Consider the following 49,911-nt stretch of genomic DNA (forward strand, 5'->3'; position numbering starts at 1 on the left):
CAGAGCGGAAGTGTTAACAGCAAAATAGTTGCATTTGGTTCTGTTTGCATGATTGCTAGTTTGAATGCTGTATCTGAAGTTTTGAATGACCCGTTCCGACAGCCCGTTTAGGCACCAAAGTCTTCTCTCACCATTCGACTCTCGATCGATGCCTCACCTCGTCGATACAATTCCCTCGCGTAGTCTGTCCAAGCGCCTTGTCCCCAGTAGCGGAAACAACTCGTTTGCAATAGTAAATTGTAGAGTAGTGCTTCTTGATAGTCGGCTTGCTGCGTCACCGAGGGATTGCTGCTTAAGAGCGAATCATACTTCTGATGAAACTTAGCACTCAACCGATTCATGGGTTCTAAAACATTCTCGTATCCTTTGACCCAACTGAGATCATCTGTCCACGATGCGCCATCCATGTGAAAGCGATCGTCGCTAGATTTAAGAGTTGCAATAACCTCTTCCACCTTCTCAGGAGTTGCCTGATCCGCAGTCACCTGTTGCCAAATCTTGTGCTGCTGAACCGCTTGAATAGTTGGATACTCGTCAGGCGTAGCACCCGCCGCTTCAATCAATTCCAAATATTCCGTACCGTTCATCGCTACTGTACCGGCATGATTTTCTCCGCGATCGCGGATTTCGTGATACACCCGAATTAAATCTCGTGGGTACTCATTCATCATCACTCCGCCATTTTCACCATCTGCAATTTGAGTGACAAGAGACGGAATGCTAACCGAACCAAGTTGCTGTTTCCCCAATCCTTTTGCTTCAAAATAAGGTTGCATTTGCGCGACCAATTTTGTGTCCGATCCTTGCGTTTTAATCAGTGCCGTAATGCTGATCGTTTCACCGTTAGAATTTTTTGCCACTAAGCGATTAGGAATATATTTCTGTTCATGACGCAATTGAGATCCGTCTAACCGCTCAACCGAATGTTCTTGCACCATCAACCAGCGATATCCACATTCCTTCAACGCTTTAATGTACTGAAACAAAGTATCCGGATGGTTGGGTAAATGCATTTCTGGCGGCGAGAAACCTTTGACTCGTTTCAAGGCATCAACGCCAAACAGCGAGGCAAAATACTGCTGCCAAGCTTGGATCTGTAGTTTGATATCTGGAATGGGGGTAGACGGAACTACGGCATGGCTCCACATCGTGCCAAGCCACTCGACGTAGGGCTGATACTGAGCGTCGCAGGTAATTCGTTTCAAATGGTTCAGAACATCCTCACGCCCCATTTGCTGCAATCCCCACAGCAAATTACCGGAGTAGTCGAGCATAATGCGAGGATTACAGCCTTGGGCAACCAAGTCAGGAATAAACTCACCCATGCGACCATAACACCACGCAAATACGCCTGCATTGTGGTTATCTCCATCGTTTGGATGCTCAAACATGTGCTGCAAATTGCTGATCAATTCGCCATTTGCTCCAGCGGGAGTCGTTGGTTGATGCATGTGCAGCGCACACGCAAATCCAGCCGAAATGCTTTCAAGACTGAGATTAGTTGTGGGAAGAAAAACCGGATCTGTACTTTGAACAATGGAAGCAATTTCTGATTCCCAACCACAAATGTTAGGTAAACCTAACTTAATTGGATTTAGAGCGTGTAAATCGGCGGTGATAGTCATAAGTTCTTCCTCGTAATTCCTAACAGATAGATATTTGCCAATCACACGCACACGTAGTCTATGGCAAATCATATCGCAGGAACCTTTGCGAAAAGCAGGTTCTCTAGACCCGCAAGAAGCAGTAAATCCCTGAAACCGTTAATCACAAAGAGCTACTTTATCTCTTCGTCGAGCCAAAGGCCAGCCTAACAGCTATCTATTTTCTACAAGTTAGAACTAAAAAGTTTTGTTAAACTACCTATTTCTTCTAATCCAAAAATCTATCTCAAGGTATACTTTTCAAAATTCCAGCGAATTGACGAAACGTTACAAACCTTGGAGAAAGCAGCCCGTGCAAGAAACAACTCATCTGCACCTAGAATCTGAAATTAGTAGACTGACTTGTGCTCTAGCGACTCGCAACGCTGACATCGGTAAATCTATCATCGTTGGTCTCAGATGCCAATTAACCCTACGAGATGTTGCAGGAATCGTGATTGTTAGCTTAGAGCGCCTTCTTTGGGTAGACCCTCTCGCGTTTTGCTGGGCAGTCGAACAAATCATTCCAGGTTACGTGATGAGAGAGATTCGCCGGATCACAACCATTACGCTTTACAAGCAACTCATTCATCAGGGGCTGCAACCCGGAGAAGACTTTAGCATGGATGCTAAGGGTTCAGTGCTACTGAGCGATCGCGCCAAAGCTGATCTTTACACCTAGTCATTTTCAGATTCAGGTCTAGTTAGCGTCAATATTCCACGGCTAAAGACACCTCAATTTTTTTAATGCAGGTGTCTCTTTTTTGCGGTTCCTTGCGCGAATCGTGACAAAATCCCTTTGGTTGGGCAACTTAGAGATACAGAATTCTGTATCGATACTATGCCCTGCTCATCAGACCAGTTAGATATTACTATTGTCATTCGGAGCTACAACGCAGCAAGCAAGCTCCCAGCCATACTAGAGCAATTGCGTTTGCAAACAAATACTGAAGAGCTTCATTGGGAAATTGTTGTTGTTGATAACAACAGTACTGACAATACGGCAGAAGTTGTCAAGCACTATCAAAGTGAATGGAATCAGTCCTGTGAACTGCGCTATATTTTTGAGCCACAGCAAGGAGCCGCGATCGCGCGTCGTCGGGCCATCGAAGCTGCAAAGGGCGCTCTGATCGGATTTCTCGATGACGATAACATCCCCACTCTAACTTGGGTTGCGGCAGCCTACACGTTTGGACAACAGTACCCGAACGCAGGTGCATACGGCAGCCGGATTCTACCAAAATACGAAGTCGAACCGCCTCAAAACTTTCATCGCATTGCTCACTATTTGCCCACCATGGAGCGGAAAGACAGTTTCCGCTATGATTTTTACAAACGCGGGCTTCCCGTTGGCGCAGGGCTTGTCATCCGCAGGCAGGTCTGGTTAGACCACGTTTCTTCTAAGCAAATTGTTCAAGGCCCAGTGAAAAATGGCTTTGCGCTCAAAGGTGAAGAAACGGAAGCGCTGTCGCACATCAAGCTTGCAGGTTGGGAAATCTGGTACAACCCAAGCATGACGATCGTGCATCAAATTCCTGAGTGGCGACTTGAGCGATCGTATCTTCTGAATTTCTTTCGCACTATTGGTCTGAGCCAGCACCGCTTTAGAATGTTGCGGTTTCGCCCTTGGCAAAGACCGCTCATGTTTCCGTTCCTGCTGTTCAACGACCTCCGCAAAATCTCCCTTTATTTTCTTAAAAATCGCCGCGTTCTCTCCGTTGATCTCGTTGCGGCTTGCGAAATGGAGTTTTTTGTCGGTAGGCTCTTTAGCCCTTTCTACATCTGGAAAACTCTATTGGTTAATCTATTGGTTAAATAATAGCCTGTGGTTAAATAACAGCTTGCCGTTCAACCACCAATTACTTGCAACACTCGCTCCATATCTAGCAAAAAGATCACGGACGTTGCTTTACCTTGAGGCAACACCGCTACACGACTTGCGATACTAAGCGGGTGATGTTGCTGGTAAGGGGCAGGTAACTGTCGAAGTGTAGCCGCATCTAACTCAACCAAATCAGGCGGCGTATCGACTCGAAGGGCACAGAGTTCTCCTCCAGCTTGCGTCACAATTAGAAATTGCCCGTATTGCGGGACGGAGTCCACTTGCTTCAGGCTAAGATGAGAATAGAGATTGAGAACTGAGATTGCTAAGTGTTTAAGGTGAACTAACTCCACCCCATTCAATGGCTCGTTTGCGCTCGATGACATCACAGTCACAGGCGCGTTCACTACGCGTAGCACTGACTCCAGCGGTAGAGCTAACCGATATCCGGCAATCGAGAAAACAATCACTTTAAGCACAGTCTCGACTGACGTTGACTTAGAGCGCGGCGCTAACATTGTCATCACATGACTTCCTTTCTAATCAAATTACTCACTAAACTCAGAAGAGCATCTTCTGAAAATGGTTTTGTCATATAGGCTGAAGCACCCAACTGCACCGCAAGCTGCTGATGCTTTTGATTACTTCGTGAGGTCAGCATAATCACCGGAACTTGCTTGAGCTTAGATTGCTGGGTGTAGCGCATGAGAAACTCAAATCCATTCAGGCGAGGCATCTCAACGTCGCAGGTTATAAGTTGAATATTAGGATTCTGCTGGAGTTGTGCGATCGCATCTAACCCATCTTGCGCCTGAATGACGTTATATCCTGCTTCTTGAAAGGTGAACGTCAGCGCTTGTCTAACGGTGATGGAGTCGTCAACCACCAGAACGCAGCCTGCCGTCTGAACGGGCACTTCTGGTTCAATTTCAGGAGGTAGATCTGCAGCATGGAGTTCATCCTTTTCGGTCAGCAAAACTTTAGACGATACTCCCAGCAACTCCTTTCTAGCGAGAAGGGTTTGCTGCACAAGCGTCACCCCATCAATGACGAGAATTAAGCGTCCGTCTCCTAACACGCTACATCCATAGATGTAAGGCGGCGGCGTCAGAGCCGTTCCCATGGGTCGAATCACCAACTCCTGCTCACCAATAATTCGCTCAACTTCCAGCCCGACCCATTCTCCCTGTCGTCGTACTAATAACAAAGGGGTAGAAACTGTTCCGATCTCTTGTATTGAGTTTTGCGGCGATTCTGGAACTGTCAGCCTTGTGGTGTAGCTCACAAGTTGAGAAATTCGATGCACTGGAGCAGAACATTCTTCCTCCCCTTGCTGCCAGTGAAAAACTCGTGTACTGCCAACCACTTCAAGCTGTTCTGCATTCGGAGCAACAATCCGCTCCACTTCGTCTGATAAGAAGCCATAAACCGCCTGCCCAACTTGGCAAACGAGTAATCGCGCACTCATCAGCGTCAATGGCAATTGCAATGAAAACGTGGTGCCCCGATGTAAATCCGATGCAACGGTGATATTGCCTCGCAATGATTGAATATGCGATCGCACCACGTCCAAGCCAACGCCTCGTCCAGACAGTTCAGTCACCTGTTTAGCGGTCGAAAACCCTGGCTCAAACAGCAAATTCAGTAATTCTGCTGGCGAAAACTGTTCTACTTGAGCAGAAGGTAGTTGCCGTAACTCAAAACCGCGCTGACAAATTTGGTGCAAGTCCAGCCCGCCGCCGTCATCTTGCACATCAATCAGCGTTCGGTTTCCCTGCTGATAAGCCCGAATTGCAATGCATCCTATCTCTGGTTTTCCTTGCTGACTCCGAATTTCAGCCGCTTCAATTCCATGATCAAAGGCATTCCGAATCAAATGCAGCAATGGATCAAATAACTTCTCGGCAACTGCCTTATCAACGAGAACCTGCGTCCCACTCAGCCGTAGCTCAACGTGTTTGCCGTAGGTTTCTGTTAGCTGCTGCACAATTCGCGGAAGACGGTTTAAAACTGTGCCGATCGGCATCATACGAGCCAGCATTAAGTCATCGCGCAAGTAGTTTAATAGGCGTCCTTGTTGGTTCCGTGCGATCGCGGCTTGCCGGACACGTAACTCGATGGCTTCTGCCTCCATCTCTAGCGGTACTAACTCTTCTAAAGCAGATTGCAGTAATTCATGCACTTCATTGTGCTGATCAAGTTCGAGGGCATCAAATTTTATTTTTAGCCCGTCGCCTGCAGTTGATCGGCGATCGCGGCGGTTCACCAAAGTTTCCGGAGAGACTAATAGGCAATCTGCCCATTCCCGTAATTGCAGCATTGTTTGCTGATGCCGTCTCAGTCCCTCCATTAGTTCGCTTACAACCAGTTGCAAATGCTCGTCTTGCAAAACTTGCTGATTTTGATGGATGAGAAGCTCACTAGTTGTGTAGTTTAGCGATTCTAGCTGCTCTAAATTAACCCGAACCATTGCCATTTGAGAAGACTCTTCCAAATGAGACACATTCTCAGACGGAGTATCCAAACGTTGAGTGATGGGCTGCTGAACTGGTGGCTGAGAGGGTGGCTGAGATGATTGAATCAGTTGGGCTGATGGCTGAGATGGCTGCAGTTCAGCTTGCGTTGTCTCCAGAGGTTCGTCATCCCAAACCTCAAAGCCTTGCGTACTAAGTCCGTCGCTAGAGATTTCAGGCGTTAAGCTGAAAGTGGATGAAGGGGTGTCTAAAGAATGCTCTAGCTCCTGAAAAGCCAACTGAATCGAATCTGTGTCTAATTCAGTTTGAGCATCCTTATCAGTCCCAAGCTCTACCAGAAGTTGAGGCTGAATTGATGCTCCAACAGGCTTTGCTTCGCGAATCCCTTTGGAGCTTGGCACAGCCGTTTTCTCCGAAGTTGCGCCTTGCGTTAATCGGAGCGCTTTAGAATCAGAGGCAGTCCATAAAGGGCGATGAAGCAGCCGCAGGAAACGATTCCACGATTGCATCACTTTAGTCCGGCGATCAACCCGACTAGTAGCCTTCTCTACGCTTCGGTGACTCAGCTGCTTTAGTGCTTCGGAAACCTCTCCCCCACGGCTTCGATCTCCTTCAAGGACTGCAAGTTGCCCTTGTCGGAAATCTGCCAACGCGGCTTGCGCGATCGCAGCACTTTGATCTGGATTAACTCTCAGTGCCTCTAATGCCGTCTTCGCAATCGCGCCGAACCCCGACAAATTTAATGATTCTGATAGCCCTAAAAAGACCTCTGCTTGAGTTTGTAGCGTTTCTCGAATCTGCTGAGGCGGGCTAGAGAGCGCGATCGCTAATTGCTCTAGCCGCTCTTGCACTCCCGTTTCAAACAGCGATTGAGTGATGTCAAACCCCAACTCCGTAGAAGATGGAATTGCTGCCCCTGGATCAAAGTGCTGCCCTAGCTTTGTGCGTAACTGCTTGAACACCGCTTCTGACTGCGCCAGAACTTTTGTATTACTCTTAACTTCAGGATTATCTGTGCTAAGGACACTCATTAGGGGCAAGCGCAAGCACTCGTAGCCCTCAAACAACAGCGTCTCTAGCTCGGTATCGATCTCGACCTCTGGGTTATAGAGGGCTTTAAACACATCTTCTAGCGAGTGCGAAATCGTTTTAATGTCATTAAACCCAACGCTAGCGGCTGCCCCTTTGAGAGTATGGGCGGCTCTCATTAAGCTATGAACTTTAGCAGGAGAGCGCTCCTGGCGCAAGCTCAACAAATCTTGCTCAATGCTGTGCAGCAAATCTTGAGCTTCCGTCAGAAAGTACGAGTACGTTTGTTGGCGAATCGTTTTGTCAGACATGATAGGCAATCAGGTTTGAATTTCGAGTTTTGAGCAACGAAAAGAAGCCAATGAAATAAGGTTTGAATGAGCTAATGTTCAACTCAAAACTCAAGCATCAGAACCTCAGAACTCTTAGTTCACTTTGAACGCACCGACACTCGTTTGAAGCTGTTGCGCTGTTGCTATCAACTCTTGGAAAGAAGCTGAAATTTGGTTCGAGTGGGCAGAGTTTTTGTTCGCTAGTGTAGCTACGTCTGTCATGGCTTGCGTCACAGCTTGCGTCTGCTGCGTTTGTGACAGCGTTGCTTGCGTGATGCCTTGCACGAACTGACTGATTTGAGCCGTTGCATTAATAATTTCAGTTAACTGCTGGCGCGTTTCGTTCACTAAGCTGGTTCCACTCACCACCTGCTGGATTCCAGTATCCATTGCTGTGGCAACTGCACTCGTTTCAGACTGAATTTCCTGGGCTAGTTTCTCAATTTCGCGCGTCGCCTCAGCAGATTGACGAGCCAGCGATCGCACTTCATCCGCTACGACTGTAAAGCCTCGCCCATACTCACCTGCCCGAGTTGCCTCAATAGAAGCATTCAGTGCCAGCAATTGCGTTTGCGTTGTAAAGCTGCCAATCAAGCTGACAACTTTCGAGATTTTCTGCGACGACTCACTCAAGCGCTTAATTTTTTTACTGGTTTCCGCTACTGTTTCACGAATTGACATAATACTGTCTACCGTGCGGTTCATCGCAGCATCACCAGAACGCACCGTTTGGTTTGCCTGTTGTACAGCCGATTCGACTTGCCGCGCATTAGCTGCCACTGCTTGTGTCGAACTCACCATTGCCTCAATTTGATCCAACGCCCGGGTTACTTCTTGCAACTGCTCCTCGGCTTGTTGAGAGAGTTGAGCGATCGCACCTCCGCTATTGTGAGAGGTCTGCGTCACTTTGAGCGATGTTGATTGAACCTGAATGACAATCTTTCGCAAGCTTTGAATCGTGTTGTTATACGCATCTGCGATCGTGCCGACTTCAGTTTCTGTAACCGGAACCCGAACCGTTAAATCTCCCGAAAAAACAGGCTTAATCGCCGCCAACAGTTGAATCACCTGCTGTTGGAGTTGCTCTTTAGCGGTTTTCTCCCGTTCAGCAGATTCGGCTAACTGTTCGCCCTGAAACCACAGTTTCTCCAAAGCTTCTACTTGCTCTAAAGCAACCCCTATCTGCCCAGCAAGCTGATTGAGCAACACAACATCGGCGTCTTCCCAATGCCTACATTCTGAGTTTTGGTAAACTCCCAAGATTCCCCAAAGCTGTTGCCCTTTAAAGAGGGGAACTAGCACATACGCTTTTGCCTCAAATTTTTCTAGAAGCTCTACGTGGCAAGGAGCATGACCTGCGGTGTAGATGTCATCAACCGCAAGGCTTTCCCGGTTGCGATATCGTCCGCCTTGGGTCTCCATGAGATAGGTGTCTCGAACGTTTGTACCCGCTTCTGTACCGACGAGTTTGCACCAGCCACTGCTAACTGATTCATAAATAAAATCGCCGCTCCAGTCCGAATTAAAGCGATACAGTGCCACCCGATCGACCTTTAGTAACTGCCGAATGTCTTGCGTCGTCACTTGGAAGACTGTATTTGCGTCAGAGGGTTTTCCGATCAGACTGATTGACTGTCGGACGCGCTCGCCCACTCTCGATAGAATCTTCTCTCGCTCGCCCTGACGCTGAATCTGCAACACATACTCTGACTGCTGCAAAGCCACTCCAAATTGAGACCCAATTTGGCTCAAAAGGTTGATCTCTGACTCTTCCCAGTGACGCGGCCCAGAGTTTTGATAGGCTGCCAACAATCCCCAAAGCCGAGAACCTGCAAAGATAGGAACGATCACGTAGGCTCGAACCTGAAATTGCTCTAGAACAGCGATGTGGCAGGGGTGATGCCCGATGGTATAGATATCATTAACCGCATAGCTTTCGTGGTTCTGATATCGTCCTCCTTGAGTTTCTTGGAGGTGTGTATCTTCCCAGACGCTTTTTACATCAGAACGAACAAGAGGAACCCACCCTGCATCCACTGACTCTGCTATATACTGTCCACTCCAGTCTGGCTTAAATCGGTAAACTGCGACTCGATCTGCTTCTAGAAATTGGCGAATCTGTTGGGTCGTTTGTGCAAAAATCGTCTCGACATCCTGAGCCTGACGCATCTTCTCGATGACCGACTGGCCAACCTTCTCGATAATGCTGATAAAACTCCGTTCGCGAGCGGCAACCTTTACCAATTGTTCCGACTGTGCCTGAATCTGCTGCGTGTATTCTGCCTGCTGAAGTGCCACACCGAGTTGAGTTCCGATTTGCATAATCAGCGTAATTTCGGATGCTTCCCACTCCCGCACTCCTGAGTTTTGATAGGCTGCCAGCAGTCCCCACAATCGATTTCCTTGAACGATCGGAACAATGATGTAAGCTCTTGCCTGAAAGCGCTCCAAGAAGCTGACATAACAGGGGGAGAATCCTGCTTTGTAAATGTCACTGACGGCTCTGAAATTTGCTCCTTTGGTGTAAGCACCGCCTTGAGTGTCTTGAAGATAGGTATCGGTTAATTTTGTACTGCTGCTAACACCCAATGTTTTTGCTGTGCAGTCCATTGCATTGTCGCGGAAACTGGCATCTTCTTGCTGGGCTTGCATAAATGACACCCAACTTCCAGTCAAGGCTTCAGCCACAACCTCACCGCTCCAATCTGGCTCAAAGTGATATACGCAGACCCGATCTGCATTCAGCAGCTGTCGGACTTCTTGCGTAGCCGTTCTAAAGATCGTATTGACATCTAAGGTTGTGCGAATTTTTTCGATGACTCGTGCTGTAGCCCGTTCTCGGTCGGCTACTTTTTTCAATTGCTCGGCTTGCGATCGCACCTGCTGCAAATAGTCTGCTTGCTGCAACGCCACGCCTAACTGGGTGCCGATTTGCGTCATTAATGCCGTCTCAGATGCTTCCCACTGGCGGGGTGCAGAGTTTTGATACGCTGCTAACAGGCCCCACAGCTTCCGATCCTGCATAATCGGCACAATAATATAGGCTCGTGCTTGATACCGTTCCAGCACTTCGAGGTAGCAAGGCGTGAATCCGGCTTGGTAGATGTCAGACACCGCCCGACAGCCCTCTCCTTCGGCATAGCTACCGCCGCGAGTCTCTTTGAGGTACGTATCAGACGCCTTGGCCGCACCACGCATCGACTTGACAAGGCTGCAATCACTTACATTGTCTAGCAGGGCAGGATTATCAGCTTGGTCTTGCAACACGGAAGTCCAGCCGGGAGCGACCGATTCAGCAACAAATCCGCCGCTCCAGTCTTCTTCGAAGCGGTAAATTCCAACGCGATCGACATTTAGAAGCTGCCGCACTTCCTGTGTGGTTGTGCGAAAAATGGTCTTGGTATCGAGCGATCGCCGAATGCGATCGATCACTTTGAGGATCGCTTTTTCCTTCTCGTTTTGCTGATTGAGACGAAGTGAGAAGTTAGACTGCTGCAAGCAAACGGCTAGCTCCAGACACAACTGGTAAAGCAGCGTCACTTCTGTTTCTTGCCACAAACGAGTCTGAGAACATTGCTGCACCACCAGCAGTCCCCAAGGCTGTCCCGCGAGCAGAATCGGCAGGCTCAAACTTGCTTTTACCTGCAACTGCTCTAAAAGTTGATGCTGATACGGCATCAAGTCAACTCGGTTAATATCTTCGATCAGCAGCGCCTGCTGTTTGACATACTCTTCGGGCTGATCAAAACAAAAACACGTTATAGGCGGCGTTTCATTTAAAGCAGGAGTCCAGCCACGCTGCACAGACTCGGCGATCACTTTGCCTGCGTTATGTGTATCAAAGCGATAGAGGATTGCTCGATCGGCTTGCAGGGTTTCTCGCGCTACCTTCACGACCACCTTTAATAAGGCATTGAAATCAGAAGTCTGACGCATTTGAGCTGCGATCGCAAGAAATTGTTGACGCTGCTGGCGCAATTCACGAGTCGATGCTATATGCCCTTCTTTTCTCGGTTGAGTTGCCGCAAATTCAGCAACTTGACGAAATAGATTCTGCACATTTGGCTTCTCTAAAAGCCCTGCTTGCTTGAGTTCTGACTTTAATCCCGTTAGAGCCATAACAACCTGATGGATGTCCCATCCCGTTTTATGAGCCTCTGTCTTACCATTAACACTACCGTTACCATTTCCATTACTACGGCTTTGAGGCAGCGATGCAGGCTCTACTCCAGCCATTGGTTCTAGCGTGGGCTTGCTTGGGCTCTGCATGGGCTGACTTGATAGACTAGCCGTAAATTCTTCTAACGTGGGTTCCGAGGAAAACAGAGAAGTCATATCCAACGTAGGTTCAGTATGGCGGGAGTCGGGCATGGTCATGTCCTGATGTAGGGTTAATAATCAGCGCTAGAATTTCTAAGTTTGTGAGTTTGTAAATGGGGATCTTCTAATACAGCAGAAGTGTCTAAAACGATGGTGTGTTCATGCAGAAAGTAACCTTTTACAAAAGGCAATAAGCGTGGTGCAAATAGCTCATTTGAGGGCAAACGCATCTGATCTGGACTGTGTTCTTCAATATCCTGAACCTCTGAAACAGCCAGTCCTAACAACTGCAATTTCTTCTGCACAACAATGATAGTTAGAGTTGACAGCCGCTTCGTTGTTCTCATCAGGGAATTGAATCCGAGCTGATTTGACAGATCAACCAGCCACAGCGCCTCACCGCGCCAATTCAGAACGCCTAATACGGACTCGTTCATGTGGGGAATCGGCAGCACCTCACTTAGCGATATGGTGAGTACAGCGAGCACGTCTTGCACAGGAACGAGAACACCGTGGTCGGGCTCTAACCGAAACCGTAGAAATTTCTGCGTAATTTCAATTGGTGCTGGTTCAGCAAGTAAAGATTCTAGACTGGCGATAGAGGATGCATAGGGAGAAAACAAGGGAGGGATGTCAGATAGCTCAGCCATGAACTCAATCCTCTACTTGATCAACTGTCGAATTGTGGTTAGGAACAGAGTTGGATCAACAGGCTTAGGAATATAAGCATTTGCTCCTAACAAATTGCCCCACATCTTATCAACGTCAGTATCTTTGGTAGAGCAGATGATAACTGGAATTTGATTGGTTCGAGGGTCGGCTTTTAGTTCTCGGCAGAGTTCAAAGCCGCTTTGACCTGGCAAAATTACATCTAGCACAATTAGATCAGGGGTCAGATTGCTAAGTTTAGTTTGCGCCTCTTCTCCACTGTGAGCGCTCACAACTGCTATGCCTGCTTGTTGTAAATAATTGCTCAAAATCTGCATTTCAGTAATGCTATCTTCAACCACCAGAACAGTACTCATTTCTTTTTCTCCGTAACACGATTTTAAATGGGAGTGAACCAGTGCTTAGCTTTGAACCCGAAGAAGTTTTGCAATGACCGTTAACACTCGGTCAGCTTCTGGAGGCTTTGCCAAAAATCCGGAGGAACCGACAAATCGGGCACGAACTCGATCTATGATTCCGTCGTTGCTGGTCAAAATAACAATTGGAGTGTTTTTAAATAGCGAAACTCGACGAATTTGAGCGCAAATCTCGTAACCATTGGCAACAGGCATGACCAAATCTAAGAAGATCAAACTTGGTTTTTGCTCTAGCAAGATTGGCAGTGCTTGTACAGAGTCTTGAATCCCAGTAAATCGATATCCTCCTTGGATCACGATTTTTTCCATAGCCTGGCATTCGCGTAGACTGTCATCAATGCAAACAATTAGCGGTGCATCTAAACCTGTTGTTCTGCTTCCACGGGGAGTGCGAGGGAGCGGCATTCCTTGCTTTAGGGTAGTGTCCTCAAGTCTTGCTGAAGGCGATGTCGATTGCCCCACTGCTCCAGGAACTGCCAAATCTGAAATTTTAGTTAAAGCAATCAATCCTTTGCGGTAGAGCGGCACTAGAAGGCGCGTTAGCTGCAACAAATCTTGCTTCGTCAGAACTGCTAAATCTCGCAGAGAGCGGCGACCATCGACCAGTGACACAAGCATTCTATACACCTTCTCAGGGGTGTGTTCTTGCAGTTGTTCAGGGTGGCGAAGAACAGGCGCTAAGTTCGGCGAGTGATCAGCTAAACCGAGCGATCGCCAGGCATTCCAAAGCTGCTGAACTTCGGCAAGCAGTTGTTCTGCATTCACTAGCGCTAGCGAAGTGTCGAGAACATCCTGTGCATCGGATTTGAAGGTGACGAGTTTCGTTTCTTCTTGCTGGATAATGTCAAACAACACATCAGCGATCGTACTCCGAATAACAGCAACGGCTTGTTCTGGAGTTACTTGCTGTCGCTTAACAAGTATCGCAAGGGTTTGGTAATCCTGCCCATGAAAACCATCTGTAAGTCTAACGGTGATCGAATTCGCGTCAATTTGAGGGCAATGTTGGTTTAAATACCGATTCAATCGGCGTCTGGGGTGAGGTCCACCCGATGCCCAAGTTAAGCGCCCCATATAAAGATAGAGACTCCACTGCTGCCCACTCGTGTGGACATCTAACCGACCGGTAAAGTGCATCCGACTCCGGATACCCAGTAGCCCGCTCGGAGTATCCGGAGATGAATCATCGACTAACATGCCAATTCCCTTATGCGTCCACGCATGCCCAAGTTCATTCTTTTCTCAGGATTCCCAGGGCAATGGCCTATCTCACTTCATCGGTAGATCACTGACACAGCAATAGAGCCGTGAGCCTATCACGGCTCTCCATTTAGGAGTTATTAAGATTTAAGAAGCGTCAGAATCTATAGGAGTCTTAAGTACTGCTGTGTTATGCCGAGAGAGTGGCAGCGTAAGTCTGGAGAGTAGAGGGCTGAAAAGCAAGCTGAGTTGCAATTGCGCCTGTGTTTACCCGCAGCACTTTCTGTTCGAGATCCCAATCGCCACCCAAAGTTGAGCTTCCCGTGCGATCGCTAGACGCGGCGACATCGGCTCCTGTTAAGGCACTCACTTGCTCTAGAAGCGCTCTATCGGCTCCAACGTTTGAGCCATACATTAAAATATCTACTCCGCCATTAAATGACTTTGCCCATGATCTAAGATCACTAGCATAGAGTCCTATCGAACTCTTGGATAATTGGGCTGCACCTAGTTTTACAACGCCTTTATCGCCAAGAGACACAACATGAACCGCTTTACGAATCTGAAATTGCGCTAACGCGTTGGAAATTTGAGCAATTCCATCTTGATTGGGATTAAGTTCAATGATAGTGACGCCTGATCTCGTACCAGACTCTAGTTGCTGATAACCCGGCACTTTCTTATCGATGAATAAAATCTCATCCACCGTTTGGCGTGGTGTGGAGCTGGGCGCACTAGGAGTTTGCGTAGGACTAGGACTAACTGAACGGGCAGACCGAAACGCAGTCAAAGTATTGGAAGGAGATTGCACGTCTAAAGCGAGTGCTTGACGAGGAGCTAATTCAACAGATAGTGGATCTGATAGGTCGGCGATTCCACTTAGAGAGTTCATAAGGCTTGATCTTCCTTGTAAAGCTGAGTTGCCAGCCAATATAGCGAGCAGTTGTACGTTGCTTTCGGCTCAAAACGCACCCTGGTGTGCAAGTCTTGAGGCTTCGCAAAGCTAATTCTCTTGCGACTTCTCAAACTCATTACTCAATCGTTATGAACGAGTAGAACAAGAGTGAGTTGAGTTATTTAGAAGTAGCAATTGATTTGCGAGAATACCGAAATGTGTTGAACTGGAATAGGATTGAACGTTTAAAGATAAATTAATACTTGATCTCCCTAAAAACACTGAATAGTTAAATAAGACTGATTATTTTTTACATTAAAAGCGGTATTTATCCGGATAAAAGTTCTAGATAGTTTCATCCTCATAGAGTTCTTATTCACAAACATCAGTCTAATCATGGCAAACTGTAGAGCAGAAGTACTGAATCGCTCTATGGACTCTATGTGGCTAAAGATTCTGTATTGCCCAAAAGAAGAGCTAATTCTTCTTAGGCTCCCATCCAGCAGGCATTCGAGCGCCAGTTAGGGTCGTACCTTCAAGCGTCGCCCCAGCTAGTTTTACCCGTACCAAATTGGCGTTTTGCAAGTTTGCTCCGTTGAGATTTGCACCTCGTAAATCAGCTCCTTCTAGCACTGCCTTTTGAAGATTGGCTTTAGAAAGGTCTGCACCCCGCAAATCTGCACCATAGAAGTTTGCCTCTTGCAGATTTGCCCCTTGCAAGTTTGCGTCCTGAAGTTGCACAAGGGCAAAGTTCGCGCGATCGCCAACTGCTGTCGTTAAATTGGCAAAATTCAGTTTAGATCCCTGAAAAGCAGCCTCTGTTAGGTTCGCGCGGGTTAAATTAGCGCCTTCTAGCACCATTCCATAAATACTGGCTTTAGACAGATCACAGCCTTGACAGTCATTGGTGTTAATGAGTTGATCTACTTGGGTTGGATCTGCCGCTAACACAACCGAACAGATCCCAAGACCCAAAGCAGCTTGCTTCAAGGCTTCGGTTGCCGTTGCAGTGAACGTTAATACCGAACGAGGAATCATAAGAGTACCATCCATTCACTAAAACTATGGGTGAGATGAAATCAGATCCTCTAAGCTGAGAGATAGCCAGAGGAAACGAAACAATGGATCAATATTACAATTCAGAACACCTTCCGAAGTTTGGAGAAATTGGCGAGGGCAACCCAGAGTTAGCTGAAAAGTTCTTTGCATACTACGGGGCTGTGTTTGCCGAAGGAGCACTATCAAAACGCGAAAAGGCGCTTATCGCCCTAGCCGTGGCTCATACGGTTCAATGCCCCTACTGCATTGACGCTTACACCAAAGAAAGCTTGCAGCAAGGATCGGATTTAGAACAAATGACAGAGGCAGTGCATGTGGCAACAGCAATTCGGGGTGGATCATCGCTGATTCATGGCTTGCAGATGCTCGACCACGCCCACAAGCTGACAATGTAGCTAATAGCTAAAAAACTGTAGATAAAAAACACTGTGTTCCTATAAATCCATCACTTAACATCATGCAGACTTCCGATCGCACGTCTCCGACCAAATTATCCTTGCTCAAACGCCATTCTCCTCTCGCATCGGCTCAATATCAACAGGATAAATTAGCAGAGGTTGCACTGTCGCACACCATACAGGGAGGAGATTTTGCAGCAACACTGTCTGCTCATGGCGTCCCTGCATTAACGCCTGCGAAGTTAGACATCTTTCAAATCAACATCGGCAAGCTGTGTAATATGGTGTGCCGGCATTGCCATGTAGATGCGGGACCTGATCGCACGAAGGAAAATATGACGCGTGAAACCGTCGATCAGTGCTTGCAGGCGTTAGACCGCACAGAGGCACAGACGGTTGATATTACAGGGGGTGCGCCAGAACTCAATCCGCATTTTCGCTACTTGGTGGATCAGTGTGTGGCGCGAGGCAAGCAGGTGATCGATCGCTGCAATTTGACCGTGCTGTTGCTGCCGGGAATGGAAGAGTTGCCCAGTTGGTTTGGCGATCGCGGCGTTGAAATTGTCTGTTCTCTCCCTCACTATCGTCAACGCAACACGGATGCGCAGCGAGGCGATGGCACGTTTGAGCGCTCAATCGAGGCGCTTCACCGTCTCAATGCAGCAGGGTACGGTAAAGGCGATTCTAAGCGGCAACTAACGCTGGTGAGCAATCCGGTTGGAGCGTTTCTTGCTAGTAGTCAAGCGAAGTTAGAGCAGGAATGGAAGGCCGGATTAGAGAAATATCAGGGCGTGACCTTCGATCGCTTGATCACGCTCAACAACATGCCTATTTCTCGCTACTTAGAATGGCTAGAGCAGTCGGGCAATTTACAGAGTTATATGGAAGTGCTGGTAAATGCGTTCAATCCTGCCACAGTTGAGGGGTTAATGTGCCGCAACACGCTTTCAATTGGTTGGGATGGACGAATTTTTGATTGCGATTTTAACCAAATGCTGGATCTGACCTGTCGGGATGAGAAGCAGAAACCTTGGCACATTCGCGACTTTGATCCCGAACGTTTAGCACAGCGACAAATTGTAACGGGTCGCCATTGCTTTGGCTGTACAGCAGGGGCAGGAAGTTCTTGCGGAGGAGCGCTGGCTTAACTGACAAGGGACAAGTTAAATAAAGAAACCTCTACCAATAGAGGTTTCTGATTTCTTTGAGAAATCGCAGACCTAAATACGCAGTTTCGATAGTGTTGTAGACCTACAGTTGAACGATCGCATTGCCCTTGAAAGGGATCGAAGCCGAGCAGGTCTATAACACTACCCGCCGTTTCTTAGGTTCATGTACTTAACCTGAGATTGAATCGTGGCGGATTCACAAGCACTAGCAGGAGAGGTCTAAGTACCCTAAGCAATTCTTTGGCTTCTGTTCAGGGTGCTAAATTTTGCGCTACCATTGTTTAAGTACGATTATCCCATCGATAAACCGTAGATTAGAAGCAAGTCATCCTGTAGTGGCATTACGGAAGTTAGCTTAGGAGGCAACTATGGCAACATCAATTATTTCTAATTCAAATCAGCGTCCAACCGTAACTCGCATTCGGTTACGCATTCCCAAAAATTATCATCAAGAGCCAATCATCTCTCGATTGGTATCGGACTATCACCTCACCGTTAATATAGTGTCGGCGTTGCTGGGAGCCAATGCTCAAGGAGATGGCTGGTTTGATTTGGAGCTTCGTGGCAAGGCAGCACAGATTGATAGTGCGATCGTTTATATTTCAGAATTAGACTTAGAAATTTTGGATCAAGATGGTCTAAGTCAGGATGGCTGGTAAACTGCTGCTAACACATTTGCTAATACAACTCCGCTAATACAACAGTTACAGCGGCACAAGCTGATTTATTAGCAGCTACACTTGTCGGCTCAAAGCTGCCGCGATCGCGCGGATTAAAACTTCTGGCTCAATCGGCTTGATTAAATGCTGTTGGTATCCTATCTCAAGCGCTTTTTGACGACCACTGACAGAGGCGTAAGCCGTCAGGGCAATGGCAGGAATTTGGCGGACGCATTCTGAAATTTGATGGGAGCGCGACGCTGTGCGAATCTGCCGCAGTAGGGCATAACCATCGACGCCTTCCAGCCCAATATCACTGACTAAAATATCAAATGGATCCTGCTCCAAGGCGTTAAGCGCCGCCCGTGCAGAAGGAACACCCGTGACGACCGCGCCCTCTTGCTCTAGAAGAAACGCGATAAATTTCAAGGTAGAAGGCTCATCTTCCACTACAAGTACCCGGACACCGTATAAATCAAACACTGACGGTTCGGTGGGCATCTGAGCGCTGGATGCCATATGAGGGCTGAGGGGCAACCGAATCGTAACTGTTGTGCCCTGTCCTGCTCCAGCACTAGTAGCTGCGATCGTGCCACCATGCGCTTCGATCAGTTGCCGAGAGAGCGATAGCCCCAGCCCCAGCCCGCCAAACTGACGCGTAATGGAACTATCCTCCTGCCGAAAGCGATCAAACACAAAGGGGAGAAAGTCTGAATTAATTCCTTGCCCGGTGTCGCTAACCGTAATTTGAGCCATGCCATTTGCTTCGCCACGTTCAGACGGCGATCGCTCTAAGTTAACGGCAATGGAACCCTGTGGCGGCGTGAATTTAATCGCGTTAGTGAGTAAGTTCCAAATCACTTGTTGGAGCCTGCCTGCATCACCCATGATCTGTCCAACATCTGAATCAAGCTTGGTTTTGATTCGAATCGACTTGGCATCAGCCGCGAAACGCACAGTGTCAAGCGCATTTGCAATCGACTTAATCAGCGAGACAGGCTCTAGATTCAGAGCTAACTTGCCCTGCACAATGCGTGAGAGATCTAGCAAATCATCGACAAGTTGCGCCTGAAGTTTGGCGTTCTGCTCAATCGTTTCTAGCGCCTCTTGAAACTTTACTTCTGGCAGTTCTTTCGTTCGCAACACCTTAGCCCAGCCCAAAATGGGGGTGAGCGGAGTTCTCAACTCATGGGAGAGCATAGCAAGAAAGTCATCTTTCGTTCGACTAGCTGCTTCTGCTTCATCCCGCGCCACTTGTTCTTGGCGGAGTAAATGTTCTCGCTCTTCCTCAAGGCGCTTGCGCTCGGTGATGTCGCGCTGAATTGCTACAAAATGAGTTATGTCGTGATGAGCGTTCCGAATCGGAGTGATGTTCCACTCGACGTAATATTCACTGCCATCCTTATGATAGTTGATCGCTTCTGCATGAAAGGGCTTGCCCTGCTCTAGCGCCTGACGCAATCGGTCAAGTAGCGCACGGTCTGTATTAGGGCCTTGCAAAAATCGGGGCGTTTTTCCTAACGTTTCCTCGATCCTGTACCCAGTCATGCGGCTAAAAGCAGGATTGACATACACCATCTCAGGACCCGGTGAGTTGAGATTGGCAGTCGTAATTACGATCGAGTCTCTCGACTGCTGCACCGCAGAGAGTAGCAGTTGGATTGCTTCTTCTGCAACCTGCAAGTCTTGTAGGGCACTGGTCAACCGTTCAAGGGATTCGGTCAACCGGCTTTTTTGCTTTTGCGGCAATTGCTCAGCGTTCTGTTGAAGTTCAGCCACCCGTTTTTGGACGTCTTGGATCTGTTCAACAAATTCGTCTCCGTTCACAAGCTCTCTTTCAGAATGCAGTTATCTTTGCCATTGTGAGCAATGAAATGCCTAAAAACATTCACATTTAGAAAGATTTAAGATGGAAAGATTTTGGAGAAACAGTTATCGAGAACGGTCTGAGCAGCCCCTTTACCACAACATCAGGCTAAAAATTACAGACGCCAGAATATCGCATCTCTATCCTGCTATGGAATGATAATCTTGCTATTTAGTGAGAATATGATTTCATCCCGATTTTATTCACGGAGGCGGGAATCCTAATAGGAATACTTATTTTTAAGGATCTGTCAGACCGCATGAAAGCCATGTTCAAGTCAACTCTTTTAGCCAAGCCGCGCCTTTTAGCAACCGTGGCACTGTGTTTAGGAATGACTGGACTTCTAGCTGGACTATCGATGGCGGCTCCTCATGCGGATAACTTACCGTCTTCTGCGTGGTGGCGATTGAAAGTGCAAGGACAAGCCAATACTGTTCACGATCGTCAGTTTAAAGGATGCCTATTTGGCGACTCCATTTCATCGGGGTTGGGAAATTCGCTAGGACAGTCTACCTTTAATTTCGCGATCGGGGGACAGAGCTCGGTCTCAATGCTGGCACAGTTAAAAATGCTATATGCGTCCAATGTGCAGTGCAGAAAAGCAATCATTGCGATTGGGACGAATGATGCTTGGTATGTCATCGACAACAGAGCATTTGCCAATAACTTAAGGCAGTCGATCGCGATTGTTCGAGCGATGGGCGCGACAGAAATCACGGTGTTGCCTGCTTTTTATTCCACGATCGCGGCTAGTCTTGACCCTAGCAAAGCAGGATCGATCGAACGAGTAGATGAGATCAGCGCCTTAATTCAACAAGTGGCAGATCAAGAGAATGTGCAACTCGATGGCTCAGACCTCCAACCTCTGTTTAACGATCACAGTCTCAAGAGCGCTCTTACCTCCGATGGGGTGCATTTGAATGACAGTGGCAAACGCATCTACCGACAGGTATTAGTAAAACTGTTTAACGGTAGAATGATTGGCTCTGCTAATTTTTAATCTGCTAATTCTTAAACTGCGGCTCACGGCTCCACAACATTGACTAACCGAAACCAAGCGATGCGGCAGATTTGCGCCAAGGCTTGCTGCATCTCTGTGGTGCGATCGTGCTGCAATCGTTGCTGAAAGGTCTCAAGAATTGTCGTTTTGGTATAGTCTTTAACCGCCACAATAAACGGAAACTCGAACTTAGTTTTGTAAGCCTCATTGAGCGATTGGAACTGCTCATATTCTGCGGACGTTAGTTGATTGAGTCCTGCCCCGGCTTGCTCTTGAACCGAAGCATCTGCCATTTTCGCTTTACTGCCCAAATCTGGGTGAGCGCGAATCAGCGCAAATTGCTCTGTCTCGGTCATAGCATTAACCTGCGCGACCATCTTTTGATGTAGATCTGAGCGATCGCAAAACGGGCGCTGGTGATAAATCTGCTGTGCGATCGCAGGAGTCTCCTCAAACACAAATCCCAACGCTTCAACAAACGCCGCCTGATCCATTCCATTTAAGGCTGAAATTGAATACATCATGATGGTTGCCGTTGTCCCCTACACCATAAAGCAAAACGGCAGAATGGAAATATGGAAAAATTACCAACCATTTTGATTCCACCCGCTCTGCAAAGGCTTACCCCTACGGAACGATTAGAGATTTTACGTCAAACGGTTCGCCCTGTCGGAATCCACCATAGCGCTCCTAAAGGTCACTCAGAAACCCAATTTGAACGAGATTTGTGGCAGTACTTTCCGGGCAAAATCTATACCGGATTGCTGGTTCAGCGTTCTGGTTTACAGCAACCGTATGTGCCTGATTTTGCCTACATCGATTCAAGTGTGCTCCACATTGATATTGAAGTCGATGAACCGTATAGCCACATTTCAAAGCAACCGCTACACGTGTTGGACTGCCCTAAAGATGCGGCTCGAAATCAGTTTTTTCTGGATCAAGGGTGGGTTGTGATCCGGTTTAGTGAGGCTCAGGTGGTGAAGACTCCAGCAAGTTGTTGTAAAGCGATCGCAGCTACGATCGCCTCCTTGACGGGTAACAATGCCTTGATGACTCCATTCAGGCAAATTCCCACGCTCAAACCTGAGCGGCGTTGGAGTCGAGAGGACGCACAACAGATGGCAGACAGTGCCTACCGCGATTCTTATCTATCGAGCGCGTCGCAACCGGAACCTCAGAAAAAACGGCGACGGCAGAATCAAGCGAATCAGTCAGCGGCGATCGCCAATAGCCAGCTAACGTTTTACTGTCCGATCTGCGGTGAAGCGGTGCGATGGCAGGGGCATTATGTCCAGTGTTCAACGTGTGGCAATGACCAATTTGTGGTGTGATCTTGCTTTTACCGTGGAGTCTGATTGACAAGTTCTCGTCCGCGCCATGTCCAACCCCATCCGGTTTCAACTTTGATGATTGACGCTACTGCGATCGCGCTCACTACAATTCCGCCAAGTCCCGCCAACCACCAGTACCGTGGAGGAATGTTCGTCAATTGCTGAGTCACTCGCCGCATTGGGTAGTGCAGAACTATGCCGATTAAAGCCAACGCGGCTGCGGCAATCGTCCAACCATCAAAGCCAACCACAATGCCCCTTGTAACGGCAATCAGCAGTCCCAGGAGCGGCACTGCAAACACCAAAAATGTGATGGATGCTGTGTAAAGCGTGGCACGCCAATTTCGGTTCGATCCCAAGTGCCAATTTTTCGTCCATCCTTCCCACAATGCCGAAAACGACTGATACATTCTCACCTGTGCCAATTCATGACCCAAGCCGTACCAGAGTTTGAGGCGATGCTGCTTAATGCGTCGCCCTAGTTCAACGTCTTCTACCACATAGTCAGCCACGGCACGATGTCCGCCAATCTGCTCATACGCGCTGCGACGAAACAGCATAAAGGGTCCGACCGCAAACACCCTTTCATTATCCAGGTCATTAACGCTTGCAAACTCATATCCGACTGCCAGCAGATTTGCGATCACCGGCTGGGCAATCCATTCTGCAAAACAAGCGCAGACGATCGTCATCCAAAAGGTCAGCAGGTCGATCTGTTCCTGCTGGGCAAAAGCGACTGTCGTTTCTAAGCAGCCAGGTTTAAGCTGCACATCAGCATCTAAGAATAAGAAATAGTCGCCTGTCGCCTGTGCTACTGCTTGAGTACAGGCCCAGTTCTTGCCCATCCAAGTTTGATTGACGGGGCGAGGCTGTCCGGCGATGAGTTTCAAGCGATCGTCGTGCCGTGAGGATTGGAGCAGTTCAACGATCGCAAAGGTTTCATCGGTCGATTGGTCATCGACAACCAAAACTTCTAGTTGATCGGCGGCTAAATCAGTACTCTCTAATACAGAGATCACGCACGTTTCAATGTTAGGCGCTTCGTTGTAAGCCGGGATGATCACTGAGATTTTGGGTAACGTCTGGCGCAACGAATCGGAAACAGAACCGGGAACGAGGGAGATTGCTTGAGATGCAGAGCGACGCAGATTATTGAAAAACAGCGCGATCGCAACCAGCGACAAACCCAGAACAAGGCATAGCAATAGCACGTTGAAACCCTTATAGACACAGCAGGCGATTCTCGCCCTAGCTTAGATTGTAGGATGAGGTGTTTAGCATGACGCTTCGATGTGATACTGCTCGAAGTGGCTGATGATGGCACTCCGATCAAATGTCTCTACATCATCTCTTACATAATTCTTTCTGAGAATTGAAGCAATCGCTTCTTAAAAATTGAAGCAATCACTCATATCAGTCACAATGAAGGTATGAATCGAGTTGATTACCTCCGAATCAGTCTGATCGATCGCTGCAACTTCCGGTGTCAGTACTGTATGCCCGAAGGAACCGATCTCAACTACGTCCTGCAACAGAATTTGCTGTCGCAGAATGAATTGCTGACGCTGCTACGAGACGTGTTTATTCCCGTCGGATTTACTCGGTTTCGATTGACCGGAGGAGAACCACTCATTCGCCCCGGCGTGGTAGACATTGTGCGGGCGATCGCATCTCTACCCCAAACCCAAGATCTCTCCATGACAACGAACGCCTTTTTGCTCTCTGGCATGGCGCAAGATCTTTACAACGCTGGCTTACGGCGAATTAACATCAGCCTCGATTCATTAGAGCCTGAAACCTTCGACAAAATTATTGGACAACGCGGGAGATCTCGCTGGCAGCAAGTGTGGAATGGCATTCAGGCGGCATATGAGATAGGCTTTAGTCCCCTAAAGCTAAATGTTGTTGTCATTCCAGGGGTGAATGATCACGAAGTACTAGAATTGGCTGCCCTAAGTCGCGATCGCGAGTGGCATATTCGATTCATCGAATTCATGCCTATCGGAAATAGTGAATTATTTGACAACAAAGGCTGGATTGACTCAGAAACGATTCGTCAGCAAGTCAAGCAACGCTGGGGACTGACCGAAGCTTACGTAAAAGGCAATGGCCCTGCTGATGTATTCAAAATTCCTGGAGCAAAAGGGACACTAGGATTTATTAGTCAAATGTCAGAATGTTTCTGCGATCGCTGTAACCGAATGCGGCTCTCGGCAGACGGATGGTTACGCCCATGTTTGCTCAATGAAGTTGGACAGCTTGACCTGCGAACGGCTCTAAGATTAGGGGTTTCGACCGTGGAACTACGACAACAGGTGAGTGATTTACTCATGCTCAAGCCTGAAATTAACTACAAACAGCGAGACTCAGGCACAACAGGAACCTACGATCGCACCATGTCACAAATCGGCGGCTGACTTTAGATGCGTCTAACTCTGATATGGCTACTTTCAAAGCTGGAAAGAATGTGGATCTGAGATTGTGAGGTGGCAACTCTAGAATGGTATTGAAAAGCACATTTTTAGACGAAAAGCAATTCTTCACTAGAAGAAACTGTCCCTGCATACTAGGGTCAGATCATTGGTGAAATAGATTGCGATCGTGAAACAAATTTGGCAGAATAAGTGACGTTGAATATTATTTAACAACTCTGCTGCCTCGGTCATCTACCTACATCTACAAATTCTCCTGACAGGATGAAGAATCTTTGAGCAAGCTTTTATACCAGGTCAGCAGTCCAGTCTTAATAAAGCATTTGCTCTTTTCTCAAGGAGCAAACAGTTTAGATCGGCACAAACTGAGGCGACGGTTTCAATGCCTCAGTGATAACATTGCGGTGAACGCGTTTGAGGGCTTACTGTGATCCGTTCTGCAACACTCACTCCTCTGTCTACTCTGCCTTCTCTGCCTGACAATAATCGTCTCCGGCTGCTTTCTGGCTCAGCGAACATTGCGCTTTCTCAAGAAGTTGCACGCTACCTAGGCATGGATCTCGGTCCGATGGTGCGGAAACGGTTTGCAGACGGCGAGCTTTACGTTCAGATTCAAGAGTCCATTCGAGGGTGTGACGTTTACCTGATTCAGCCGACGTGCCGACCCGTAAACGATCACTTGATGGAACTGCTGATTATGATTGATGCCTGTCGGCGGGCATCTGCAAGGCAAATCACGGCGGTGCTGCCCTACTATGGCTATGCGAGAGCCGATCGCAAAACAGCGGGACGAGAATCGATTACCGCCAAGTTAGCTGCCAATCTGATCGCACAAGCTGGAGCAAACCGCGTTCTTGCGATGGATCTGCATGCGGCTCAAATCCAAGGCTATTTTGATATTCCGCTAGATCATGTGTATGGTTCTCCAGCCCTGATCGACTATCTTAAGAGCAAACAACTTCCCGACATTGTGGTGGTATCACCAGATGTCGGAGGGGTTGCTCGGGCGAGAGCCTTAGCGAAAAAACTCGACGACGCTCCGTTAGCCATCATTGACAAACGACGTCAAGCCCATAATGTCGCCGAAGTCATGAATGTGATTGGGGATGTGGCAGGCAAAACGGCAGTGCTGGTCGATGACATGATTGACACCGCAGGTACGATCACAGAAGGAGCGAAACTACTGCGTCAAGAAGGAGCGCGCCAAGTATATGCCTGTGCTACTCATGCAATCTTTTCGCCGCCTGCGATCGAGCGCTTATCGAGCGGCGTTTTAGAAGAGGTCATCGTAACAAACACGATTCCAGTGCTTGAAAAAGATCGCTTTCCGCAATTGACGATTCTCTCGGTGGCAAACGTCCTCGGTGAAACCATTTGGCGGATTCACGAAGATAGCTCGGTTAGCAGCATGTTCCGGTAAAATCGCCGATTAATTTGTCTAGGTGTTTAGGGTTGGTATCTATTGCCACCCTATATTTTTAGGTGAGTTACTAATTGAGATAGCCGCATTAGAGTTTCACCTGCACACCAAACTATGAGCACAAAGCGAAACTCCGGCTTCACTTTAAACACCGCTTGGTCTTCGGTTGTAGCGATTTTTTTGTATTACAGAGTTTCTATCTAAACTGCAACTTTAGAGGTGTCGTAGCGGATGTTAGCTTGCTTTAATCGGTCGAGGGCTTCACCCAAGCGATCGCACTCGGCAATTAAACTGATTCGTACATAGCCTTCGCCGCCTGCACCAAACGCATTTCCTGGCGTCACTACCACTCCCGTTTGCTGTAGCATCGAGAGCGCAAAATCAGTTGATCCCATACCAATCGGGCAAGGAATCCATAGATACATCGTGGCTTTCGGTTTAGGAATCGACCATCCAAGTTCTGACAAGCCTTGAATTAAGAAATCTCGACGGCCCCGGTAGCGTTCTTGCACATCGAACACATACTTGTCAGGTAATTGCAAAGCAGTTTCGGCGGCGGTTTGCAAAGCCGCGAAAATGCCGTAATCTAAATTCGTCTTGAGGGTGCGTAATCCTTGAATGACATGGCGATTGCCAACCACAAACCCAACGCGCCAGCCTGCCATATTGTATGTTTTTGACAACGTGTGAAATTCAACCCCAATCTCTTTTGCGCCTGGAATTTCTAGCAAGCTGGTCGGCTGATAGCCATCAAACGCAAGTTCTGCATACGCCTGATCGTGAACCAGCAAAATTTCATATTTGCGAGCAAACGCAACAATGTCCTTAAAAAATTCGCGGGGTGCAGTGGCAGTCGTTGGATTACTCGGATAGTTGAAATAGAGAATCTTTGCACGCCTAGCGACATCATCAGGAATGGCGGCTAAATCAATTAACCAATCGTTTTCTGCGGTCAGAACCAATGGGTAAAGTTCTGCTCCAGCAATTAAGGGACCGCGAAAATGGGGCGGGTAGGATGGACTTGGAACTAGAATCAGATCGCCTGGATTAATATACGCCAAAGCGAGATGCGTTAATCCTTCTTTCGAGCCTAGCAATGGCAGTGCTTCACCATCGGGATCAAGCTCAACATTGTAGCGGCGACCATACCAGTCGGTAATTGCACGGCGGAAATTTGCCGTGCCTTCAAATGGAGGATAACCATGATTTCGAGAGTCTTCTAGCGCTCTGATTGCCGCTTCTATAATCGGTGCTGGAGGCGCTCCATCTGGGTTTCCCATTCCCAAATCAATCAGATCAACCCCTTGCGCTCTCGCGTTGGCTTTCAACTCATCCAATCGAGCAAACACGTATTGAGGCAGAGAACTTAAGCGATCGGCAGTCGAGATCCAAGACAGGCTCATGGGAACGTGAGGAATGAATGACGATAAAAAGCGGCTACAGGTTGGCTATTCTACCTCAGAACGTAGCTCAGGATACACCGCCATAATGTCTGGTTTTGCGCTCAAAGCAGGAGCCGTAGTTGAAACCATCGCGGCCATCAGTTGAGAGGGAGCGACCATAAAGGGCAAGCGATGCAGATCGGAAGCAGGTAGACAAGCGATATCCGCCGCATGATTTAGTTCAGCGATCGTAATCTCATTTAACCCCAAATCGGCTAAGGTCTGCGGCAAACCGATCTCGCTATAAAACTTAAGCAACTGCTGCCGCGAAGTTGCCGCAAGCTGATTACCCTGAACCATTTCTTCGAGCCGCAGTTGCACCAAAATTCCGTATGCTACTTTCTCACCGTGCAGCGCACCATGACTTGAGAGCAAATGCGTCAGTCCGTTGTGAACCGCATGAGCCGCTACCGTGCGACACTGCGCCCCGCCGATGCCGCCAATCACACCTGCCATCAATACTGAAGCGTCTACGACCTCTTGCCAATCCTTTCCGCCCGGTTCGTTTAAGGCCGCCGCAGATTTTTGAAACAGAATATCGCGCAGGACTCTCGCTTGCTGAACGGCAGCAATGAGGAGCGTTTTATCCGATTGACCACTACTGACCGAGGCTTCGTACCACTTGGCGATCGCGTCTCCAATTCCTGCAACAAGCGTCCGTTGAGGAGCCGTTGCAACCAAGTTATAGTCTAAAACTAGTAAGTCTGGACATTTCGCTAAGCCCACATCATAGAGAAACGCATGTTGCTCGGAATAGACGTTCGAGAGGGCTGTCCAAGCGGCACAGGTCGCCGCAGACGTTGGAATGGTCACAATCGGCAGCTTGCACTGATATGCCAACAGTTTCGCGGCATCTAAAGCTTTACCACCCCCAACCCCAATCACCAGATCCGCTTGATGATCAGCAACGGCTTGCTGCATCGATTGAAGGGCTGTTTCACTACAGTCTTTACCGTAGGAAATTTTGGCGCTTCCTAAATGGTGCGCTTTGAAGAGCGGCTTGAGGCGCGGTTTAATCAGATCTAATGTGCGATCTCCGCCCACGACTAAGGGACGTGATCCCAGTCGGGCGATCGCGTCTCCCATCTGCTCTAAAGCATTAAATCCTCGAATCACTTGAGCCGGGGCAATCGACAGCGAGATCAAAGCATCAGTTGCAGTAGCCATGTCAGAACGTTAAGCGTTGGATTGAGAAAGCTGAGCCACGCGATCGCGGTAGATATCAAATGTCGCTTGGGGATCGTCACGCTTGGAGAGCGATCGCTGAACTTCACCCAAATATAATGGCTGAGAAACGCCTGGCTTGGGATGCGTAATCGTGCGGACACGAATTTTCATGCGATTGCTGCCTTGCGATAACCGTCCAGGTGAAAATAGATCTAAAGAGGCTTGGTGCATCGTCGCTTCGAGTTGAGTCTCGGTTACGGTGGGAGGCACAACAATCACAATCTGTGCAGCTCCAGTATCGAACACCCGCGAGTAATGCACAGCGTTCGGAATGCTAGGACGGGTATAAAGGGCAAGGGCAAGGGCAAAAATTCCGCCCGTCAAAACTGTCATAAAGCCTGTGGCCCCAACCAATCGGAAGCGAAAGCCCCACTTAAACAGAAACGCCAAAATCGTGAAGACCGCAAAGGCGATCGTGGCAATGCCAGACCATTGAGCGCTAGTAAAGAGTTGATCAGTTTCAAACATAGTGGGGAAAGGAGAGGAACAACGCCTTATTCGTTGCTGACAAATTCAGCCGGTTGAGTAGACGATTCTAAAGCGGCTTTCAAAGTATGCCAGGTTAGAGTGGCACATTTGATTCGGACGGGGAATTGAGAGACGCCTTGCATCACATTGAGCTTCCGGTGTTCTGTCGGAAACTCAGCCTGACCCTGCATCATCGTTTGGAAGCGCTGCACCATTTCTAGAGCTTCTTCAGTCGTTTTACCGCGCATTGCTTCTGCCATTAGATCGGCGGATGCCATCGCGATCGCACAACCTTCGCCCTCAAACCGCACATTTTCGATGCGATCGCCCGCTTCATTTAGCTGCACCGTCAACTCGATCGTATCGCCACAGGACGGATTGTGCCCGCGCTGATGGCGATGAACTGGCTCTGTCACGCCGCGAAACTTGGGCTTTTTGTAGCGCTCAAGAATAACTTGCTGATAGAGATCGCGTAAATTACCCGTAGTCATGAGTTTTTCTTTCTCTGCACAAGCTCTATTTCTAATTCCATCCTATCAGGGTCTCCCCTAATCGACCCTGCAAGACTCCCGCTCCAATCTATTCGCGTTTCCCCTACACCCCATTTTTCCCACACAATCGGAATTGAAATTTGATACTCTATCCAAATACTCTTGGGGAACAATGGCGTGGACATTCAAATTGGCAGGGGCAAAACCGCTCGCAGGGCTTACGGATTCGATGAAATTGCGCTAGTTCCAGGAGGGCGGACGCTCGATCCAAAACTAGCAGATACCCGCTGGAGCATTGGCGGCATCGAACGAGAAATTCCGATCATCGCTAGTGCAATGGATGGGGTCGTTGATGTCGGTATGGCAGTTCAACTCTCGAAGCTGGGTGCACTAGGGGTGCTGAATTTAGAAGGCGTGCAGACGCGCTACGACGATCCCAACCCGATTCTCGATCGCATTGCATCGGTAGGGGCAACCGAATTCGTTCCTTTGATGCAAGAACTGTATTCGCAGCCAATCAAGCCGGAGTTAATCGAAAAGCGCATCCAAGAAATTAAGCAGCAGGGCGGCATTGCGGCAGTGAGCGGAACCCCGATCGCGGCGATGAACTATGGACAAATTGCGGCAAATGCAGGAGCCGATTTGTTCTTTATTCAAGCCACCGTGGTTTCGACTGCCCATCTCTCACCCGACGCGACTACCCCGCTCGATCTTGCCAAGTTTTGTCAGGACATGCCAATCCCCGTCATTCTCGGCAACTGCGTGACCTATGACGTAACGATGAACCTGCTTAAAGCAGGAGCTGCTGGCATTATGGTTGGCATTGGTCCGGGTGCCGCTTGTACTTCTCGTGGTGTTTTGGGGGTTGGTGTTCCTCAGGCGACGGCAGTTGCAGACTGCGCGGCAGCTCGCGATGATTTTTATCACGAAACTGGAGCCTACATTCCGGTGATCGCCGATGGAGGTTTAATTACCGGAGGCGACATTTGTAAATGTATAGCCTGCGGCGCAGATGCGGTGATGATTGGATCGCCCTTTGCCAGAGCGCAAGAAGCACCAGGACGCGGGTTTCACTGGGGTATGGCAACGCCAAGTCCAGTTCTGCCAAGAGGAACTCGCATCCGAGTCGGCACAACTGGAACCCTAGAGCAAATTTTGCGAGGTCCGGCTCAGTTAGACGATGGCACTCACAACCTACTAGGGGCACTGCAAACCAGTATGGGAACCTTGGGAGCAAAAGACATCAAGGAAATGCAGCAAGTCGAAGTTGTGATTGCACCATCGTTATTAACCGAAGGAAAAGTCTACCAAAAGGCACAACAATTGGGGATGGGCAAATAGAGCCGTCTTTCTGAGGTACGATGAGTTTTAACTACAAACATCGCGCGAAAAACTTTAAGAACTGCGAACCACTGATTAGATTCTGATCGCTTTCTTAAGAGTTTACCTGTCGTTTTGTGAAGCACTGGTAAAACTAAATATGTCGTCTACAATAAAGGGAGCGGAGACGCATGTTTCCGTTCACTCCTCACACCACACTCCGCCTGAACTCCGGTTCAGGCGGTTCCTTTTTAAAAGGGATGAAGGATGAGGGATGAAGGGGAACCGTGATGGAAGACTTTGCAAGACTGACTCACGCGCATCCATAATTTTTTTTCTATCCTTCTGTTTTGTCCCTGCGAAGCGTTGCCGAAAGCGTTCCTCGTCTATTCATCTCATTTCCCTTCATCCGCATCTTTGTCTCCTACCTCAGGACAAAAATTGTATCTATTTGTATATGCACTGCAACCGCGACATGTCGTTTTTGCTATGGTAGAATTTCTGTCAAATGAGCATAGGCAAGGATTTTCAGGCATGTCAGCAGCCGCACAAGTTACAGACTCTACCTTCGACCAAGAGGTGCTGCAAAGCGAGGTTCCCGTTTTAGTCGATTTCTGGGCACCCTGGTGCGGTCCCTGCCGCATGGTAGCGCCTGTGGTAGATGAAATCGCAGCGCAGTTTGAGGGCAAGGTCAAGGTCGTAAAAGTCAATACGGATGACAATCCCAGCATTGCAAGCAAGTATGGCATCCGCAGCATTCCCACTCTCATGATCTTCAAGGGTGGACAGCGTGTAGATATGGTGGTCGGCGCAGTGCCGAAGACAACGTTGTCGAACACGCTAGAGAAGTATCTCTAGACCGGGTTTGGTATCTGTTGTTCAGCTTCATCTGTTCAAATCCATTCATCATACTCCAACAGTATTTAGCGCCTCAGCCCAAGCTGGGGCGTTTTTCGGTATTGCTGAGGTCTTACGACCTGTCGGAATCTCGACTAAAATAGAATGCCACCGCGTGGAGGAGTTCATGGCTGTTGATCCTTCGGACCTTGCAAACCAAAATCCTTTTGAAATTCATAGAACAAACCGTCCGTCGTTGAACATAGAGGCGCTTCGAGCGACGGTAAACCAGTTAATTGATCACCTGCCGAAGCTGGAACATGGCGATATGGTTGCTCAGGCGTTGAGTACGATCGCGCGGGTTGCTGGAGAAGACATTGAGCGATTGGACTGGAAGATTCTCAATGCTTCTGTTCAGGATATGGAACGGGCATTCACTACGTTTTATCCTTACCGCCACGTTCGCAAAATTGCCATTTTTGGCTCTGCCCGGATTCAGCCAGGCACGGCTGAGTATCAGATGGCGAAAGAGTTTGCTCGGTGTGTAACAGATCAGGGATACATGGTGATTACGGGTGCAGGTGGTGGCATCATGCAAGCGGGTAACGAAGGAGCAGGAGGCGAGAATTCCTTTGGTCTCAATATTCAACTCCCGTTTGAGCAAGGCGCAAATCCGTTTATTGAAGGCGATCCGAAGCTGATTCCGTTTAAGTATTTCTTTACACGAAAAGTCTTCTTTTTAAGAGAGAGTGATGCATTGGCACTGTTTCCCGGTGGATTTGGGACACAGGATGAGGCATTTGAGTGCTTGACCTTGACCCAGACCGGGAAAGCCGCTCCTGTGCCTCTGGTGTTGATTGACAAGCCAGGTGGGAACTATTGGCACGATTGGACAGAATACATTGATAAGCAACTTCTAAAGCGGGGGTTAATTAGCCCTGACGATCCAAGCCTTTATACCCTGACCGATAATTTGGAAGTAGCTTGCGATGCGATTTCGAGTTTCTACCAGGTCTATCACTCCAGCCGCTATGTGGGACATCAATTGGTGATGCGGTTGAAGTCAGAGCTATCGGATGAAGCGGTGCAAAAACTCAACGATCGCTTCAGTGATATTTTAGTAGCTGGCAGCATTGAGAAAAGCCAGGCGTTACCTCAAGAAACGAGAGACGAGACCGCCGACTTACCGCGTCTGATATTTTATTTCAATCAGAGAGATTTGGGACGGCTCTATCAAATGATTCGCGCAATCAATGAGTGGGGCACGCCTTCGCTGGAGGACTCGGCTCATCCAGAGCGCAAATAAGCAAAGAATAGAGGAACGGACGACGAATCAATCCTATCGCTCACCGATTCGCCATCCGTTCCATTGTTTAGAGACCATTACTTGGAGAGGGGTCTGGAGGATTAGCTTGTGACCCAATTGACTAGGGTTCTAACGCCGTATCCGGTTGCGCCTGCTCCGTTGTAGCCGTTTTCCTTATCTGCCCACACGGGTCCTGCAACATCCAGGTGAGCCCACGGAGTGTCCTTAACGAACTGTTTGAGGAAGATTGCCGCAGAGATTGCACCGCCTGCGCGAGCGCCTGTGTTTTTCATGTCTGCGATGCCAGACTTCATGCTCTCGAAGTATTTTTCCTCCATCGGCATCCGCCAGAGTTTCTCGCCTGCCTGTTCGGACGCACTGACGAGTTGATTTGCCACGTCGTCGCTCGGACTCCACAACCCAGCAATGCTGTCACCGAGTGCAACGACGCAAGCTCCAGTGAGCGTAGCGAGATCAACGATCGCATCGACCTCTAATTTCTCTGCATACACCAGCGCATCGGCTAACGTTAAGCGTCCTTCGGCGTCAGTGTTGTTGATTTCGATCGTTTTACCGTTGGAGGCCGTCAAAATATCGCCGGGGTGAATGGCTCGACCGCTAATCATGTTCTCGGTTGCCGCTACGATGAAATGCACTTCCACATCGGGTTTCAGTTGCGCGATCGCTTTGGCGGCTCCCAGCGTTGCCCCGGCTCCTCCCATGTCGGTTTTCATCATTTCGATGCCGCTCCCGGCTCCTTTGATATTGAGACCGCCAGAATCAAAGGTTAAGCCTTTGCCAATGATTGCGACTTTCTTGCGTGCTGCGCCATCGGGTCTATAGATCAAATGAATGAATTTTGGCGGCAAATCAGAAGCTTGAGCCACGCCTAAAAAGGCTCCCATACCCAGCTTTTCGCAGTCTTCTTTTTCAAGAATTTCTGCTTGTAAACCAAATTCCGACGCGATCGCACTAGCAGTTTCTGCCATAGTGACTGGCGTCAGATAATTTGCCGGGGCCGCCACTAATTCTCTGGCTAGAAACACGCCAGAGCAAATCTTGTGCGCTTTTTCGATTGCCGCCTCTTGCCCAGCTAGCCCCAGTAATTCAATTTGCTCGACAGGTGGCGTGTCATCGGGTTCTGATTTGAAGCGGCGATCCTCATACAAGGCTAATTCAGCCCCTTCTGCGATCGCTTGGGCACTAGCGGCGGCATCATTGTTAAAGATCGGCAAACTGATGCCCACCATTTTGCAGCGATCGCGCTTCGCCAGCTTCGCGGCGGCGGCTCCTGCCCGTCTCAGACCTTCTAGCGTCATTTGGTCTGATTTGCCCAGCCCGACTAAAATCAGCTTACGAATGGGGCTACCTGCAATCCGAGTCGAGGCGCTAGTAGCAGGTTTACCCTTAAATTCTACATCGGCGATTAAATCTTTGATCGCGCCGGATAGCTTGCCATCTAACGTTTCCAGATTGCCTGTAAGAGCAATCCCATCTTCAAACATGCCGATCGCTAAACCCTCTCCTGACCATTCTAGAATCGACGTTCCCGTTGCTTGTAAATTCATCCAGTACTACCTTCATTTGGGTTCAACCACTGTTTTCTAGTATTGCTCAAAAACAAACGATGAGGCCGGGCTTTAGCCAGACAAATCGCACGAATTCCAGATAACTGACTTCAGTAATTAAAGGTATATCAAGTACCTGTTAAATTTGAAGTTCCGTATATGTAATTAGATGGTAAAAGAGTAGTGTTAACCATTAGACTTACGCTAAGCTCGGCAAAAGTAAGGCTTGTGAGATATCCCTAGCTTAATTAATCGTCAAGAAGAATCGATTTTTGTTATAACTGCTAACAGCTTGTGAGATTTTACCCAACCCCCTGGGAGATAGTCGATGAAGGAACGGAAGGTCTGGATTTCACTGGCAGTCGGAGCCGGGGCGCTGGCGCTCCTTGCAGGCGCAGTATTGCCAATCGAAAAATTATTGAAGCAGGACACTCAATCGTCTGCGAGTTTAGGATCGTTAGAACCATTTCACTCCAAACCGAACACGATTGGCGCACCCAGTAAACTTGTTAGTCCGCTAGTAATGCAGTCTCCGAAACAACGGGCACAGACTTTAGAAGCGGCTGTTGAGAAGTTAAGTCCGTCGCTAGAGCGGAACCGCGCTCGGTATATGTTGGCGAGCGATCTTGTGGTTCAGGGACAAGGGGAGAAAGCGTTAGAACCCTTAAAAGATTTAGAGAAAGATTACACCGTCCTCGCACCGCAAATTCTGCTCAAGCGTGCCCAAGCGTACGAGGCGGCAGGCAAGCCAAAAGAAACGATCGCAGCTTGGCAAGAACTGCTCAAGCAATATCCGAAAGATCCGGCGGCAGCAGAAGCGCTCTTTTTCTTAGGAAAAGATAACCCTAAGTATTGGGATCAAGCATTGAATAAGTTTCCAGCGCACCCACGATCGCTCGAAATTGCCAAAACTCGCTTTAAGAAAAATCAGAAACAGCTTCCAGTTCTGCTCACGCTTGCGAAATATGGCGTCGATAGTGATGGCTATACTGACGTTCTCGACACGCTCACCAGCCGCTTTGCGCCCCAACTGAAACCCGAAGATTGGGACGCGATCGCGTTTGGCTACTGGGAAAACCAAGTCTATGACAAAGCCGCGATCGCCTATTCACGGGCACCTCAAACCGCGAGGAGTGTTTATCGTTCTGGTCGGGGGCTGCATCTCACAGGTAAACCGGGTGGAGAACAGCGCTATCAGCAAGTCGTTCAACAGTTTCCGCAATCCGATGAAGCGGGATTGGCGCTAATGCGTTTGGGCAGCCTAGCAGAGAGTCCTCAGACCGCGATTGCGTACTACGATCAGGTTACTCAGAATTTCCCAAGCCGGGCAGCGGAAGCGTTACTTGAGAAATCGAAGAAGCTCGACACTCTCAAGAGCACTAAAACGGCGGCTATGATGCGTCAACTCCTGTTAACCCAGCATGCCAATTCAGATGCAGCCGCAGAAATGCGCTGGATGTATGCTCAAGATCGGGCCAAAGCGGGAGATATTAAGCTTGCCAAAGAATGGGCAGCCCCGATTCTCGTGAATAGTCCAAAAAGTGAAATTGCCCCGCAAGCCGGATTTTGGGTCGGCAAGTGGTCTCAGCGTCTCGGTCAAGGGCGGGAGGCGAAACAGGCCTTTGAGCGTGTCTTGAAAGAGCGTCCTGAATCGTATTATGCGTGGCGCTCTGCCAGCATGTTGGGTTGGAACGTGGGAGACTTTAGCACGGTGCGATCGCTCAATCCACAAGTGCAGAAACCAGCAACCCGTCCTGTGCTGCCTGCGGGTTCGGATGCCATGAAAGAACTGTATCAGATCGGGCAAGACCGCGACGCATGGGCACATTGGCAAGTCGAATACCGCGATCGCACCGATCCCACCGTGGCAGAACAGTTTACGGATGGCATCATGCGCTTAGGCGTCGGCGACAACTTAGATGGCATTTATATGGTGTCGAGTCTGAGCGATCGCGAGAAGCCCGAAGACAAAGAGCAGTATCAGCAACTCGTTCAACAACCCGCTTATTGGCAAGCGCTGTATCCTTTCCCCTTTGTCCAGGAGATCGAAACGTGGTCGCAGCAGCGTCAACTCAATCCGATGTTGGTCACGGCGTTGATTCGTCAAGAGTCCCGGTTTGAGCCGAAGATTAAATCGAGTGTTGGAGCGGCTGGACTGATGCAGGTGATGCCCGAAACGGCGTCCTTCATTGCCGACAATATCAAGCTGAAGCAATATAAACTCGACGATCCTCAAGACAACATCAATCTGGGCACGTGGTATTTAGATCACACGCATCAAGAGTATGCGAATAACTCTATGCTGGCAGTCGCTAGCTACAATGCAGGCCCTGGAGCAGTTGCAGAGTGGGTCAGTAAGTCTAAAACCCAAGACTCTGACGAATTTGTCGAGCAAATTCCGTATGACGAAACGAAAGGATACGTGAAGTCGGTGCTAGGTAATTACTGGAATTACATGCGGCTGTACAACCCAGAGCTTTCACAGCGCATTGCTCAGATGTCTTAATTCATTTGACGGGTGAATTAGCGCACCATAACGAGCATGAACGGCGAATTCGTCAGCGAGAAGACTGGCAAGTTCGCCGTTTTTGCCGTGAAGAAACCTTGACCTCTACACAAAATAGTTTGGTTGCTGATCGTTTACTAATTTGTGGTGTGCCCAATAGGTTTGATAAAGAACGTCTGATCCCCCAGTTGGGGCAACTTGAGATAAGTCTTTAAGCCAAGCGCGAGCAATTTTGAGGCGTTATCTCAGTCTCGAACAGAATTGACGCATTCTAATTCTATTCATCACCTAATTCTATTCATCAAAAGACCGTCCCCGATACAATAGGTACAATCCTCCCGATAGAAAGCTTGACCCATGACTGCTCCTTCGGAACTAGAGACCAATAGCCTAGATAGCGCTGAAGAGACTGCCACAACGATGACAGCTAATCCTTCGGCTGAGGTCATTGACGAAAATGACGCCGTTGATGATGTTGAAATGTCGCTGTTTGACCATTTAGAAGAACTGAGACAGCGCATTTTTTACTCGCTGATTGCGATCGCGATCTGCGTCATTGGCTGCTTTAGCTTTGTCAAACCGATTGTCCAACTCCTCGAAGTACCAGCGCAAGGCGTTAAGTTTCTTCAGCTTGCACCGGGAGAATATTTCTTTGTGTCGATCAAGGTTGCAGGCTATAGCGGCTTAATTTTATCTGCACCGTTTATCTTGTATCAAATCATTGCGTTTGTTACACCAGGACTAACGCGAAAAGAAAAGCGCTTTTTAGCTCCCGTTGTCTTAGGCTCTAGCACATTGTTTCTAGGTGGATTAGCATTTGCGTACATCGCGCTGATTCCCGCCGCGTTAAATTTCTTTATCTCCTATGGTGCAGAGGTTGTTGAGCAAGCGTGGTCAATCGATCGCTATTTTGAATTCATCTTACTGTTAATGTTTGGAACAGGATTAACGTTTCAGGTTCCAGTCATTCAAGCATTGCTCGGTTTTTTGGGCATCATTTCCTCCAAACAAATGTTGGCAGCGTGGAAGTATGTTTTGTTAGGAGCCGCGATCGTCGGGGCCGTGATCACCCCGTCAACCGATCCCTTGACCCAAAGCTTATTGGGCGGAGCTATTTTGGTGCTTTACTTTAGCGGAATTGGGTTCGTTAAATTGTTAGGGCGTTGAGTGAACTTGTAGCTTTTCATGTCCAACAACCGGAGTTGGGCGAGAAGTGGAACTGGGCAACTGAATCATCTGTGCAGAATGCGTTCTGTCCCCTCTCACACTTCACCGATCTTTTGAGAGTATGCGATCGCGCGAACTTAAACTCTGCTAAACATCTATTACAAACTGTTACTTTCCGACTTTAACTAATACAAGTCCTCTACAAACTCAATTTCCACTTCTACACTGAGGGGGCTACACCTTTGCTTTGCTACAGACAGGTCAACTATCCCTAGCCAAAGTCACGTTATGGATATCAACGAACTCATCCGACGATACGAGAGGGGCGAAAGAAATTTTGCAGGAGCCGATCTCCGAAGCATTGATCTTAAAGGGGCAATGCTCGTTGATATCAACCTTGAAAATGCCAATCTAACGGGTGCAAACCTCAGCCGAGCCTTCCTTACCAAAGCGAATCTCAGTGGTGCATTCCTAAACTGGGCAAACCTAGAATTTACTAAACTCAGTGAAGGGTGTTTGATTGACACTGACCTTACCAAGGCACGGCTCAACGGGGCGTTTATGGTGAAATCTGACCTGACGCGATCGCGCCTCACAGGCTCAGATTTGAGTCACGCAAATCTGCGTAGCGCAATCCTTCAGCGAGCAAACTTGTGTAGTGCAAAACTCCTTTCGGTTAACCTACGTGGCGCAGACTTGCGGGGTGCAAACCTCAGTTGGGCAAACCTACAAAGCGCTAGACTGAGCGGGGCAACTTTAAAGGGTGCATTTCTCAACGACACCAATCTGGCAGACGCCTTCTTGAATGGGGTAGATCTAGAAGGACTCAATTTAACAGGTATCAATTTAAGTGCTGCCAAACTGAGTGGGGCAAATTTGAAATCAGCCAATCTAGCGTCCTCAAATTTTCGTGAGGCAATGCTGCAAGGTGCAAATTTAGCGGGCGCGAATCTGACAGATGCCAACTTAGAACAAGCATTTTTGCAGAGCGCAAATTTGCAGTGGACAAATTTAAGTCGAGCAAACTTGGCGCGATCGGATCTGAGCAATGTGAGAATGATGGGCGTCAAGATCGATGAAACGAATTTGTCAGAAGCGGTGCTTTCAGAGATGAATTTGCGCTACTTGTCGTTGATTGCTACTCAAAACGTGCAGAAGCGGCGCAGCGCGACTTTTTAGAACGGGCGTAACCTTGAATCTTAAAGTTCGGATTGACAAACGCTGAGTCCAGCCGTCGGTTTGTCAATCCCTTCGTCACGTTCGTTGACAAATGTCAGAATAAAGTACGCGATTTGCGCGAAGTGCACCTCCAAAAGAACCGCAGGTTACAAGAACTGGAAGTAACGCCATGACTCAAACTCTTCAAACCCAAGTTACCTTCGATGAATTCATTGCTTGGTATCCAGAAAACTCAGAATACCGCTATGAATTGCACAACGGAAAAATTATTGAAATGCCAAAACCAAGAGGCAAACATTCACGGATTGGCGGATTTATTGCAGCAGAAGCAAACTTTGAGATTCGACGATTGCATCTTCCTTACTTCATTCCAACAGAATGCCTCGTTAAATCCCTTGACGATCAATCGGGTTATGAACCGGATGTGATTATTCTCGACGATCGCACCATTTCAAATGAACCTCGATGGGAAAAAGGCTCGATCATTACGCTAGGGCAATCGGTAGGATTGATTGTAGAAGTCGTTTCCACCAACTGGCAAGACGATTATTTGACGAAACTAAAAGACTACGAGCTGCTCGGCATCGCAGAATACTGGATTGTCGATTACCTTGGTTTGGGCGGCAGACGATACATCGGCAATCCTAAGCAGCCCACTTTGTCGATCTATCAACTCATCGATGGGGAATACGAAGTGAGACAATTTCGAGGCAGCGATCGCGTTGAGTCTCCGCTCTTTCCAGAATTAACGATTACAGCAGACGCGATGTTTGCAGCAGGGCAATAAACTTACGAGATGGTACAGCACGGCTCATCGCTTTCAGACAAGTTACGGCAAGATGAAAGAGAGTGAGGAGAGAAACCATGAATCATTCTGCGATCGCAGCGTTGCACAACTCAGAAACAACCGCAAAAAATTATATTAACGGTGAATGGTCTACCCCAACGACTGACCGCTATTTAGATGTCATCAATCCTGCCACCACCGAAGCGTTGGGCAAAGTTCCGCTCTCTTCTGCGGATGATATCGATCGCGCGGCTCAAGCGGCGTCAGAAGCGTTCAAATCCTGGCGACGCACCCCCGCAACAGAACGGGTGCAATATCTATTTAAACTCAAAGCTTTACTTGAAGATCAGTTTGAAGCCCTTGCGCACACAATTACGCTCGAATGTGGCAAAACTTTAGCTGAATCTAAAGGCGAACTGCGACGGGCGATCGAGAATGTTGAAGTCGCGTGCGGTATTCCGATGATGATGCAGGGCTACAACTCCGAAGATATCGCGAGAGGAATTGACGAACAGATGATCCGGCAGCCGCTTGGGGTCGTTGCTATCATTACCCCGTTTAATTTTCCGGGCATGATTCCATTTTGGTTTTTGCCGTATGCGATCGCGTGTGGCAATACTTGCATTGTCAAACCTTCAGAGCGCGTGCCGCTCACAATGCAAATGGTGTTTCGTCTGCTAGAGCAAACCGATTTACCAAAAGGCGTTGTAAATCTGGTGAACGGCGCAAAAGAAGCCGTTGATGCGGTGTTGGATCATCCGACGATTCGAGCCATTAGCTTTGTCGGATCGTCGGCGATCGCAAAGTATGTCTACAGTCGCGCCGCTGCCAACGGCAAGAGATCGCAGTGTCAAGGCGGTGCGAAAAATCCAGTGATCGTGCTTCCAGATGCCGATATTGCAATGACGACGCGAATCATGGCAGATAGCGCTTTTGGCTGCGCCGGACAGCGCTGTTTAGCGGCCTCGATTGCCATTACGGTGGGAGACGCCAAAGAGACGTTTACCGATGCGATCGCAGAAGCCGCTACGGCTCGTACTGTTGGATCTGGACTTGACCCAGCGACGCAAATGGGGCCTGTCATCACGGCGCAAAGCAAAACCCGAATTGAAAGCTTAATTCAGCAAGCGACCCACGAAGGCGCTACCGTGTTAATTGATGGACGGCAACCTGATATTTCTGGCTATGACGGTTACTTTGTACGTCCAACAATTTTACAAAACGTCGATCCGACCGGAGAAATTGCTAAAACTGAAATTTTTGGTCCTGTGCTGAGTTTGATTCATTTAGACAGTATTGAAGCTGCGATCGCGCTAGTCAACCGCAGCCAGTACGGAAATATGGCGTCTTTGTTCACTTCCAGTGGTGCTGCCGCTCGCAGATTTCGCTACGAAGCCGAAGCCGGAAACATTGGCATTAACATTGGCGTGGCGGCTCCTATGGCTTTCTTTCCCTTTAGCGGCTGGAAAGAAAGCTTCTTCGGAGACCTACATGGGCAAGGTGCACACGCAATCGAATTTTTCACCCAAACTAAAGTGGTTGTCGAACGCTGGCAAGACTGGACACGGCAGTTTTAGCGCTTCAGAACATTAAATGAAATTTCTTCATTCAACTCTGAAAAATCGACATACGACTGGCGAGACTCAGTATTAGTCAGTCGAGCCAACACTTCAGGATGAAGCGGCTCTAACAGCCGAGCTTCAGCGCTGAGGAAAAACGCAAACTCAGTGCCACCGATGCGGATGCGATCGCCGTCTTGCAACCGTTGTCGCTGCTGAACCCGCTGCTCATTTACATACGAACCGTTCATGCTATTGAGATCGACGAGATAAAATCCGTCACCTGCGACATAGAGCAACACGGCATGGCGACGAGAAAGACTTCGATCTTGGAGGGGCAAAGCTGCCGCTCGATTCCGTCCAATTGTCCATGCAGTCTGCGGTTGGCGCAAGGTTTGCGAGCAATCACCCATTAGATTAGTGACAATATAAACCTGATCGCCCTGCAACACACCTTGAATGTATTGAGGAGATTTAGAAGATGACGAAACGGCAAACGGCTCTTTCTCAAGGTCGATGGATACCGTCGGACCTTTTGCAAACGCATCATCTGACCAAAATTCTTCAGCCTGCGGAGCCAGATTAGACGTTGGACATTCGGTAAAAGGACTCTGCTCTGGAGCGTTTACGGAATCTAGTAGGTTGGATTCTATAGTCATAGAAGGTGGGTTAGCACGGCGCAATCTGAGTATTGGTCTAAAGTTTCCCAAAAAAGCGGAATTTGACCCGGTACGATCAATTCTGGTAGTAACAAAATTTATTGGCTATGACCCAAGACACATTTAACCAAATTCCAGTAGAAACGCTGGAGCTTTCTATGAAAGCGCTGGGGTCACTCAAGCGATCGCAAATCGCCACGATCGCAGATCTGATGAATTACACCCAAGAAGACCTCGAAATTTTAGACAAGGAGTGTTCAGAAGAAGTGATCACGGCTTTAGAGCAAAAGTTCAGTCTCACCCTACCTCTCAACGATCTGCAATAGCGCTAAACCGTTTTTTGCAAGTTGGGTGAGCGCTTAAGAATCACCATTGAGGAACCGACCACCGGACTCCGAGCGATTAACCTTCCGTTCGGATCGCTAAGGTGGAGGTTGATAAAGTCGAGTTCTTGCGATCGCGTCCATAATTCATCGCTTAACTGATCCTGCTGCTGGGGCGAAAGCTGATACCAACCGTCACCTATTTGAACGATTAGACGACTGCTGCGAAAGTTTGGCTGCACCGACTGCACAAGAGCGCCCATGTAGCGATCGCTAATCTCGCTCACCTGCCCTTGAATGGAGGCGATTAAACTTTGTTCGGGCGTCAGTTGGATTGGTTCAGGTTGCGGTTCTGGTGGCTGCGGTGGGACAGGCTCGATGGCAGCAGGAGACGGTTCAGGTTGTGGTTCAGAGGCTACGGTTGGTTTGGCGGGTTCGATGATTGGCTCAGAGATTGAGTCTGAAGTCGGTTCAGCGGCGATTGGCTCTGTCAAGCTCCGGGGGATCGCGGGAGCAGGCGGTTCAGAAACGTCGGGAAGCGGGATTTTAGGCTCAGAGGCGACAGGAACTTCGGCAGAATCAGAAGACAGATCGGAGGGAATGGACTCGACGGGTGAAGTGGGAACGACAGAAGGACTGGGCGCAGGTTCGACTGGCTTGGAAGCATCAGGCTCGGAGACAGTCGGCTTGGAGGCAATTTCGGGCGGAGACGGCGGCGGGTCGGACGCGACTTTTGGGGACGGCGTTGAAGACAACAGAGTAGACGTGAACCAGAAGCAAATCACGACAATTCCGGCAACCAGTCCAGTGAGCGCGTGATCGTTGAGGTTGCGTCTTAACTTCTTAGGCAGTCGCGATCGCACTTGAATCAGAACGTTCTGCCAAAGCGATCGCTTCGGCGAGACATCAGAATGCGATGATTGCTTTGACGGTTCGGCTTCCAACGTTTCAACAAGGTTTTCTAGCCCTCGAATGGCACTCCGTAGCGTTTTGATGCCAAGCGTTTTCACAAGCGGCGGAGTTTGCTTTGGCGAACGAGGCTGTGGCACACTAGAGCGAGATTTTCTAGGAACTCGGGAAGATTCCGGATCATTGAAGTCGTTTCGTGGCATAACCGTTTCGTGACATAACTGTGCTGCCTGCAAGACACGATAAAGACACTCGCACTCAATACAGTGCTTTCAGTTCAATCTATCATCTGTTGTTGCGTCTAGATTTTACAAAGTATGCGCTTAAACCGTCGTCAACTGCTGCTTCTAGGCGGCATGAGTGGGCTGGGACTTACGTTTGTGGGTAAGACCTTGAGCCGCCCCGCTACAAGTCCGTCTGAATTTGCAAAATTGCCGACCTTGCCGCTTCAGCCGTCTGGTAAGGGTCTAATTTTGCGGTTTGTGGCGATCGCGGATACTGGGTCTGGCGCGAAAGATCAGTTTGCGGTTGGCAAGGCAATGGCGAACTATCATCAAAGCCACCCGTACTCGCTGGTGGTGATGGCAGGCGACAACATCTACACCAACGGCGAAATAGAGAAAATTGGCTCTGCGTTTGAGCAACCGTATGCAGCACTCTTAAAGCGCGGTGTTCGGTTTCAGGCGGCGTTAGGCAATCACGATATTCGGACGGCGAACGGCGATTTACAAGTCAAGTACCCTGCGTTCAACATGAAGGGACGCTACTACACCTACCGAGAAAAAGAGGTGCAATTCTTTGTATTAGACACCAACGATTGGCAGCCTCAAGTGGCTTGGTTAGAAGGAGAACTGAAGCGCAGCGATGCTCCTGTAAAAGTTGTGTATGGGCATCATCCGATCTATTCGTCCGGGCATTATGGCACCAATCCGGAGATGGTGGAGGCATTCACGCCCTTGTTTAAGAAATATCAGGTTCAGCTTTACATGAATGGGCACGAACATAATTATGAGCGAACTAAACCGATTGACGGAACCACGTATCTGATCACAGGACACGGTGGCGCAAATTTGCGATCGGTGGGGCGCTCTGATTGGACAGCTTATTCAACATCGCGCTTCGGATTTTCGGCCATCGAAATCTACCCGGACCGGATGCAAATTCAAGGAATTAGAGCAGATGGATTAGTCTACGATCGCGGTAGTGTTCCGCTTAAAATCGCTCAAAAGGCTTGATAGAAGCAATGAAATCGCACAGTCAAGAACCATTATTCGAGTTCTGTGAGGCGCTAATATGAAGTCACTAACACTTCTGTAATTTTTCCACGCTTTTCTGCATTGCAGTTAATGTTTCTTGTAGCGTAAATTGTGTGGATGTTGAAATCTTTGTAGAGTTCTCGAACAAACGGACAGTCAGAATTGGAAAGCATGATCTTGACGCCGCGATCGCGCAGTTCTACGACAACATCCCGCAATCGAATTTGATCGGCTTCTGAAAACGAGTATCGGCTGTAAGACGTAAATTTACTCGTTGCATTGAGCGGTACATAGGGCGGATCAAAGTAGACAAAATCTTCAGCGTTCTTTGCCTGTTCAAGAATTCGATCAAACGATCGCACTTCAATCTGGGCAGACTGTAAGGCTTGAGCATCCGCCCGCAGAATATCTGGATCACAAATAACAGGATTTTTATAGCTACCGATGGGGACATTAAATCCGCCTTTAGAATTTTCCCGGTACAGCCCATTAAAGCAAGTTTTATTGAGATAAATAAATCGAGCCGCGCGGTCTAAATTGCGGTCAATATCAGCAGCAGAGGTCGGCGGCGAACCGCTTTGCGAGACCCCAAGGGAGCGCACCTGGTAATAATGCTCAGCGCAATGATCTTCTCGATGTTCTTCCAGTCGATCAATCAAATTCTCAACGTCTTCTCTAACGCAGCGATAAACATTAATCAGTTCATGATTGATGTCGGTCAAAACTGCTCGCTCAGGCTGGAGGTGAAAGAAAATTGCCCCTCCACCTACAAACGGTTCGTAATAGTGGCAGTAATCAGTCGGAAAATAAGGAAGATACTGCCCAATCAATTGATGCTTTCCGCCTGCCCACTTGAGAAACGGACGCGGAGCTATGTGCGGTTGCTTTGCAGTGGCGCTTTGCGCTAATCGGATTGAGTTAACCATATTTAATATCTAACCCGATTCGCCCAAAACAAATACATTTGATCTGCTTTGTTTAAGTTTTGCGCGTCATCGATCAGATTTGATAATCGGTTGAGGCAGCATCAAGGGATCGAGTTTCTCGATATGATGAGGAAGAATTTAACAAACGCGCGACCTATGCGAGACTTTCTGATTAATAGCTCTAGATACCCCAAGCTCCTGTTTAGTGTAATGGTGGGTGTAATTTTATTTGCCTTAGCCCCCCTCGTACCCCTGCTAAAAAATCCGCTTACCGCCGTTGCCGTTATTGGCTTCTTTGTAGGAGGGATTGCTTTTTTCACCTTCACGCTGCGGGCAATGTTAGGAATCTAAAACGGAAGGCAGACGGCTCCTCTTTATGACGGTGCTAGGATGAAAGACTTCTTGTAAGTAAGGGCAACGGTTATGGCGACAGATCGAAGAGTGGCGCGGGTCTCTGAGCAGATCAGACGCGAAGTGAGCCAGATGCTGATGAACGGCATTAAAGACGATCGCGTGGGTACAGGCATGGTGAGCGTGACGGATGTAGTCGTGTCGGGTGACTTGCAGCACGCCAAGATTTTTGTCAGTGTTTATGGTGACGATGCCGCAAAAGCGGAAACAATGGATGGTTTGAAGTCAGCGACGGGCTATGTCCGGCGCGAGTTGGGACGCATTGGGCTGCGTCGTACCCCTGAAGTGGTTTTTTTGGAAGATCATTCGATCGAGCGGGGCAACAAGGTTTTGAACTTAATTAGTCGTCTAAGCCAGGAGCGTAAGGATTCTGATGAGGAAAATGAAGTAAAAGAAGATTGATTGGCGCTCTCTAGGAAAGAACCTAGCTAAAAGTTATGTGAGAATTCCATCTGAAGCGATCATTTCTGAAACCAAGTTAACGCGCTATCTACTGCTTCTGAAGCCTCGAAACGATAAATCTAAATTTCTAGCTCAAGCAGGTTTTACCCTCGATAATTGGGAGGTGCTTGTAGTAGCTCTGCGAGTTTTAACGACTACTGTAGACGCGATCGCAGATCGAACTGATGAGTACGGAACTTACTATCGAGCTATAGGCACTCTTCAGGGCGTTAATGGAATTAATCTTAAGGTTGTTACAATTTGGCTACATCGCTCAACCGATCAGCAATTTCAGTTTCTTACCTTAGTGCCTAATAAGGAGACAACAGGATGAGACTAGAACTCTATCAAGAAGTTGCTCTTAATCAAGATTTCTCACAGCATAGCCTCAAAAAAGGCGACATTGCGACTGTGGTTGACTATGTTCCCCATCCTCAGGGTGGAGAAGAAGGCTGCATTCTTGAGTTGTTTAATGCGGTTGGAGATTCTATTGCCGTTGTTACTGTCCCCGCGTCTAGCATTGAGGCCATTCGTCCAGATGATATTCTCTCTGTTCGTCGATTAGCTCAAGCGTCCTAAGTTGTTAGCAAGTCATCGATCGCATCGTTTAGAGACCACGAGAGACAATGCTGTGCGAGACTCTACGCAATTCAGCTTAGATCTGAGCGGACTTTGCAGGGTGAATTCCTTCAGAATTTACGGCCACCGATCGCATTACTATTAGATGGCATCAGACTTCACCCACGATCAATCATGTCTATCTCGCTTCCCAATCCAGACGGTTTGAGCTTGGCTCAGCAAGTCGCTCAAATGGTGGTTGTTCGCGCGTCTGGGCATTTGTTTGATCACGAAATTCGCTACCCGCTGTGGGAACCCCCGGCGGCAGTGCTTCAGCGTTGGATCAAAGAATTGGGTGTAGGAGGCGTCATTCTGCTGGGAGGAAGCGCCGCAGAAATTGCCTTACGATCGCACCAGTTTCAAGATTGGGCAACAACTCCACTTCTGATTTGCGCTGATGTTGAAGAAGGCGTTGGACAGCGATTTTCGGGCGCAACTTGGTTTCCGCCACCCATGGCACTTGCGGCTATTGCCCAAACGGATCTCGAAATTGCTTGCCGCTTATCTCACCAAATGGGCAAAGTCACGGCTCAAGAAGGATTAGCGATCGGCCTAAATTGGATTCTTGCGCCCACCGTTGACGTTAATAACAATCCCCATAATCCGGTGATTAATGTGCGATCGTTCGGCGAAACGCCAGAGATCGTGATTGCTCTCACGACCGCGTTTATTGCGGGCGTGCAGTCTGGAGGCGCGTTAACAGTCGCTAAACATTTTCCGGGACATGGTGATACGGCCATCGATTCGCATTTAGAGCTGCCGACGATTCCCCACGATCGCGATCGCTTAGATCAAATTGAGTTACCACCGTTTAAAGCCGCGATCGCGGCGGGCGTTGATTCGATTATGAGCGCTCATCTGCAAATTCCGGCGTTGGATGATCAAGCTCCCGCAACGCTTTCTCACTCCATTTTGACTGATTTATTACGAGCAGAATTAGGATTTGATGGGTTAGTGACAACCGATGCGCTCGTGATGGGCGCGATCGCAAATCGGTACGGAACCGCAGAAGCCTGTATTCTTGCCGTAGAAGCAGGAGCCGACATTCTGTTGATGCCATTGGAGCCGGAGAAAGCGATCGGAGCAGTTTGCGAAGCGGTGGAGTCAGGACGAATTTCTCGCGAAAGAATTCGGGCGTCGGTAGAACGCATTTTGCACGCCAAATCAAAAATCGCAAAATCAAACGGCAATGCCGCTTCGTTTGCAACGCCTCATGATTTGGCAGTGCGATTAGGACAGTCAAATATCGCAATTGGCGCAGAGCGTAGCTCCGAGGCAGCTGTGCAAGAAATTTTGCAGCGATCGATGCAGGTTCACCAACCCCCTCTGTCTCGATTAAACAGGTCAAGTGGAGGACGAAATTTAATCGTTGTTGATGACATGATCGATTGCGATTTTTTGGGACGAACTGCACCTGCGATCGCGCTACCTCAGCACTCTGGTTTTACGCGCGTTCAGATTGTCGATCACCACACCCCTGACGTTTCATTTGAGAGCGTAAAACCACAACCAACGCTGTTGCAACTTTTTATTCGAGGCAATCCCTTTCGCGGTAGCGCAGGGCTAACAGAAACTGCACAAAATTGGTTTGAGTTTCTGTTGTACTCTGATCAACTGAAAGCACTCGTAATCTATGGCAGTCCCTATGTGCTAGAACAATTCATTCCAAAGCTGCCGTCTGATGTGCCTTATGTGTTTACATATGGCCAAATGCAGTCGGCACAAGCGATCGCGCTTAGCGCTCTGCTGAAGGTTGACCAAACCAGCTAAGCAAACAAAAGGACGCTCAAAAGCGTCCTTACTGACACACTGAAGATAACGGGAACAACTTGCAATTAGTACTCCAAGAACAGAGTATTAAAGGCTGCAGTATCAGGAGCAGCTTGTTTGGTTGCAGGAGTCTTGCATGTAGCACTTCTATCAAGTTCAGCAACTTGGCTGCTTAGAAACGTTAATCGCTTTTGAATTCGATGACGACGAACTTCAATAGATTCTAGTTCGTGTTCGAGGCGTTTTTTCTCGATCGTTAGTTTGTACAAATTTAAGTACGCTGCTGCCTCAGTTTTGGGGCGGGGCAGAGTACTTCTCAACTTAGGGCCGGATTCGAGGGAACAGTAGTTAGAGCGCATGATGAAATACCTGTGTGTTTGACTGATTTAGAACTTACCCAAAACACCAACTGGTAGGTGTAATCCACCTTTAGAGGTAGTGTTTGCAGATTCTTCTCGTAGAGTTCCCTCAGCTTTTTCTCCCATAACAACTAATGTTATGAATATTTAATAAATGCTTTATCAGATTGTTGCAATCTTTATACTTTCTTTGTAACTACTCAGGCAAAATCTGCTGAGTTTTAGTGTGAAGGGGATAACTGGGTTA

The 49,911-nt window shown here is 48.4% G+C and carries 45 protein-coding genes (1 of these 45 only partly in view); 25 read left to right on the plus strand and 20 right to left on the minus strand.

Going from position 1 to position 49,911, the window contains the following annotated elements:
• Positions 1-28: the final stretch of an alpha/beta fold hydrolase gene (locus tag AC5JLB_RS14850; protein WP_495874602.1), read on the plus strand. The gene continues 1,160 nt to the left of window position 1, outside the view; 28 of the gene's 1,188 nt are visible here — the last part of the coding sequence; the start codon falls outside the window, past its left edge; the stop codon is at positions 26-28.
• A 79-nt stretch (positions 29-107) separates the two neighbouring features.
• Here the strand turns inward: AC5JLB_RS14850 and AC5JLB_RS14855 are convergent, their stop codons facing one another.
• Positions 108-1,625, minus strand: coding sequence for a glycosyl hydrolase family 57 (locus tag AC5JLB_RS14855; RefSeq protein ID WP_495874603.1), 1,518 nt, complete (start codon positions 1,623-1,625; stop codon positions 108-110).
• A 331-nt stretch (positions 1,626-1,956) separates the two neighbouring features.
• Here AC5JLB_RS14855 and AC5JLB_RS14860 point away from each other — a divergent pair, with 331 nt between their 5' ends.
• Positions 1,957-2,325: a hypothetical protein gene (locus tag AC5JLB_RS14860; RefSeq protein WP_495874604.1), complete on the plus strand. Its 369-nt coding sequence runs from the start codon at positions 1,957-1,959 to the stop codon at positions 2,323-2,325.
• Positions 2,326-2,484: 159 nt separating this feature from the next.
• Positions 2,485-3,462 (plus strand): hormogonium polysaccharide biosynthesis glycosyltransferase HpsE, encoded by a 978-nt coding sequence (gene hpsE / locus AC5JLB_RS14865; RefSeq protein WP_495874605.1) that lies wholly within the window; start codon positions 2,485-2,487, stop codon positions 3,460-3,462.
• 29 nt (positions 3,463-3,491) lie between these two features.
• On the opposite strand, the gene AC5JLB_RS14870 is transcribed toward hpsE, so the two are convergent.
• The 8 genes from AC5JLB_RS14870 to AC5JLB_RS14905 all read right to left on the minus strand — a co-directional run bounded on the left by AC5JLB_RS14870 (position 3,492) and on the right by AC5JLB_RS14905 (position 15,853).
• On the minus strand, positions 3,492-3,989 hold the full coding sequence (locus tag AC5JLB_RS14870) for a chemotaxis protein CheW (protein WP_495874606.1): 498 nt from the start codon (positions 3,987-3,989) through the stop codon (positions 3,492-3,494).
• A complete protein-coding gene (locus tag AC5JLB_RS14875) occupies positions 3,989-7,279 on the minus strand; it encodes a hybrid sensor histidine kinase/response regulator (protein ID WP_495874607.1) in 3,291 nt (1,096 codons plus the stop codon). The genes AC5JLB_RS14870 and AC5JLB_RS14875 overlap by 1 nt, the downstream gene beginning before the upstream one ends.
• A 114-nt stretch (positions 7,280-7,393) precedes the next feature.
• The gene (locus AC5JLB_RS14880) at positions 7,394-11,671 is read right to left on the minus strand and encodes a GAF domain-containing protein (protein ID WP_495874608.1); all 4,278 of its coding nucleotides are present in this window, start codon (positions 11,669-11,671) and stop codon (positions 7,394-7,396) included.
• A 20-nt stretch (positions 11,672-11,691) separates the two neighbouring features.
• Entirely contained in the window at positions 11,692-12,270 is a 579-nt protein-coding gene (locus AC5JLB_RS14885) for a chemotaxis protein CheW (protein WP_495874609.1), read from the minus strand.
• 12 nt (positions 12,271-12,282) lie between these two features.
• Entirely contained in the window at positions 12,283-12,645 is a 363-nt protein-coding gene (locus AC5JLB_RS14890) for a response regulator transcription factor (RefSeq protein WP_495874610.1), read from the minus strand.
• Positions 12,646-12,690: 45 nt separating this feature from the next.
• Complete coding sequence (locus AC5JLB_RS14895) at positions 12,691-13,902, minus strand: response regulator (protein WP_495874611.1); 1,212 nt, start codon at positions 13,900-13,902, stop codon at positions 12,691-12,693.
• Between the two features lie 193 nt (positions 13,903-14,095).
• The gene (locus AC5JLB_RS14900) at positions 14,096-14,797 is read right to left on the minus strand and encodes a DUF4347 domain-containing protein (protein ID WP_495874612.1); all 702 of its coding nucleotides are present in this window, start codon (positions 14,795-14,797) and stop codon (positions 14,096-14,098) included.
• Between the two features lie 480 nt (positions 14,798-15,277).
• The gene (locus AC5JLB_RS14905; protein WP_495874613.1) at positions 15,278-15,853 is read right to left on the minus strand and encodes a pentapeptide repeat-containing protein; all 576 of its coding nucleotides are present in this window, start codon (positions 15,851-15,853) and stop codon (positions 15,278-15,280) included.
• Positions 15,854-15,921: 68 nt separating this feature from the next.
• Between AC5JLB_RS14905 and AC5JLB_RS14910 the strand changes: the two genes are divergently transcribed.
• From AC5JLB_RS14910 to AC5JLB_RS14920, 3 genes are all read left to right on the plus strand, one after another.
• Positions 15,922-16,254, plus strand: coding sequence for an arsenosugar biosynthesis-associated peroxidase-like protein (locus tag AC5JLB_RS14910; RefSeq protein ID WP_495695130.1), 333 nt, complete (start codon positions 15,922-15,924; stop codon positions 16,252-16,254).
• A 62-nt stretch (positions 16,255-16,316) separates the two neighbouring features.
• Positions 16,317-17,405 (plus strand): arsenosugar biosynthesis radical SAM (seleno)protein ArsS, encoded by a 1,089-nt coding sequence (gene arsS, locus AC5JLB_RS14915; protein WP_495874614.1) that lies wholly within the window; start codon positions 16,317-16,319, stop codon positions 17,403-17,405.
• 389 nt (positions 17,406-17,794) lie between these two features.
• The gene (locus tag AC5JLB_RS14920; protein WP_495874615.1) at positions 17,795-18,085 is read left to right on the plus strand and encodes an NIL domain-containing protein; all 291 of its coding nucleotides are present in this window, start codon (positions 17,795-17,797) and stop codon (positions 18,083-18,085) included.
• A gap of 75 nt (positions 18,086-18,160) precedes the next feature.
• Here AC5JLB_RS14920 and AC5JLB_RS14925 read toward each other — a convergent pair whose 3' ends face one another.
• Positions 18,161-19,912 (minus strand): ATP-binding protein, encoded by a 1,752-nt coding sequence (locus AC5JLB_RS14925; RefSeq protein WP_495874616.1) that lies wholly within the window; start codon positions 19,910-19,912, stop codon positions 18,161-18,163.
• Between the two features lie 308 nt (positions 19,913-20,220).
• Between AC5JLB_RS14925 and AC5JLB_RS14930 the strand changes: the two genes are divergently transcribed.
• Positions 20,221-20,952, plus strand: coding sequence for an SGNH/GDSL hydrolase family protein (locus AC5JLB_RS14930; protein ID WP_495874617.1), 732 nt, complete (start codon positions 20,221-20,223; stop codon positions 20,950-20,952).
• 23 nt (positions 20,953-20,975) lie between these two features.
• Here the strand turns inward: AC5JLB_RS14930 and uraD are convergent, their stop codons facing one another.
• Positions 20,976-21,476, minus strand: coding sequence for a 2-oxo-4-hydroxy-4-carboxy-5-ureidoimidazoline decarboxylase (gene uraD, locus AC5JLB_RS14935; RefSeq protein ID WP_495874618.1), 501 nt, complete (start codon positions 21,474-21,476; stop codon positions 20,976-20,978).
• A 51-nt stretch (positions 21,477-21,527) separates the two neighbouring features.
• Between uraD and AC5JLB_RS14940 the strand changes: the two genes are divergently transcribed.
• Positions 21,528-22,283, plus strand: a complete 756-nt coding sequence (locus AC5JLB_RS14940; protein WP_495874619.1) for an endonuclease domain-containing protein — start codon at positions 21,528-21,530, stop codon at positions 22,281-22,283.
• Positions 22,284-22,291: 8 nt separating this feature from the next.
• On the opposite strand, the gene AC5JLB_RS14945 is transcribed toward AC5JLB_RS14940, so the two are convergent.
• Positions 22,292-23,494, minus strand: a complete 1,203-nt coding sequence (locus AC5JLB_RS14945) for a glycosyltransferase family 2 protein (RefSeq protein ID WP_495874620.1) — start codon at positions 23,492-23,494, stop codon at positions 22,292-22,294.
• Positions 23,495-23,713: 219 nt separating this feature from the next.
• On the opposite strand from AC5JLB_RS14945, the gene moaA reads away from it, so the two are divergent.
• Positions 23,714-24,700, plus strand: coding sequence for a GTP 3',8-cyclase MoaA (moaA, locus tag AC5JLB_RS14950; protein WP_495874621.1), 987 nt, complete (start codon positions 23,714-23,716; stop codon positions 24,698-24,700).
• Positions 24,701-25,142: 442 nt separating this feature from the next.
• Positions 25,143-26,135, plus strand: a complete 993-nt coding sequence (locus AC5JLB_RS14955; RefSeq protein WP_495874622.1) for a ribose-phosphate pyrophosphokinase — start codon at positions 25,143-25,145, stop codon at positions 26,133-26,135.
• 200 nt (positions 26,136-26,335) lie between these two features.
• Here the strand turns inward: AC5JLB_RS14955 and AC5JLB_RS14960 are convergent, their stop codons facing one another.
• The 4 genes from AC5JLB_RS14960 to sufU are packed head-to-tail and all read right to left on the minus strand — an operon-like array spanning position 26,336 to position 29,763.
• Positions 26,336-27,538, minus strand: a complete 1,203-nt coding sequence (locus tag AC5JLB_RS14960; protein WP_495874623.1) for an aspartate aminotransferase — start codon at positions 27,536-27,538, stop codon at positions 26,336-26,338.
• 45 nt (positions 27,539-27,583) lie between these two features.
• Positions 27,584-28,744, minus strand: a complete 1,161-nt coding sequence (locus AC5JLB_RS14965) for an iron-containing alcohol dehydrogenase family protein (protein ID WP_495874624.1) — start codon at positions 28,742-28,744, stop codon at positions 27,584-27,586.
• Between the two features lie 9 nt (positions 28,745-28,753).
• Positions 28,754-29,272, minus strand: coding sequence for a Ycf51 family protein (locus tag AC5JLB_RS14970; protein ID WP_495874625.1), 519 nt, complete (start codon positions 29,270-29,272; stop codon positions 28,754-28,756).
• A 26-nt stretch (positions 29,273-29,298) separates the two neighbouring features.
• Positions 29,299-29,763, minus strand: a complete 465-nt coding sequence (sufU, locus tag AC5JLB_RS14975; protein ID WP_495695143.1) for a Fe-S cluster assembly sulfur transfer protein SufU — start codon at positions 29,761-29,763, stop codon at positions 29,299-29,301.
• Between the two features lie 177 nt (positions 29,764-29,940).
• Between sufU and AC5JLB_RS14980 the strand changes: the two genes are divergently transcribed.
• The 3 genes from AC5JLB_RS14980 to AC5JLB_RS14990 all read left to right on the plus strand — a co-directional run bounded on the left by AC5JLB_RS14980 (position 29,941) and on the right by AC5JLB_RS14990 (position 33,226).
• On the plus strand, positions 29,941-31,104 hold the full coding sequence (locus tag AC5JLB_RS14980) for a GuaB3 family IMP dehydrogenase-related protein (RefSeq protein ID WP_495874626.1): 1,164 nt from the start codon (positions 29,941-29,943) through the stop codon (positions 31,102-31,104).
• Positions 31,105-31,572: 468 nt separating this feature from the next.
• Positions 31,573-31,941, plus strand: a complete 369-nt coding sequence (trxA, locus tag AC5JLB_RS14985) for a thioredoxin (RefSeq protein ID WP_495874627.1) — start codon at positions 31,573-31,575, stop codon at positions 31,939-31,941.
• A gap of 166 nt (positions 31,942-32,107) precedes the next feature.
• A complete protein-coding gene (locus AC5JLB_RS14990) occupies positions 32,108-33,226 on the plus strand; it encodes an LOG family protein (protein WP_495874628.1) in 1,119 nt (372 codons plus the stop codon).
• 101 nt (positions 33,227-33,327) lie between these two features.
• On the opposite strand, the gene AC5JLB_RS14995 is transcribed toward AC5JLB_RS14990, so the two are convergent.
• Entirely contained in the window at positions 33,328-34,794 is a 1,467-nt protein-coding gene (locus AC5JLB_RS14995; protein WP_495874629.1) for a leucyl aminopeptidase, read from the minus strand.
• Positions 34,795-35,122: 328 nt separating this feature from the next.
• On the opposite strand from AC5JLB_RS14995, the gene AC5JLB_RS15000 reads away from it, so the two are divergent.
• The 5 genes from AC5JLB_RS15000 (at position 35,123) to AC5JLB_RS15020 (ending at position 42,010) form a co-directional block, all read left to right on the plus strand.
• Entirely contained in the window at positions 35,123-37,300 is a 2,178-nt protein-coding gene (locus AC5JLB_RS15000) for a lytic transglycosylase domain-containing protein (protein WP_495874630.1), read from the plus strand.
• A 357-nt stretch (positions 37,301-37,657) separates the two neighbouring features.
• A complete protein-coding gene (tatC, locus tag AC5JLB_RS15005) occupies positions 37,658-38,467 on the plus strand; it encodes a twin-arginine translocase subunit TatC (protein WP_495874631.1) in 810 nt (269 codons plus the stop codon).
• A 288-nt stretch (positions 38,468-38,755) separates the two neighbouring features.
• Positions 38,756-39,646 (plus strand): pentapeptide repeat-containing protein, encoded by an 891-nt coding sequence (locus AC5JLB_RS15010; protein ID WP_495874632.1) that lies wholly within the window; start codon positions 38,756-38,758, stop codon positions 39,644-39,646.
• Between the two features lie 169 nt (positions 39,647-39,815).
• The gene (locus AC5JLB_RS15015; protein ID WP_495874633.1) at positions 39,816-40,433 is read left to right on the plus strand and encodes a Uma2 family endonuclease; all 618 of its coding nucleotides are present in this window, start codon (positions 39,816-39,818) and stop codon (positions 40,431-40,433) included.
• Positions 40,434-40,510: 77 nt separating this feature from the next.
• On the plus strand, positions 40,511-42,010 hold the full coding sequence (locus AC5JLB_RS15020) for a CoA-acylating methylmalonate-semialdehyde dehydrogenase (protein WP_495874634.1): 1,500 nt from the start codon (positions 40,511-40,513) through the stop codon (positions 42,008-42,010).
• Here AC5JLB_RS15020 and AC5JLB_RS15025 read toward each other — a convergent pair.
• Positions 42,007-42,651: an FHA domain-containing protein gene (locus AC5JLB_RS15025; RefSeq protein ID WP_495874635.1), complete on the minus strand. Its 645-nt coding sequence runs from the start codon at positions 42,649-42,651 to the stop codon at positions 42,007-42,009. The genes AC5JLB_RS15020 and AC5JLB_RS15025 overlap by 4 nt on opposite strands.
• Positions 42,652-42,758: 107 nt before the next feature.
• On the opposite strand from AC5JLB_RS15025, the gene AC5JLB_RS15030 reads away from it, so the two are divergent.
• Positions 42,759-42,977: a DNA-directed RNA polymerase subunit alpha C-terminal domain-containing protein gene (locus tag AC5JLB_RS15030; RefSeq protein WP_495874636.1), complete on the plus strand. Its 219-nt coding sequence runs from the start codon at positions 42,759-42,761 to the stop codon at positions 42,975-42,977.
• A gap of 2 nt (positions 42,978-42,979) precedes the next feature.
• Here the strand turns inward: AC5JLB_RS15030 and AC5JLB_RS15035 are convergent, their stop codons facing one another.
• Positions 42,980-44,086, minus strand: a complete 1,107-nt coding sequence (locus AC5JLB_RS15035; RefSeq protein WP_495874637.1) for a hypothetical protein — start codon at positions 44,084-44,086, stop codon at positions 42,980-42,982.
• Between the two features lie 114 nt (positions 44,087-44,200).
• Between AC5JLB_RS15035 and AC5JLB_RS15040 the strand changes: the two genes are divergently transcribed.
• Positions 44,201-45,118, plus strand: coding sequence for a metallophosphoesterase family protein (locus AC5JLB_RS15040; RefSeq protein WP_495874638.1), 918 nt, complete (start codon positions 44,201-44,203; stop codon positions 45,116-45,118).
• 53 nt (positions 45,119-45,171) lie between these two features.
• On the opposite strand, the gene AC5JLB_RS15045 is transcribed toward AC5JLB_RS15040, so the two are convergent.
• The gene (locus AC5JLB_RS15045) at positions 45,172-46,065 is read right to left on the minus strand and encodes a DNA adenine methylase (RefSeq protein ID WP_495874639.1); all 894 of its coding nucleotides are present in this window, start codon (positions 46,063-46,065) and stop codon (positions 45,172-45,174) included.
• A 156-nt stretch (positions 46,066-46,221) separates the two neighbouring features.
• On the opposite strand from AC5JLB_RS15045, the gene AC5JLB_RS15050 reads away from it, so the two are divergent.
• From AC5JLB_RS15050 to AC5JLB_RS15070, 5 genes are all read left to right on the plus strand, one after another.
• Positions 46,222-46,416 carry a DUF751 family protein gene (locus AC5JLB_RS15050; RefSeq protein ID WP_495874640.1) on the plus strand — a complete coding sequence of 65 codons (195 nt, stop codon included), beginning with the start codon at positions 46,222-46,224 and terminating at the stop codon, positions 46,414-46,416.
• 72 nt (positions 46,417-46,488) lie between these two features.
• Positions 46,489-46,878 carry a 30S ribosome-binding factor RbfA gene (rbfA, locus tag AC5JLB_RS15055; protein WP_495874641.1) on the plus strand — a complete coding sequence of 130 codons (390 nt, stop codon included), beginning with the start codon at positions 46,489-46,491 and terminating at the stop codon, positions 46,876-46,878.
• Positions 46,879-46,915: 37 nt separating this feature from the next.
• Complete coding sequence (locus AC5JLB_RS15060; RefSeq protein ID WP_495874642.1) at positions 46,916-47,251, plus strand: DUF6883 domain-containing protein; 336 nt, start codon at positions 46,916-46,918, stop codon at positions 47,249-47,251.
• On the plus strand, positions 47,248-47,496 hold the full coding sequence (locus AC5JLB_RS15065; RefSeq protein WP_495874643.1) for a DUF4926 domain-containing protein: 249 nt from the start codon (positions 47,248-47,250) through the stop codon (positions 47,494-47,496). Before AC5JLB_RS15060 ends, AC5JLB_RS15065 begins: the two co-directional genes overlap by 4 nt.
• 174 nt (positions 47,497-47,670) lie before the next feature.
• A complete protein-coding gene (locus AC5JLB_RS15070; protein ID WP_495874644.1) occupies positions 47,671-49,305 on the plus strand; it encodes a glycoside hydrolase family 3 N-terminal domain-containing protein in 1,635 nt (544 codons plus the stop codon).
• The last annotated feature ends 606 nt before the right edge of the window (positions 49,306-49,911 follow it).

The sequence above is a fragment of the Myxacorys chilensis genome (genome assembly GCF_059505265.1).

Excerpts from the sequence above, each read along its gene's own strand:
- AC5JLB_RS14855 (WP_495874603.1), bottom strand. The coding sequence starts at position 1,625 with ATGACTATCACCGCCGATTTACACGCTCTAAATCCAATTAAGTTAGGT.
- hpsE (WP_495874605.1), top strand. The coding sequence starts at position 2,485 with ATGCCCTGCTCATCAGACCAGTTAGATATTACTATTGTCATTCGGAGC.
- AC5JLB_RS14870 (WP_495874606.1), bottom strand. The coding sequence starts at position 3,989 with ATGACAATGTTAGCGCCGCGCTCTAAGTCAACGTCAGTCGAGACTGTG.
- AC5JLB_RS14875 (WP_495874607.1), bottom strand. The coding sequence starts at position 7,279 with ATGTCTGACAAAACGATTCGCCAACAAACGTACTCGTACTTTCTGACG.
- AC5JLB_RS14880 (WP_495874608.1), bottom strand. The coding sequence starts at position 11,671 with ATGCCCGACTCCCGCCATACTGAACCTACGTTGGATATGACTTCTCTG.
- AC5JLB_RS14885 (WP_495874609.1), bottom strand. The coding sequence starts at position 12,270 with ATGGCTGAGCTATCTGACATCCCTCCCTTGTTTTCTCCCTATGCATCC.
- AC5JLB_RS14890 (WP_495874610.1), bottom strand. The coding sequence starts at position 12,645 with ATGAGTACTGTTCTGGTGGTTGAAGATAGCATTACTGAAATGCAGATT.
- AC5JLB_RS14895 (WP_495874611.1), bottom strand. The coding sequence starts at position 13,902 with ATGTTAGTCGATGATTCATCTCCGGATACTCCGAGCGGGCTACTGGGT.
- AC5JLB_RS14900 (WP_495874612.1), bottom strand. The coding sequence starts at position 14,797 with ATGAACTCTCTAAGTGGAATCGCCGACCTATCAGATCCACTATCTGTT.
- AC5JLB_RS14905 (WP_495874613.1), bottom strand. The coding sequence starts at position 15,853 with ATGGATGGTACTCTTATGATTCCTCGTTCGGTATTAACGTTCACTGCA.
- AC5JLB_RS14910 (WP_495695130.1), top strand. The coding sequence starts at position 15,922 with ATGGATCAATATTACAATTCAGAACACCTTCCGAAGTTTGGAGAAATT.
- arsS (WP_495874614.1), top strand. The coding sequence starts at position 16,317 with ATGCAGACTTCCGATCGCACGTCTCCGACCAAATTATCCTTGCTCAAA.
- AC5JLB_RS14920 (WP_495874615.1), top strand. The coding sequence starts at position 17,795 with ATGGCAACATCAATTATTTCTAATTCAAATCAGCGTCCAACCGTAACT.
- AC5JLB_RS14930 (WP_495874617.1), top strand. The coding sequence starts at position 20,221 with ATGTTCAAGTCAACTCTTTTAGCCAAGCCGCGCCTTTTAGCAACCGTG.
- uraD (WP_495874618.1), bottom strand. The coding sequence starts at position 21,476 with ATGATGTATTCAATTTCAGCCTTAAATGGAATGGATCAGGCGGCGTTT.
- AC5JLB_RS14940 (WP_495874619.1), top strand. The coding sequence starts at position 21,528 with ATGGAAAAATTACCAACCATTTTGATTCCACCCGCTCTGCAAAGGCTT.
- moaA (WP_495874621.1), top strand. The coding sequence starts at position 23,714 with ATGAATCGAGTTGATTACCTCCGAATCAGTCTGATCGATCGCTGCAAC.
- AC5JLB_RS14960 (WP_495874623.1), bottom strand. The coding sequence starts at position 27,538 with ATGAGCCTGTCTTGGATCTCGACTGCCGATCGCTTAAGTTCTCTGCCT.
- AC5JLB_RS14965 (WP_495874624.1), bottom strand. The coding sequence starts at position 28,744 with ATGGCTACTGCAACTGATGCTTTGATCTCGCTGTCGATTGCCCCGGCT.
- AC5JLB_RS14970 (WP_495874625.1), bottom strand. The coding sequence starts at position 29,272 with ATGTTTGAAACTGATCAACTCTTTACTAGCGCTCAATGGTCTGGCATT.
- sufU (WP_495695143.1), bottom strand. The coding sequence starts at position 29,763 with ATGACTACGGGTAATTTACGCGATCTCTATCAGCAAGTTATTCTTGAG.
- trxA (WP_495874627.1), top strand. The coding sequence starts at position 31,573 with ATGGTAGAATTTCTGTCAAATGAGCATAGGCAAGGATTTTCAGGCATG.
- AC5JLB_RS14990 (WP_495874628.1), top strand. The coding sequence starts at position 32,108 with ATGGCTGTTGATCCTTCGGACCTTGCAAACCAAAATCCTTTTGAAATT.
- AC5JLB_RS14995 (WP_495874629.1), bottom strand. The coding sequence starts at position 34,794 with ATGAATTTACAAGCAACGGGAACGTCGATTCTAGAATGGTCAGGAGAG.
- AC5JLB_RS15000 (WP_495874630.1), top strand. The coding sequence starts at position 35,123 with ATGAAGGAACGGAAGGTCTGGATTTCACTGGCAGTCGGAGCCGGGGCG.
- tatC (WP_495874631.1), top strand. The coding sequence starts at position 37,658 with ATGACTGCTCCTTCGGAACTAGAGACCAATAGCCTAGATAGCGCTGAA.
- AC5JLB_RS15010 (WP_495874632.1), top strand. The coding sequence starts at position 38,756 with ATGGATATCAACGAACTCATCCGACGATACGAGAGGGGCGAAAGAAAT.
- AC5JLB_RS15015 (WP_495874633.1), top strand. The coding sequence starts at position 39,816 with ATGACTCAAACTCTTCAAACCCAAGTTACCTTCGATGAATTCATTGCT.
- AC5JLB_RS15020 (WP_495874634.1), top strand. The coding sequence starts at position 40,511 with ATGAATCATTCTGCGATCGCAGCGTTGCACAACTCAGAAACAACCGCA.
- AC5JLB_RS15025 (WP_495874635.1), bottom strand. The coding sequence starts at position 42,651 with ATGACTATAGAATCCAACCTACTAGATTCCGTAAACGCTCCAGAGCAG.
- AC5JLB_RS15030 (WP_495874636.1), top strand. The coding sequence starts at position 42,759 with ATGACCCAAGACACATTTAACCAAATTCCAGTAGAAACGCTGGAGCTT.
- AC5JLB_RS15035 (WP_495874637.1), bottom strand. The coding sequence starts at position 44,086 with ATGCCACGAAACGACTTCAATGATCCGGAATCTTCCCGAGTTCCTAGA.
- AC5JLB_RS15040 (WP_495874638.1), top strand. The coding sequence starts at position 44,201 with ATGCGCTTAAACCGTCGTCAACTGCTGCTTCTAGGCGGCATGAGTGGG.
- AC5JLB_RS15045 (WP_495874639.1), bottom strand. The coding sequence starts at position 46,065 with ATGGTTAACTCAATCCGATTAGCGCAAAGCGCCACTGCAAAGCAACCG.
- AC5JLB_RS15050 (WP_495874640.1), top strand. The coding sequence starts at position 46,222 with ATGCGAGACTTTCTGATTAATAGCTCTAGATACCCCAAGCTCCTGTTT.
- rbfA (WP_495874641.1), top strand. The coding sequence starts at position 46,489 with ATGGCGACAGATCGAAGAGTGGCGCGGGTCTCTGAGCAGATCAGACGC.
- AC5JLB_RS15065 (WP_495874643.1), top strand. The coding sequence starts at position 47,248 with ATGAGACTAGAACTCTATCAAGAAGTTGCTCTTAATCAAGATTTCTCA.
- AC5JLB_RS15070 (WP_495874644.1), top strand. The coding sequence starts at position 47,671 with ATGTCTATCTCGCTTCCCAATCCAGACGGTTTGAGCTTGGCTCAGCAA.